Genomic DNA, 57,671 nt, shown 5'->3' on the forward strand with positions numbered 1-57,671 from the left:
CCGCGAGAAGAGCCATCAAAGGAAGAGACAAAAGAAGTCGTTTCATTATTTTTGCAGTTTTCTGCGGGTAACAAATAGTAGTGCTGCTCCACCTAATACTGCCGACGCAAGTACGATTGGAAGAGTGGAAGTCGATTCAGTCGCTGCTCCACCCATACCTGTTTCAGGCATGCTGCCAGGCATTAATGTATAATCCTTCAGAACAAGTACTTCCAATTGATCTGCTGTATTGACTGCGAACACGCTGTATACTGTATTTTCTTCAAGCATCGTTCCAGACAGATCCAACACTTGATCTCCTTCTGGTGTTCTGATTTCCAGATCATAGGTTCCAGCATCTAATTCCTGATAATCAGTGATCGCTTTGAATTCAGCTCCACTGAATAATGCATCTCCACCTACAAGACCAACATCAACGGTCGGTGCATCCGGGGAAAGGTGTCCAACGCGCACCTTAGTCATGCCCTCTGTTACCTCCATTGAATCCTGCGCTACGACTAATTCCAGGTTTTCCACTGTATTAGCAGCCGCGACGGTGTAAGCCATTCCTGCTTCAACCGTTAAATCTTGAGAAATGACTGGGTCTTTGCTTCCCATTGTGCCTGCTGCATAAATTTCTACTTTATGGTCGCCTGCAGGAAGATTCATGTAATCTGTTGCTGCTTTAAACTCTGCGCCTTCAACCACTGCATTTCCATCCACATACACATCGACAGCCGGAGCATCAGGAGAAGCATGGACAATACGCACCATCGCATCATTCTCAGCCGCAAATGCACCTCCAGCCAGTGATAACATTAACATTGCAGTTGTCAAAATCGAGAAAATCTTTTTCATTTCTTCCACTCCTTTTGTATTTTGTACAAGTTTTGTGGTTTACTTGTACATAAAATGTACAACTAATAGAACAATATATCAATTAATAAACTGTCCTGTTAGCACATTCAACTCTCTCAGGACATTTTCACTCACAAAAGGGAAGACTATTTTCAATAAAGCACGAAAACTGATTACCATTGACACATTCCATACGATGCAGATAAAATGTGAAATAATCATTTCAACAAATAATCTTATCCACATACTCGTATAATATTGGAAATATGGTCCAAAAGTTTCTACCAAACTACCGTAAATGGTTTGACTACGAGAGGGAGCAGGGGCAGGAGTCCCTTCTCTTCTCTCTCTATGTCAAACCCTGGGTGCATCCCGGGGTTTTTTATTTAGATAAGGAGAGGATTTCATGGATACAAAAAAAGCTATACTGAAAAAAAGAATTGCAGCTGCGAATAAAGACAACCTTGCAGATCTGGTCATAAAAAATGGGAAAATAATAGATGTGTTTAACCTTGAAATCATGGAAGGAGATGTCGCGGTTACGGATGGAATGTTCGTTGGGATTGGTGAATTTGAAGGAAACCAGGTCATCGACGCGAAGGGAAGATATATTAGCCCGTCCTTTATCGATGCCCATGTTCACATTGAATCCTCCATGGTCACACCATCCGAATTTGCAAAAGTCGTCCTTCCTCATGGGGTCACGACCGTTATTACAGATCCTCATGAAATCGGGAATGTAGCCGGAGAAGAAGGCATTGGATTCATGCTTGACGATTCAGGGAACATTCCATTAGATGTGTTTACCATGCTTCCATCCTGCGTGCCGGCAACTCCATTTGAAAATGCAGGAGCAACGCTGACATCCAAAGAGCTGGAACCTTTCTATACACATGAGCGTGTCCTTGGACTGGCAGAGGTCATGGACTACCCTTCCCTCCAAAAAGGCGGTGATTCCATTGTTGATAAAATCACTGTCACCTCGGAGTATAGTCGTCATATGGACGGACATTTAGCGGGGCTTGATACAAATGCAATCAATGTTTACAAATCCGCCGGTATTCGAACCGATCATGAATGCACCACCGTCCCTGAAGCATTGGAACGAATACGCCGGGGGATGTACCTTCTCATTCGTGAAGGATCCGTGGCTAAAGATTTGAAATCGCTTATTGGAGTTGTCAACGAAAGAAATGCCCGTCGCTGTCTATTCTGTACAGATGATAAGCACTTGGATGATTTAGTCGAGGAAGGCAGTATCGATCACAATATTCGCTTAGCAATCCAGGAAGGACTCGATCCTCTATTGGCGATTAGCATCGCTTCTTTGAATGCTGCTGAATGTTATGGATTATACACTAAAGGCGCAATTGCACCCGGATACGATGCGGATTTCGTATTACTGGATGATCTTAAAACCATCTCTATATCAGAGGTGTATAAAGAAGGGAAACAAGTAGCTGCACATGGTCAGTTTGTCGGTGACTCAATCGTTAAACCGGCGCCAAAACCATCTCTGACTTCAACTGTTCATATTCCTGAACTCACTGAACAACATCTCCAAATTGAAATGGGCGTTACAGAAGAAGCACATATTATAGAAATCATTCCTAACCACCTTAGAACCAATAAACAGATTGAAAAGGTCCAAGTAGAAAATGGATGCTTTATCCCTTCTATTCAACAGGATCAACTTAAAATGGCTGTCATTGAAAGACATAAAAGGACAGGAAACATTGGCTTGGGCATCGTGAAAGGATTCGGATTGAAAAAAGGAGCCATCGCTACCACCATCGCTCATGATTCCCACAATATTGTCACAGCTGGTACAAATGATCGTGATATCCTTCAAGCGGTCGAGGCACTTAACGATATGAATGGCGGCCTGGTGATGGTGAGAGACGGAAATGTCATAGCCTCTCTTCCATTACCGATTGCAGGGTTGATGTCCGATCAGGGATTTGAAGAAGTGGTATCAGGGCTCCACGAGTTGAAAAATGCGTTTGTAGAATTAGGATTCTCCGGGGACTTTAATCCATTTCTGACTCTCTCTTTTCTCACTTTGCCTGTGATCCCGGAGTTGAAGCTGACAGATTTAGGATTGTTTGATGTTAATCGTTCCCGGCATATTGAGGTTGGGATAGAAGGTTGATGGCTTTGTTTGACTGTTGAATTTCAGTGTTTTTTTGACTGTTAAATATTGCAGTTTATTTTACTGCTTAATTTCTTTGGATATTTGACTGTTGAATTTCCCAAGAATTTTAACAGGTAATTTCCCAGTTGATTTTCAACTGTTAAAATTCTTCCTATATTCAGCTGCTGATTTTTTCATAATATTCAGCACCTGAACCCCAAACAACACTAAAACTGGGTGCCAGGTTCAGATAGTCTGGCACTCCTTTATTGGAATCGATTAGGCTACATAAGAAAAGAGATGTCTCCATTGTCGAGACATCTCTTTTCTCATTATTTACTTTCTTCTTGTAACTCTTTTTCTTCAGTCGTCGCAGCAACTTCCTTGTCAGCCGATTCTGAAATTGCTGGCTGGTAAGGTCTTTCATGGCTTCTGTTTGCATACGACTTCAGTAATTCACCTACATCGATGCCTGTCATTTCGCGTAACGGTTCCTGCATATCAAGCATCGTTCTGGTGATGCTTTTCCCAAAGGAAGGAACTCCCTGGCCATTACCGGAATCAATGATTTTAACAGAGTCAATATTGTTAAGAGGCTGGGCAATTTTCTCTGCGAAAACCGGCAGCATTTCGATTAATTTCTCGGTAATGATGACATCGCCATGTTTCTCCATTGCTTCTGCCAGCAGTTTACGGGATTCAGCTTCCGCCTTACCTCGTTCTCTGATAACATCGGCTTCTGCAGAACCTTCTTCCCTGCGGATCTTGGCTTTCGCTTCCCCGTCAATTTCAGCCTTGCGTGCTTCCGCTTCCGCTTTACGAGTGGTTTCGTAGTATTCGGCATCGGCTTTCGTTTTACGAACTTTTGATTCTTCTGCTTCAAGCTTCACGGCACGTTCACGTTCAAGGAATTGAAGGGTTAACTCTTCTTCTTTCACTTCCTTGGTAAGTTTGGCTTTTTCCAACTCATAGGACTGTTCGGATTTCGCTCTTGCCCGCTCTGTTTCTTCTTTGAAGGCTGCGTCTTTGATGTCCTTCTCTTTTTTCGATTGGGCAATGGTAATTTGACGCTTGTATTCTTCCTCTTTCGCTTCCTGATCGGTTTGGGCCCGGTGAATACGGGTTTCACGTTCGGTGTTTGCTTCTGCAATTTCAGCTTGCTTGCGAACCTCGGCGATACGTGGACGACCAAGATTTTTTAAGTATCCATTTTCTTCATCTGCATCTCTTATGTCAGTTAACCCGAGTGACGTAATTTTGAAGCCCATAAGATCCAGCTGCTTCTGGGCAATTTCCGATACGTCAGCGTTAAATTTTTCACGATTACTGTTAATATCTTCAACAGTCATTTTGGAAAGAATCGCTCGAAGATTACTTCCAAGGACCTCGATGATTTCATCTTCAATTTCCTTTTGATCCTTACCAAGGAACTGCTCGGCATAGTTCGCAATCCCGTTTAATGTATCGGCCACCTTCACCATCGCCACTGCATCTGCAACGATTGGTACTCCGCCATTTGTGTACACTCTAGGTGTCGATAGTTTTAATTGGAAGGATGTAAGATTAACAGGTGTGGAAGTTTGGAAACGTCTTAATCTGTACCCTCCACCCCTGATGATTTTCATGGAACGTCCTTCCTGGTCGGTGAAAATATTCGTTTCCTTCTCAGGATCCCCCAGTTTCGGTCCGGTAATGATCAGTGCCTGGTTGGATCTCGCTGTACGATAACGGAATCTCATCCAGAAATAATAGGCAATTCCTGCAATAGCTGCAATAACCAGAACAGGAATCAGGAACATAAAAAATCCGATGATACTTAATGATTCTAGCATTCTGACAACCCCTCTCAACATTTTCTATAAATCAGTCGAGCAACTGACTTATTATTTAATAAAATGGCTAGCTACAATACTATCTACGGAAGAGTGTTAGAAAAGTTTCAATAATTTAGGTGAATCTCCTAATTTTATATAAAAAAAGCTCGAACTCCTTCTCCTCACTCACAAGGGTTATGATAAAATAAAAGCGTTCACAATTTAATCATTGCTCATTGGTGAAGATGATCTTTAGTTCATTTTCTTAAAAGGGAAGTTGGTGAAAGTCCAACGCGGTCCCGCCACTGTAAGGCTGAGAATTCGTATGGATCCACTGTTTCGAACCTGAAATGGGAAGGAATACGAAATCGCTGACGCTGAGCCAGGAGACCTGCCAAATGAGAAGAACACAGAAGTTCCTACGGGAGATAGGAGGGTGTTGCACTAATGAGACGTCACCAGATGAATCACTGTATTCTGAACGGTCGCCTGGAATAGCCGCATCTTCTTTAATAAAAGGAGATGCTTTTTTGTTTCATACTACAAACAGGGAGATGAGAAAATGGAGCAAGCTTATTCAGTCGAACGTTCAAGAACCATACAAACAAAATTGGTATTGCCGCCTGACACCAATCATATGCAGACCATATTTGGAGGGAAGGTCCTGTCCTATATTGATGAGATTGCGGCACTATCCGCCATGAAACATTCAAGTTCAGTCGTCGTCACGGCATCGATCGACTCGGTGGACTTCTTATCGTCCGCCACGGTCGGCGACGCTTTAAGCCTGGAGGCATACGTCACTTCCACAGGGAGGACATCAATGGAAGTGTATGTAAAGGTGTACTCTACGAATCTCGTAACGAGTGTCAAAACCCTGACGACAGAATCATTCCTTACAATGGTCGCTGTTGATGAAAAGGGAAAACCGAAGCCTGTGCCAAAGGTCATTCCAAAGACGGAAGAAGAAACAAGGCTCTTTCAAACCGCACCGCTTCGAAAAGAACATCGCAAGAATCGTGCAATGATACTGTAAAGAAATAAGGAAGGGGGATCGTACCCCTTCCTTTACTGCTTTAATGTAAAAAGATCGTTTGAAACTGGGACCGAAGTTTCCTGACTAGTTTCCTCGACTTTTTTCTTCACCTTGATTCCTTCATCTTCAATCAGACCTTTTCTCAACGTGGAGCTTATCGAATTCACGCATAAAATCAGAACAGCGAATAAAGATAATGGAACAATCACTAGCATTGGTTTCAGAAAAATTTGCTGGATATTGATTGCGATGGTCGCAGCCCATTCATTCGTCTCTGAAAAGTATACCGGAATGCTCTCCATGATCCCAAAGTTGGCGATCTTCAGCCCTCCCAAACACATGAGAAGTATTCCAAGCTGAATGAGCAAGGCGAGTGTTTGAGACACTTGTTCTGAAAATAACACAATCGAATGCCTTCTGAATTGGGGCAAAAGATGCTGTTTAAACAGATGAAAACGTCCTGCCCCCATGGTCCTTGAAACCTGGATGAATTCATTGTTCATATAGAGCTTCATTTCCTCCCCTAAATAGATCCCAAGTGAAGGAATGGTCACCAGGGCGATGGCAATCATTTGAATGAGAAAGTATCGATTGGAAGGGAGTACACCTGATTGAAAGGCACCTTCCAAAGGAATCAACAACGCGAAAACGATGATAACAAGAGGAATATACTGAAAAGACTCCCCCATCCCCTTCATGATCCTCCCTAATAATGCTGGTAGGAATGTATACATTACGGCAAAGAAGAAACCTGACACCATTCGCAAAAGGGCAATGGCGATAGCGGCAAAAATCGTATATTTCGCCCCCACTAACAACAGCAGGAAAAAGTTCCGTCCCAGCTTATCACTTCCCAAAGGAGGCATTTCACCTGGTGTAAATGGCGGGGCTGCAATTACTCTTCCACTGTCATCCGATAAATAATTGACAACCTCATCATAATCAGGGTTAATGATCGGGACAAGAAAGCTTGCCACAATGAACCCCGTAATGATAAATATCGGAAGTGCCAATCGTTTCACCATCCAACTAGACATCCTGCTCCCCTCCTCTTAACCACTTTGATAGAATCATGGAACCTGTGCTAAATACGATAAAGAACGGCACAAATATGAGGAGCATCCCTAAAAAGAACGCGGCAGGAGAACCGGTTGCCGTACGCAATAACGTTTGCATGAACCCATTGATGTTAAAAAGTAATTCAATGATTAATAGATTCGAGAGCATCAACAGAAAGATCGGTTTCAGGTGGAAGAAGAAATGAACCCACACATTACGAAACAAATGATGCCAAACCGTATAGGACTTCCTGAACCCTTTGGAATATGAAAACTCTACATATGGCTTACTCTCTTCCTCTTTTAACTGAAATAGGAATTGTTTAAGCAGGAAGACGATGGGCAGGACCGATAAACATAGTATTGGTAAAAAGTAAATTCTCTCTTCACCTAAAGCGTAAATATCAAATACTAGAATATTGGTTTGTTTAAATAGCCAAATGATAAAAAGTTGAAATAATACCACGATGAATACATCTGGTAAAGCATCCAGCACATCTACTATTCTCTCAGAGAAACGATACGCCTTTCGTGGCAGCAACATGAGAATATAGCTAAACAAAACAGCCAGGCAAATCGCCACAAAAAAGGAACTGAATAAAATGATGAAGGAATAGAAGTAGGTATTTGAGAAAACCTCGGTAATGGGATATTGCTTATCTCCCTCTCCCCAATAAATATAAATGGAAGAAGGATTCATGATTTCGGTTAAAGTCTGTTGCAATCGTTGAACATAGGCAGCCACATTAATCACAAGTTCAGTATCATAAGCCAAAAGTGAGCCTATTCCACTAAGCAAGTACAGCCCTAGCACCACAATGACAAAATGAAAGGGAGTTTCAATCACCCTTTTCATACAATCCCTCCATAATATTTCCAATTTGATACATTTTTTCTAAATTCATGTTACAATAATGTAATGTAATTGTAAACACTATTCTGAAAACGAATACAAGAAGGTGGTTCTATAATGAAGGCGAAATTTTTATTGTTTGGTTTAGGTATGTCGATATTACTGGGTCTATTAACCGGTTGCCGGGTTGTTTTCACGGAGGAAGCAAGCTTGAAAGAAGAAAAGCCGGTGAAACCTCAAAAGGTGATGTTGAACGCATCCGTCACGTTAAAATCCCAGAAGATCATTATCAGGGGTGATTCGAGTCTTCCTTCAGGCTCTGTTTTGTATGTGATGCTTAAACCCTACGACGAAAATGCTACACGTGAAGAAATCGAGCCCTACCTGGTGGAACCTGATGACGTAGCCGTTACTTCGGAGGTTGCGAAGGTAGATAAGGAAGGATCGATTGAATTAACCGTCCTGAAAAGGCCTGATCCCTCTCAAAGGTACCGCCTGGATCTTATGTTCATTCCGGATAAGCAGCCTAAGGACATCAAGCTCGGAGAAAACCTCAAAAACAACGAAAGCTATACAAAGATCCAAGAAAATGGGAAAACACTCTCCGGACTACTACTACATGTGAATATCTTTAAAGAGGACGAATTTTTCGGTGACAATATTACAATGGACTTCATACCGAAACAGAATCGTGAGTGATATTTGATATTGCTAGAATGGAGAGTGGATTTAACACCGGTCTCTTTTTATATCGTGAAACTTCTTCCACCATTGTCCGTATGAATAGTATCAGTAAAAAAAGGAAGAGGGATAAAGTTGAAAAGGAATTTTGTCTTACTGGACTTATTGATTTATGTAGCACTACCACTTTTCGTATGGAATATCATGAGGGATTACATTGGAGATTATTATGCCATGCTCCTCTCCTCTGTTCCAGGAATCATCTATACCGTTTATCGTTTTATCCAAATGAAGAAAGTAAATACGTTTGGTTTGTTCATTTTAATCACACTGATTGTCGGTACTCTGATTGACGTACTGGCTGGTTCCTCCATCCAACTTCTATGGAATAATGTATACTATGCCGCTGCTTTAAGTTTATTTTTCTTCATCACCATGTTGTTACGAAAACCGATTTCCCTTTTCTTCGGACTTGACTTCGCAGAACTTCAAGGATACGACCGTACCTTTAGTAAGCGTCTCTACTATAAAAAGCCTCTTTATCGAATCTTTCAATTAATCACGCTATGTTTTGCCTTAAGAAGTGGGATTCTGGCAATTGTTAAAGCATGGCTTATCCTGGAGTACGGGGTTGAAGCATTCGATAAAGGGATTATACTCCGCCAAGCCTTTAGCTGGATCATGACCGGGATTACCGTGGCTGGTTTTATTTATATCGGGAAAATCATACAGGATTCCCCCCAATTGGTGAAAGAAGTGCAGATTGAACTGGATGAGGAAGAGAGAAGATCTGTTTAGTAACGCAGTTTCTATTGGATTTGGATGTTATTGCCTTCAGACCTCCGTCTTGTCCCCCATCTATAGAACATACAAAGATATTTCCCTATAATGATAAATAAACTGTTCACTCGGGGTGTACTATGATTGAAGGTAAATTAATTAAATTTCATCGAGAAGATTCGGGGTTGACTCAGGAGCAGCTTGCAAATGGGATCTGCTCCACCACCCGTCTAAGTAAGAAAGAGGCATACGATTCGAGGCGATTTGATCGAGGTTCAACCAGATCACATCAGCTTAAAAGCTGGTGACTCTGTCTTTTTCGTAAGGATTCAACAAATCGTCTCCATAATGCCTGTGTAAATAGTCCATTGTTAGTAAGTAAAACCGATAATCTTGGGTTCAACTTCCCTTCCCTCCGACATATACTATCCTGAGAGGAGGCATGACAGAATGGATCGTTTTATCCTTTTATTAGTAGCAGGTATTTTATCAGGATTTGCATTGTTGAAAGCTCCTTTAGCAGGTACTTTTTTAGCGAGCATTGCCCCGGTAACGAACATCATTGGCATATTGGCAATTCTCATATTCTCTCTTTTCCTTATATATAAAGGCGTTATGGAAATACTCGGCAAGTAAAGATATTGACTCAGATTTTTTCTGAGTCTTTTTTTATGCTCATTATTCAAACCAGATGTTCAGTAGTTTTTGATATCTTTCATGATCGATTTCCTCTTTCTCCATCTCTCCATCCTTCCATTGTGTAAAGGACGTATCGGTTAACGTTACATTTCCGTTATCAGTCCGTTTTGTCAGCAATGGATGCTTGTTAAAAGGGGAACCTGAATGTGTGGAAATAATTGTTTGAATGTCATTCAATTGAGTGACATCCTTTATGGGGTCCCCCGAATCGAAAGCATATCCGGTTCTCCATTCCGAATGCTTATGCTTTAATTTCATTTCAAAAATATAATCTCCATGGGGACTGTCGGCCTCTTTAACTCTAAACTCCCCATTTGAAGTAACGACCGCTTCTCCCGATAATGGTACTGGTTTTAACGGGAGATTTCCTCCAAACCCCGTATCAATTACATATGCTGTATCTTTATGTGTGACTAAAATGACCACGTGGGTTCTTCCTAACGTCTGGTACTGCTCTTTATCATGATCGTAAACGACTCCACGTATGACATTGTCACAACTGAATTCGCAACTTCCCAGACTGTGCACGGGATACACATGACAAAATGGAACGATGTCCATTCCGTTCTTCCTCACTCAAAAAGGAATCAGCATGATCCACTTTCCCCTCTAATACTTTTAATTCACACGTTCCGCACCGGCCAGCCCGGCAGGAATAGGGAGCCTTGATCCCTGACTTAAGCAGTGCCTCTAACAAAGTCTCTTTTTCTGAAACAGGAACGATTTGACCATTCGTTAATTCCACTTGAAATCTTCTGCGTATTAATGACCGTGGATGGGTGAATCGCTCGTAATGAATACTCGATGAAGGATATCCGTTCTCAAGGGCACTCCTCGTAAACTCTTCGATAAATGAAGGGGGCCCACAGAAGTATACGTGGGTTCCCACTCTGTGTTCCCAAAGACTTGCATCTGTTAATCTCTTTTCTTTTGAAAAATAAAAGTGAGTCTGCTCAGGATAGGTTTCCGATAGAAAGGAGTAAAAAGGGCAAGCCTCTCTCGATTTCACTGCATAATGGAGTTCGAAGGTCCGTCCCTCCTCCTTAAGCTCTGCCATCATGGACATGTAAGGGGTAATACCGATTCCCGCGGCATAGAATACATGATGTTTTGCTTTAAAGCTCAGTGGGAAATGATTTTGTGGATATCCCACTCGTAAGGTATCCCCCACCTTCATCCGTTCATGCCAATACAGAGATCCTCCCTGGGAAGATTCATTTAGAAGGATGGCGATTTGATAGGCGGCTGTTCGACCAGGTGGATTCGTTAAGGAATACGACCTGGCAATGGTTTGTCCATCCTCCTCAACATATGTAGTGATATGGGATCCCCCGCTAAAATAAGGAAGGGGCTCGTTATGTTTATGAACAAGCGTATACCTTTTAACATGAGGGGTTTCCTGATGAATGGACCTGACTTGGACGGGGATGGTTTTATGTAGATTCACCTATGATCACTCCCCGTTTCCAAGGTAGCGTAACCGAGGTATGACTCTCGTAATGGAGAGTAATGATCGGAAACGGACAGCTTTAAGTGACAATGGAAACAGGTCGTCGGGAGTTTACCCAAATCCTCGCTACTCATCTTTGTTTTCTGATGGCATTTGCAACAGAATACATCGATCATTCTGACACCATGACCAATAAACTGCGCTTCCTCTTCAGAAAAACCACATTCCACAGCCAGGTGTTTGACATCTTCGAGCTTACTCCACTCCATTGCTACATATAGAAAACTGCCCATCCTCTGATGTTTCAACCACAGTGAAATATCGGTTTCTTCCTTTTCACCAAGATACACCACTTCAAAGGAGATATTCTCCTTCATCACTTTTTTGATGATGGGAGTCAGTCGCTCCAACCCCTTATTATCACCACAAAATAAATACTTTCGTTTGCTCGTGACGAACACTGGCTGTTTCTCGGTCTTCATTTCATCACCCGCTTATCATTCAAAAATTCGACAACCTCTTCTTTAAAAAGGGAAAGCCCTTTGTAATCGGAGATATGTGGAGGAAGCTCCTGCAGGATTTGAAAAAACTCTTCGGTCCACACCGGATTTCGAGTGAACTTTTCCAGTGAGAGAAGGTGGGTATGAATCGTGAATAGTAATCCGTTCGAGCCCGGTAAACGGAACAGTTTCTGCACCTCTACCCTCAAATGAACGAATCCGCCTACATTTTCTCCCGTAACTGCCCTTCTATCCTTCCCCCACTGATTGAAGGTTTCAAGTGAAGTATCCAAGCGATCCCCCGCCATTAACGACCAGTTCCGCCTGACCCAAGGGTCCCCTGCTTCCATACGCATTAAAAACGTCAGAATTCGCTGATCTAATCCCTCTTCCTTAAATCCCGGGATCGGCTTATGAATTTCCTTAAAATTCATTCCTGCATTAAAAGCAAGGGACCAATTGGCAGGAAAACAAAGCTGCCCCGCATCCAAATATAAATCCCCGTCCCGCTGCATCATCAAAATCATGTCCTCTTGCACATGCCGACCGATAAAATCGAGTGGCTCCATGGATAAAGTGGATTCATCCCCGAGTATAAAAGTTTGTTGTTCATTTAGAATGTGATTGCGGAATGTCCATTTCCCTTCATTTTTTTCAAGGGAAAACTGTTGAGGATAATACGTAGTGAGATGTTGAATGACCACCTCTGTTATTTCCCATTGAGCTTTCAAGGTATGCCGCCGGGACTGAAAGCACCGCTCGGGATGCTGCGTAAGCAGTTCCCGTTTAAGCCTGACTTCTTCTTGATAAGACGATGTAACCTCCACACTGCTCTGTTCCTCCAAAGGAACCGAATTATTCGAGTACCGATACACATCACCCTTAAAGGGATAAGGAAACGAATCCACTCTCACCATACAACCACACCTTTGTCCGAAAATTCTTACTTTTATTTTATCCCATGGAGGGACGGACCTCAAGAGGTCCGTCCCTCACCCGTATTTCTCCTTGTACCGGCTGAGTGTGATCAGGGGCCAAATCGACCTGTAGCTATGGTAATGTATATAGAAGTTTCCTGGAAGACCGACTCCTGTGGGGTACGTGTTGGAAGAGTCATCCTCTTCTCCGTTCATGAATTCGAGAAGCGCCATGATGCCCAGGTCAATAGCAGGGGTGGGTTTGTCTTCGATACAGATGAGAGATTCCAGTGCCCATGCTGTTTGTGAAGGGGTACTGAAAGAGAGAGGCATGTATTTCTTCTCCTGATCACTGTAACAGGATTCTCCCCAGCCACCGTCTTTGTGTTGAATGCTTTCCAGCCATGCTTTAGCTCTTTGGATATGTTTATCAGAAGAAGGTACTCCCGTTGCTTTCATCCCTGTGATGGCCGCCCACGTTCCATAGATATAGCAGACGCCCCAGCGCCCGTACCAGGATCCATCGTCCCTTTGCATCAGCTTCAGCCATTGAACCCCTCTTTTCACCTGTGGATGATCCTTGGTCATTCCTGCCCGGCTGCCCAGGAATTCCAATGTTCTTCCTGTTAGATCAGGGGTGGAAGGATCGATTGCCGCTGCCTCTGCCCCGTCCATTGGAAATGAAGTAAGGATATCTTTGGTTTTGTTTTTTTCAAAAGCCGGCCATCCCCCATCACGATTTTGCATCCCAAGTGTCCATTCGAGTCCCCGGTCCCACGATTGCCTCACAAGTGGATTCTCTGCAGCTGAGTACGTAATCGCCCTGAGCGCAGCCGTCGTATCATCCACATCAGGGTGAATGCTGTTGCTCTTTGAAAAGCCCCATCCCCCAGGCTTCACAACGCTCTCCATCGCCCAATCTCCATACCTAAAATGTTGTTTCTTTAGAAGGTATTCCACCGCTTTCTCTATGGAGCGGTCTTGTGCATCCACCCTCGCCTCCTGAAGGGCATAGCCGATCAAGGCTGTGTCCCACACGGTTGAGGGAGAATTTTGAATATGAATGCCTTCCTTTGTTTCACACGCCATCTCTTTTAATTCACTCATTGCCTTTACGATTATAGGGTCACTCTTTTTGTATCCCAAAGCAAGCAGTGCATAAATCATATAAAACGTTGTACTGAAATAACTAAGATACGTCCCATCCGGTTCTATTCTTTGCAGCATATACTGCTGGGCGAATTGCCTGGCCTGTTGATGCAGATGAGACGGAATACTTATTAAGGACTGTAAGCCTTCGTTGATTTTCGAAAATAATTTCAACTCCCTTTCACTGTATCTTACTTCATGCGGTGCGCGGGACAGGTGCTGTATTTGTGGTGTGCTGTTTGATTTTAACGAGAACCGCTGATCTTTCAGCAGCAGCAGTGGTGCCAAATGAGCTCGCGCATAGCTGCTGAAATCCCAGAAATTCAAGGGGAATTGCTTCGGAATCATTAAAAACTCGATGGGTATCGGAAGCAAATGCCTCCAATCATATTGTCCATGAATGGCAAGCATACATTTCGTGATCGAATGCGCCTCGTGAAAGCCACCATTTTTCTCAATAAAACGTTTGGCTTTCTCCAGTCTCTCATCCTCCTTCTCCACCAATCCACTAAACAATAGGGCAAAGTAAGCATCAATTGTTGAAGACAGATTTCCTTCCTTCTCATCCTCAAAAAGCTTCCATGTCCCTTCCCTTGTTTGCACTTTCCAAAGGCGTTTCACCAGCCGTCCCACAAGCTCTTCATCATCCATCTCTAGGGAACGTAGAAGAATGATCATATACGCATCGGTCATCACGCTATTTTCAAAGCAGAAGGACCAGCTTCCGTCTGCATTCTGTTTATGCTGAAGATCACTCACCATTTTATGAATCGTGTTCTCAATCTTCTTTCTCATACATTTATCCTCCCGATATCTGCTCTGATGTAATGTATATGTAAAGAATGCGGGTACTAGTAGTGAGATGCAAAGAAGAGCCTCCTCTCCGGTTGCGGAGGCAGGCTCTTCCTATTGTTCTTCTATTTTCTTTGAGTAATAGCTTACAAGTTCGGGATACTTCTCAAGCTCTTTTTTTCCTTGCTCCGTTATCTGGTAAACTCCCCTTTTCACCCGCTCAAACCACCGGTAATAATTCTTCTGAAGAATGGATGGAGTTTTCGCACCAGTGCCCAACTTAGCTAAGTTCCTCGGAGACATGGGCCCGTGTCTTTCCAGGTAACAGGCAATCTGAATGCAGTTTTCCTTGTAAGCCGTCATGATTTTCGTTTTATTGCTTCCGCCTACATTATAATCTGCACTGCGCCCTTCGATTTCTTTGACAAGAGCCGCACGTTTTCGTTTACTGTTCTTCATACTCATACTCCGGTCAAAGGCTTCCGGATGGATGACAAAATCAAGCTTCGGTGTTTTCGTTGTAAACGAAACGGTAATCAGACCGAGCTCTAATCTGCGGACCAAGTGGCAGACATCATTCCATCGCTTTGACCGGGGACGCTTTGGTTTAGGGATCGCAATGTACACAAGATCTGTGAGTCTCTGCCGCTTTGTCGCTTGAATAAGAAGCTCGACATTCAATGACAGCTTCAATTCTACAATCACAAGTTCGTCTTCTTTAAAGGCAGTTACATCACAATCGTTCACTTCACCGTTCACCTGGTAACCCTGTTTATGAAAATGTTTTTGGATCGGTTGATAAAGATCCATTTCTTTAAGTTTCTTCATGGTAAAAACCTTTCTGGGAAAGAATTCTATAGGGTAAAGTATAGACTATTCGAGAGATTTTTGCAGTTTGGGAGAAAAAGAGACCCCAACTCATGGTGCGGGAGTTGGGGTGGAAGGCTCTTGTTTTCGTTTATCTGCCTTTTGAGAAATATATCTGCCACAATCATCTTTTATCTGCCATTCTGCAGAATCCGACGCATTTTGCCAGCCTTTCACATGATACAATCCCTACCCTCGAATCCTCTCAATCTCATCAGCCACAAACTGCACCGACGTACCGACGATCACTTGAATGCTATTTTCCCCAACCACATGAATACCCGGAACACCTGTCGCTTTGATTCGCGCCTGATCCACGGCATCCATGTCCTTCACTTCCACTCTCAATCTTGTTATACAGTTATCAACGGATGTTACATTTTCATCCCCGCCGAGTCCTGCATAGATTTCCGATGCCATCACAGCAAACTTATCGCTTTGAGTATGCACGGATGCACTCTCCACTACTGCATCATCGTTATCCTCTTCACGCCCCGGAGTCATAAGATTGAATTTCGCGATCATGAAACGGAACAAGAAATAGTAAAGAAGGGCAAATACAACACCTTGTATGAGCAGCATGTACGGAAGATTCGCTAGCGGGAGCCTTGAGCTCAGGACAAAATCGACGAACCCTGCGCTGAAGCCGAACCCGGCCGTCCATTGAAAGAAGGAAGCAATGGCCAGGGATAATCCTGTCAACACAGCATGTGCTACATAAAGGGCAGGTGCCACAAACATGAAGGCAAACTCCAGGGGCTCTGTCACTCCAGTGAAAAAGGAAGCAAAACCGGCTGCCAGCATAAGTGACGCCACCTGCTTCTTCTTACTTGGCTTTGCAGCATGATAGATGGCAAGCCCCGCTGCAGGAAGACCAAACATCATAACCGGGAAGAACCCAGCCTGATACATACCCGTCACACCTTTTTCACCCTTACCCGACCAGAAGTTCCCGATATCATTTATACCGGCAACGTCGAACCAGAACACGGAATTCAAGGCATGATGCAATCCAGTAGGAATTAATAATCGATTAAAGAATCCATATAAACCCGCACCCGTGAAGCTTAATCCACTTATTTCTTTCCCGAATGAAACCAGAGCCGTGTAGATGACCGGCCAAATGAACAGCATCACGCCTGATACTACCAACATGGCAACCGCCGACATAATCGGAACCAATCGTTTTCCGCTAAAAAAGGCAAGGGCATCCGGAAGCTTCACGTGACTGAATCGATTGTACATACTCGCGGCCACTATCCCTGACAGTATCCCGACAAACTGATTCCCGATTTTCTCAAATGCCGGATTGACCGCCGCGGCATCGACTCCTTGAAGCAGAGCCACTGAATCCGTTGAAAGGAGTGTCGTAATCACGAGATAAGCGACCAATCCGCTCAGTGCTGCAGAACCATCCTTCGTTTTGGCCATGCCCAGTGCTACACCGACTGCAAATAGAATCGACATATTATCAATGATCGAAGCGCCCGCCTTAATTAAGAAAGCGGCAATCGGACTATCCGCGCCCCAGCCAGTCGGATCGATCCAATACCCAATCCCCATCAGAATCGCAGCAGCCGGCAAAACGGCAACCGGCAGCATCAACGAACGACCAATACGCTGAAGATATTTCATCATTTTGTTTTCCCCCTATCAGTCCATTTTTCACTTCAAGATGCTTTGTCCAGAAAATAGGACAGAACCTCTCCCATAAAAAATATTCCGGCTCCAACCTGTTTAGAAGTGAATGTGGAGGAATATTCAGCTCCAAACAACCATCCCTACCGTAATTCACTACATACAATCAAAAAACAAAGAAAAACCCCCGTCACGCTTTGAGGGACGGACCTTGGCGTTCGATTGAAGAACTAGACTAGTGTAGTTATGAGGATTGGAAGTGGTGGATGGGTCGTGAGCGAGGTCCGTCCCTCTTTAAACACGCAAAAAAACCCGTCAGGCATCAAGCCCGACGGAGGTCCGTCCCTCTATTAAGGTAATTCAGTTCCACCCATGAGGTAGCGGTCGCATTCGCGTGCTGCTTCACGGCCTTCGTTGATGGCCCAGACGATGAGGCTTTGGCCCCTTCGCATGTCTCCTGCGGCGAAGACTCCATCGACGTTGGTCAGGTATTGGCCGTACTCTGCTTTAACGGTGGAATTGCTGTTTGTTTCGACTTCAAGTTCCTTGATCAGGTCTTGTTCCGGCCCACTGAATCCGATTGCCAGAAGAACAAGATCTGCCGGCCATACTTTTTCCGTTCCAGGAATTTCATCGCGGATTTTGTTTCCATCTTCGTCATAACGAAGCTTTACATTAATCGTATGAACCTCTTTGATATGACCATGCTCGTCACCGACAAACTTCTTGGTCATGACAGCGTACGCACGTGGATCTTCTCCAAGCACTTCAGCTGCTTCTTTTTGACCGTACTCCACCCGGTGAATGACCGGGTATTGCGGCCATGGATTGCCGACTTCATCCCGCATGGCACCCTTTTTATCGTAGATATCAAACTGAGTGAGGCTTTTACAGTTATGTCTTACAGAAGTGGCTAAACAGTCTGTACCTGTATCTCCACCACCGATGACGATGACGTTTTTCCCTTCAGCAGAAATATAATTCCCGTCTTCCAGGTTGGAATCCAATAAACTTTTTGTATTGGAGTGAAGGAAATCCATTGCGTAGTGAACGCCTTTCAGATCTCGTCCATCCACTTGGATGTCACGATGAACGGCCGCTCCTCCGCAAAGTATTACTGCATCAAAGTTTTCACGCAGGTTTTCGACTGTGTAGTCTTTTCCGACCTCGGTATTCGTAACGAATTCAATGCCCTCTCCCTCTAAAATATCAACGCGGCGCTTAACGACTGAATAAGGCAACTTCATTTCTGGAATACCATATGTTAATAGCCCGCCTACACGATCATTTTTTTCAAAAACAGTCACAAGGTGGCCAGCTTTATTCAATTGAGCAGCAGAGGCTAATCCTGCAGGACCTGAACCTACGACCGCCACTCGTTTACCGGTACGGTGTTCGGGTGGTTCTGGAATGACCCAGCCTTCTTCAAACCCTTTTTCAATAATCGAGCGTTCCACGGTTCTGATTGCTACAGGCGGCTCATTGATTCCGAGTACACATGCTCCTTCACACGGTGCCGGACAAGCAAAACCTGTAAATTCCGGGAAGTTGTTCATCTGATGCTCGCGCTTAAGGGCTTCTTTCCATTGACCCTGATACACCAGGTCGTTCCATTCCGGTATTAAGTGATACACGGGGCAACCCGTTGTTGCTCCGTTGATTTCCATCCCGGACTGACAAGTGGGAACGCCGCAGTCCATACAGCGTGCCCCTTGTTTTTTGACTTCTTCTTCCGAAAGAGGAGAGGTGTAATCGTTCCAATCCTTCGTTCTTTCAGCCGGATGGCGTTCATCTAAAGTATGTCTTTTATATTCCATGAACCCAGTTGGTTTTCCCATAATATCCCCCTCCCTCTTTATTTCGCTGGTTCTAACACTTTTTTCTCTTCTTTTGTACCTTCTTCAAATGCTGCCATTTCAGCATCGAATTTCTCTAATCCACTATTCTCAAGCTCACTGATCCGTTCTCTCATCTTGAGGTACGATTTCGGAATCACGCGTACAAATTTTGACACGTAGGAATCCCAATTCGCTAATATTTTCTTCCCATTGTTGCTGGATGTATAATGAACGTATTTCTCGATCATGTCGTATACATCTTTCATTTCTTCCGGGTCAAATAATGGTTGAACGAGGACAAGCTCCTGGTTACATCTCGATCTGAAGTTTTCATCCTCATCCAGTACATAGGCGACTCCACCTGACATACCTGCGGCAAAGTTTCGGCCTGTAAGTCCGAGTACAACCACTTTTCCACCTGTCATATATTCACATCCGTGATCCCCGACGCTTTCAACAACTACCTGCGCTCCACTGTTACGGACACAGAAGCGCTCGCCGGCCACTCCATAAATATATGCTTCTCCACCAGACGCCCCGTAGAAGGAAACGTTACCGATGATCGTGTTTCGTTCTGGGATGAACGTAGCGGTTGGATCAGGATGAACGATGATTCTCCCGCCTGATAAACCTTTTCCTACGAAGTCATTGGAATCTCCCACAAGTCTCAGCGTCAGACCCTTTGGAATAAAGGCACCGAAGCTTTGTCCTGCTGATCCTTTAAACGTCAAGCGAATGGTATCTTCCGGTAGGCCTTCTGCCCCGTAACGTTTTGTAATTTCGCTTCCAAGCATCGTGCCGGTTACACGGTGAATGTTTCGAATCGCTGTCGTCCATTCTACAGGTTCTCCCGTTTCAATCGCTTGGCGGCAGCGAGGGATCAGCTCTTGATAATCGAGTGTCTTCTCAAGTTCGTGATCCTGTTTTCTTGTCGCATAGCGGCCCACCTTTTCAGGCACATCCGGCTGATGCAGAAGAGCAGAGAGGTCGATCCCTTTCCCTTTCCAATGATCAATGGCTTCGTTTGCTTCAAGGATATCGGTTCTGCCAATCATTTCATTGATCGTTCTGAAACCAAGTTGAGCCATTAGCTCTCTTGTTTCCTGGGCAACAAATCGCATGAAGTTCGCTACATGTTCAGGGTCACCTGTATATTTTTTACGTAATTCAGGGTCTTGTGTCGCAATACCGACTGGACATGTATTTAAATGACAAACACGCATCATGACGCATCCAAGAACAACGAGCGGCGCAGTCGAGAATCCATACTCTTCTGCTCCTAGAAGCGATGCAACCACAACATCCCGGCCCGTCATCATTTTCCCATCAGTCTCGACGACAATCCGGTCACGAAGACGATTCAGCAACAGGGTCTGATGAGCTTCGGCAAGACCGATTTCCCACGGCAATCCTGTATGTTTCAGACTCGTTCTCGGTGCTGCACCCGTTCCTCCGTCATATCCACTGATTAACACAACATCCGCCCGGCCTTTTGCCACACCTGCAGCGATCGTCCCAACACCGACAGCTGATACCAGCTTCACGCTGATGCGGGCCTGCGGGTTTGCATTCTTCAGGTTATAAATCAGCTCGGCAAGGTCTTCAATCGAATAGATATCATGATGAGGCGGTGGTGAAATCAATTCCACTCCAGGAGTAGATCCCCGCACTTCAGCAACCCAAGGATAAACTTTTTTGCCAGGGAGATGTCCACCTTCACCAGGTTTCGCTCCTTGTGCCACTTTGATTTGAATTTCGTCCGCATTTACCAGGTAATGGCTTGTTACACCGAATCGTCCGGACGCTACTTGTTTGATCGAGCTGCGTCTTGAATCCCCATTTTCATCCGGGGTGAAGCGGCTTGGATGTTCCCCACCTTCCCCTGAGTTGCTCCGTCCGCCAATTTTATTCATGGCAATCGCTAAAGCTTCATGGGCTTCCTGACTGATGGATCCGAATGACATGGCACCAGTCTTGAATCGGCGGCAGATTTCTTCCACTGATTCAACCTCTTCAATCGGGATAGGCTTCGTTTCTTTAAACGAAAGAAGTCCGCGAAGAGATTGCAGATTCTGCTTTTCGTCTGTAAGCATGTTGGAATATTTCTTGAATAACTCATAATTATCCGTACGGCATGCATGTTGAAGAGTGTGAATCGTACTTGGATTGTACGCATGATCTTCTCCATTTTTCCGGTATTGGAATTCATCTCCGGAATCCAATGTTTGTTGATTGTCTTTTCGCTCATTGAACGCTTTTCGGTGCCTTAAGAGCACTTCTTTTTCGATGATATCCATCCCTATCCCGCCGAGTCTCGACGCTGTACGGGTGAAATATTTATCAATCACTTCTTTATGAATGCCTACCGCTTCAAAAATCTGGGCTCCACGGTAGCTTTGAATCGTAGAGATCCCCATTTTAGATAAAACCTTGATGACACCGTCTGTCCCTGATTTCACAAAGCTTTGCACCGCTTGTTCGTAAGTGGTATCCTGCAGCTCGCCCTTATCGATCAGATCGCGCAGTGTTTCATAGGCTAAATACGGATTGATTGCTTCTGCACCATAGCCAAGCAGGGTTGCGAAATGGTGAACCTCTCTTGGTTCCCCTGATTCTAAAAGGATGCTGACAGTCGTACGCGTTCCCTGGCGAATCAAGTGATGATGCAGCCCTGAAACGGCAAGGAGTGCTGGAATGGCTGCCTTATCCTTCACAACTCCACGGTCAGATAAAATCAGGAGTGTCGCACCGTCTTCAACGGCCCGGTCAGCTTTTTCATACAAAACATCCAGCGTGCTTTCAAGCTGATCTTCTTCATCGGTTACATCAAATAAAATGGATAAAGTAACGGCTTTAAAGCCCTTTTCGTTTTGATGACGAAGCTTTTCAAGCTCTTCTCCGGTTATAATCGGTGACTTTAAATGGATATGCCTGCAGCTTTCAGGACCCGGGTCAACCAGGTTTCCTTCTGCTCCAATCGTTGTTCCTACAGATGTAATGATCTGTTCTCGGATCGCATCGATCGGTGGGTTTGTTACTTGGGCAAAAAGCTGTTTGAAGTAGTTATAAAGAAGCTGTGGCTTTTTCGATAACACGGCCAGAGGTGAATCATATCCCATGGAACCAACGGGATCTTTGCCGTCCGTCACCATTGGCTTGATGATTTTGTTCAACTCCTCATTTGTGTAGCCAAAAGCCTGTTGCTGCAAACGTACTTCTTCTGAATTCAGTTGAACCGGTCCATGCGTCGTTTCAGGTAGATCTTCAAGTTCAAATTTATTATTATCCAGCCAATGTCTGTACGGTTGCTCGGAAGCAACGCGCAGCTTGATTTCTTCATCAGGAATGATTCTTCCTTTTTCGAGATCTACAAGCAGCATTTTCCCTGGCTGTAATCGATCTTTATACACAATATCATCAGCAAAAATATCCAGGGCCCCTACTTCAGAACCAAGAACGATCATGCCGCCCTTTGTCACATAGTAACGTGCCGGGCGTAGTCCATTTCGGTCCAGACAGGCTCCAATCTGTTTTCCATCCGTAAACACAAGGGCTGCCGGTCCATCCCAAGGCTCCATCAAACAGCTATGATATTCGTAGAAGTCCTTTTTCTTCGGGTGGATCGTGTCATCGTTTTCCCAAGGCTCCGGTACCATCATCATGGCGGTGTGGGCAAGAGATCTTCCAGATAAATGAAGGAATTCAAAGCAGTTATCAAACATAGAGGAATCACTGCCTGTCTCATCAATAACAGGAAGGATTTTTTCCAGATCTTCTTCTTTGAATGCACTTGATTGGCACAGCTTCTCACGTGCGCGCATCCAGTTCACATTACCTCTTAATGTATTGAATTCTCCATTATGAATCGTATATCGGTTTGGATGAGATCTCTGCCAGCTTGGGAAAGTGTTTGTACTAAATCGGGAATGTACAAGGGCTAAAGCTGATCGGAACTCAGGGTGGTTGAGGTCAATATAAAAAGAATCGAGCTGTTCCGGGATGAGCATCCCTTTGTAAACGATGGTCGTGGACGACAAACTACAAAGATAGACATCTTCTTGTCCCTCAACAGTTGCCACTTCTTTTTCGATTCGTTTCCGGATCACGTATAACTTGCGTTCGAAATCCATCCGGGACTGTATATCATCCGATACGCCGATGAATACCTGACGGATGAACGGCTTCGACTTGGAAGCCACTTTTCCGACAAAGGAATCATTGAGGGGAACAGGTCTCCAGCCAAGAGTCTTCTGACCTTCTTCTTCAATGATGCGTTCGAAGATTTCTTTGCTCTTCATGCGCTTCTCATAATTTTCAGGAAGGAACACCATTCCGATTCCATATTCACCTTTTCTCGGAAGGATGATGTCTTCTTTCTCACATTGCTTTTTGAAGAAATGATGAGGGATTTGAGTGAGGATACCTGCACCGTCACCAGTACTTGTATCTGCTGATTGTCCTCCGCGGTGCTCTAAGTTACATAGAATATTAATGGCATTTTGAACGATGCTGTGACTCTTCGTCCCATCAATATTTGCAATCATTCCAATTCCACATGCTTCATGTTCTTGCGCAGGATCATACATGCCTTGCGCTACAGGAAGATTCGTTTTCATCCAATGTCCTCCTCTACTAAACTTGTATATTGTTTGAATAATTAACCGGTTAATTAAATTTTCTTAATTTTCGTTAGTATATCATGAAATTTAGAAAAAACGAAAAATTAAGTTAACGGAAAAAATGTGGTTTTTCCAAATATATATGTAATGGACTGATCGAACGTTGATATATAAATGTTTATTTTCACTCAATATTCAGAATCTTTTAAAGCTTGATGCAATCATAAAGAAATCGCTTACAAAAAACCGCTCACTGGAACATTTTTCACCAAATTCCAACATGAATTTTCATGCAGAATTTTAATTAAAAAAATTTTTTCATACCCTGAAATTCAGCTGCTGAAACCTTTCTTCTTTTCCCTCCGATATGAAAATTCAAACCAAAAGAAGAGGGACGGACCTCCGCGTTTCGTGGAGGTCCGTCCCTCTTCTTCTCTACTTATTCGCTTCTTTCAATGCTTCCATTTCCACAAGGTCCATGAAATCGGTGACGACTTTGTTGTTGTTTTTTTCTCCGCCCAGTTTTATTAAGACTTTCCCCAGGAAGTTCACTCCTCTGTTTTCCCCTTTATAGATGAATCTGGTTTCGCCGTCGTCTATTTTGTGAAGGGTGAATTCCGCTTCGATTTCAAAGGCTTTGGCAAGTGTGAAGCCAATTTTATTGTGCTTTCTCTCAGGGGTGTTCTCATACTCGAGGTCTTCTACAATATACGTCTCGATTCTTTTCCCCTCTTTGTATTTCTGTTGGTAGGTGGACCCTACCACGCCTTCCTTTTGCTCGAGTACCTTGTTTTCAACCACGTTCGGCATAATTCGTTGAATGTTCTCAATCTCAAACAAATGCCAAATTGTTTCAATATTGACTGGAATGATCCGTTCTTCATGCCATTTAATCATTCATATCCTCTCCTGTTCCCATCTCGAAGAAATCATCCATTTCTTCGATTACTGTTTGTATGCGCCCTATTTCCGCTTCTAAATCCCGTTTCTTGGCCCGGATCAATTGTTCCAGATTCTCAAAGGATTCGTCATTTACGACGGTTAACATTTCTTGAATGGAAAAGTTAAACCTTCTTAAGTAGACCAATAATCGCCCCACTAGATAGGATCCATTATCATAATAGCGATAGTTGTTTGCAGGATCGATATACACAGGTTCCAGCAATTTGATCTCTGCGTAGTAACGCAGTGTTTCCTTACTCAGTCCTGTCATCTTGGAAAACTCGCTCACCTTGTACATTCTTTCCACCTCACACTTAAATCATATACTATGTGGTGCACCACACGGTCAATCCCTTTCTATAATAATGATAGAAAAAGCGTTTCTCCGCCATGGAGAAACGCTTTTTCTATTTTAATTGCAATTCCTTTATTTTTTGCCTGATATGATCCGGCCACCATGCCCCGCATTTTTCCGATACCACACAGGCCGCACATTTTTCCAAGTCGTACACCATCATACCCTGAATCGGCGGAGAATAGAGATGGAGGGTCACCAAATCTTCCCCACTCTCCTTCTTCATTTTGTGAACACCCTTTTTCGGTGCAAAAAAGAAAGAACCCTCCCTATATTCGCGATGGAATATCTCCTGTGGAAGCTTGTTTTCTTTTACTTCAAAGATTGTATTGACTGTAGTCCCGTTCATGACTTGGATCCATCCCTTAGAGTTCCCATGATCATGTGGGGCACATTCGATATCGGACCAATTCATCACGAGGAGCTCTGCTTCTTCATTTTGATAAAGGAGCTTTCGATAATAGGGCTTTCCTTCCGGAGACTGTAAGTATGGCTGTAAATCATCGAGACTTAAGTTTAGAGACTGCAAGACTTCTTTAAGTTCTTTCGTTGAAGGGTGGGTCAATTCATCCAATCTATCCTTTATCCGTTCCCTTAAGTTCACCGCGATTCCTCCCTATGTTATCGTTTCCTCCACAGAAACCGATGGAAAACAGAAATCATCTGGCCATTTACAATCACAACTCCTATTATAATTATGATTCCACCCATGATGCTTATGAAGAAAATTTTCTCGTGCAGGAGAAGGATCGCGGCAATGAGTGTAGTAACAGGCTCTAAATACAGAAACATCGACACCTTTGACGCATCCAATACCTCAAGTGCCTTCCCCCAATACCAGTACGCAATACCTGAGACAAACACACCGAGGAACATCAAGTGGGCCCATTCCACATTGGATAGAAGAGGAATGCCTTCCCAGCCGCGGTTTCGGATGAGAAAAGGGATGGTTAAGCTGAACCCCAGCAGGCTCATATAAAAAGTGATGACGAGAGATGGCAGCTCGATACGGAGTTTCTTCAGCAGCACTGAGTAGATGGCCCAATTCAATGTACTGAGAATCATCAGGATATAACCAATGTTGACAGCAAACCCGATGGACTGACCGCTCCTCGCTGTCGTTACCATCAGCACACCAGTAATAGCAATGATCATGCCCAGCGCTTTTGGAACCGTCATTTTTTCATGTAAAAAAATCATGGAGAGGATTACGGTGAAAACGGGAGAAAATGAAATCATCCAGCCTGCTGATGATGCATCGATTGTAAGGAGGGCCGTCGCCTGGATCACCTGGTGAATGAAGACCCCAAGTACCCCCAGCACGATCAGATGCGGGATAAACTTTAGCGGAATGATGAGGCGATATCTTTTTAAAAGTAAGAGCATGAGCAGGAACAGAGCTCCAATCGCAAACCGGAGAACGAGCAGTGTATAAGGATCAAGGGTGTCCAACACTGCTTTAGTTGATACAAATGAGATGCCCCAGAAGCTGATTGACATCGTAGCATATAATGAGGCGGCAACCTTTGTTTTAACTGGAATCATGGGCCTGGTATCCTTTCGAAAAAGGGTCTTTGTATCATGGTATGCTCGTCCGGGTGAAAGATGTGGGGATTGTGGTGAAATTTGGTGTGGGATGGGTTTAGGCCGTTTTGAAAAGAAGTTGGAAACCGGACCCGCTGTGGCATATCGTATGTCGATAATAAACTGGTCAAACTCGATAATATATCCAAGAAGTGGGGAATCTTCAATTTTGGTTTCGGGTGGAGCGAATGAAGGTCCGTCCCTCACTCCAACTCCACTCCACAAAAAACACCCGACACCTTATAACAGGTATCAGATGTCCTCCATCTTCATATACTCGCCGTCTCATAAATCTTCAAATTCCCATAAATCAAACGCAACTCTCTTGCTTCAATCCCCTGTGCTTCAGCAGCCTTCAATAAATATCCATATAAATGATCCGCTTCCACGGATAGATTTTTTTCCATATCCCGCTGTAAGGATGACTTCATGCTATAACCCATTTGATTGATCTTATCGTATTGAGCTTCTTCTATTTTCTCAGCAAGTGGTGCTTTCAAGCTTCTCATAATCGCTGCGGCTTCATAAAGGACTCCTTTGATCATATCCGCACCCTCTGCTATTTCCCGAATCGGTCCAATCGGTGCACGGTACAGGGATGTGACACCTGAAAGAGTGGTGATAAATAAATATTTATGCCACATTTCCTGCTCGATGGTGTCGGATAATCGGAAGTTTGCCTTCGTTCCTGAAAAAGCCCCTTCAAGCTTCACAATTCTATCCGTCCGCTCACCACTTCTTTCTCCAAAAACGAGATCATGAATGGGACTTGATTGAATGATCTTCCCTGTTTCGTCAAGCGTCGACTCCACAAAGCATAAACCGCCAATCACTCTTTCTTCCCCGAATGCTTCTATAAGATCGTCTACGTGGGACATTCCGTTTAATAGTGGAAGTATCATCGTGTTTTCACCTACAAAGGAGTGAATGCTCTCGATTGCTCCCTTGAGATGATAGGCCTTAGTTGAAAGGATAATCGCGTCAAAAGGCTCTGCCTTCTCAACTGATTTCAGCGTCTTCGGCTCGCAGTGAAAATCACCATGTACACTTTCAATATGCAATCCATGCTCTTTCAACTGCTGCTCTCTTCGCTCACGGACGAGAAACGTAACATCCTCGCCTTTCTCTATCAATCTACCTCCGAAGTAACCACCAACGGCACCCGCACCAACAACTAGTATTCTCATTCCATCCGCCTCCTTTTCCTTTTCACATGCCTTGTCACTATTCTCCGATATGAAAGCGGATAAATCAAAAATATTGGCTTTGCAGAAAAAAAAAGCGCACCCAAAACAGTCAGGGGACACCACCTTCAATACATCAACCCGTACACCAAGAATCGCTCATACTCATTCTTTTCATAATCCCCTGACAAATTCACTTCTTTCCGCAAGACGAAAAGGGGATGATTTTCTAAATAATGCACATAATCATCCGAGCTATAATACAACACGATCTCGATATCACGTGGTGATTGTTCCACTGAAAAGAGGATGTTATTGATGATCCTCATGAAAATTTGAACAGAGAACGGATTGAAAAAGTAAAAACGGTTATCCTTTGGATGGATCGTATACTCTTCTGCCAGGCAGTGATAAAAGTAGAGATTATCACTGGCTTTCACCTTTTTTAAATAGCTTTCCCGGTTCGCCACGGCTTCTTCATAAAACTCTTCATTCATTTCAATGCCAACTACGGTGGATTGAAATAGATGGTGTATAAAGAAATTCAATCGCCCTTTTCCACATCCGAAATCAACTACGCGATCGCTGCCATTCAATCTATAATGTCGGAATAATTCATCCAGTGCTTGATACGGAGTCGGCTCATACCGATGATAATGAAAAGACCGATGAAAACCCATCTGCAGCTCACACGTTCGTACACCTAATAATTCATCATAATTCTCTTCCTTCATACATACTCCTTCATGAAGGTCCGTCCCTCTCGGACCTCAAAGTTTAGTAGAGGTAACCAAGCATGTCCAGCTGGCCACTTGACCATTTTTTGGTACCTACTCGTTTGATCATGAGTTCGTTTATGGTTTCGGTGCCGATGCCTCTGGTGGTCTGGTTTTGGTCATTGATTTTCATCCAGGTGCACTGGTTGGACACCGATTGGAAGCCATTTTTCTCGTATAAGGATGGATCATCAGCAAATAGGAGAAGGAAATCAATGTTACGGCCATCACAGAACCTTTCCAATTCGAAGAGCAGCTGTGATCCGATTCCCAGGGAGCGACTACTTTTTGAAACGCACAAATCGATAATCCCCAATACATTTATAGGCTCACCTTTCAAATTCATGACTCGGTAATCCACCCCAACATGCCCCACTAAACGTTGATCTTCGTTATAAACGAGATACCTGAAATGAGGGGTCTGCTTAAAGTAGATTCTATCATCAGGATAGTCATCTCCAAAACATTCACATAATAACTTTTGTATTTCAACTCTCATTTTTCCGTTGATATCATAATCAACGATTTGTTTCACTTGATATTCCCTTTCCTCTTTCACACGTTGGCCCCCTCATAAATAATTATAAGCACTTTCATTGACAAATCTTCAAAATCCTAATACATTAATAATAACAAGGGGAGTAGCGACCGGTAAACGGCTGATGAATCGTCATCCCGGTATGAAAATACCTGGTTCATCAGGCTTTAGCTCATTCTTCAGCACGCAAGACCTTGGTACAAAAATTTGTGCCGGGGTCTTTTTGGTGTGCGCTGGCTTGGAGGAGATTATATGGTTTACATTGTTTTTTTACTCGCGGCCGCCGTCGTGGTTGCGGCCGCTATTTACCTGAATCAGTTCGGAGATGTCATCAGTAAGAAGTCTTCATTAAGTGGGGCTGTCGTAGGGACATTCCTCATTGCAGGAGCGACTTCACTCCCGGAATTAACGACGAGCTTAACGGCAGTTTATATCGATAACCCTGATATTGCCGTAGGAAACATGCTCGGTAGTAATGTGTTCAATCTTTTTATCCTGGCAGTGGTCGATTTGATTTATCGTAAAAGAAGATTGTTCCAAAAGGTGAACAGGAAGGCAAATATTCCTTCTGCCCTATTTGGATTCCTGTTTCTCACGATCATCATTTTCGCCCTTTTCATGCCGGGTTCCTTTGAATTTTTTGGCGTTGGGATTGAGATGTTCATCATTATCATTCTATACTTCGTTGCGATGAAATTCGTTTCCAGCGATGATGCTGAAGGAGAATCCGTACCTACAAAGGACTATTCCCTCAAAACGGCCGTTATCGGTTTTATCATTGCTGCACTGGTCGTGTTTGCGTCAGGAAGTGTGTTATCGATTGCAGGTGACCAATTGGCAAAGGCAACGGGCATGAACGCAAGCTTTGTCGGAAGCTTTCTCATTGCTGCTTCAACTTCCCTTCCCGAGCTCGTGACAGTCCTTGCCGCTTTTAAACTGGCGAACTACAATATGGCGATCGGCTCCATTCTCGGAAGCAACCTGTTTAACATTCAACTGCTCGTCCTGACCGATGTCCTTTACCGAAAAGGCGCCATCCTTGAAGCAGTCGACACTTCCCATATCTTTATCGCGGGATTGGGATTAATGATGACACTCGTCATCGTCTACTTGCTTCTTCGCCCGACAAACGTGATGAACAAGTGGAGATATATGGCTCCATCCTTTATTATAACCGCTTTATATATTGTCGTATCGTATGTATTATTCTAGACATTCAAAAGGCGTGCCTCGGCACGCCTTTACTCTTTTACAGGCTTAAAAATGAGACTCGTCTTAATTTTCTTTTCCCAAAAATCCCAATCGAAAAAGTGTGGTTCAGGCACATCACATGATTCCCCTCTTCACTTATGGTAAATTAAACATGATTGAATCAATGGATAAGGAGTGAATGTTCAATGGCTAATAAAGAACAACTAAAGCAAGACATTTTAGATGCTTACCATTTCAGACATGCAACAAAGGAATTCGATCCAAACAAGAAAGTGTCCGATGATGATTTCCGATTCATCATGGAAACAGGGCGCATGTCACCAAGTTCATTTGGATTCGAACCTTGGAGATTCGTCGTGATTCAAAACACTGAACTGAAAGAAAAGATCAAGAACACGGCTTGGGGAGCCTACGGAAAACTGCCTGAAGCCAGTCATTTCGTCGTGATCCTGGCCAGAACGAAAAAAGATACGAAATATGATTCACAATACTTACAGGACCATTTTAAAAACGTGAAATACCTGCCTGAAGATCATATGGCAAAATACTTAGAAAAGATCGAGCAGTTCCAAAAGGTTGATTTCGATTTATTGGAAGGCGAACGCCCCCTATACGACTGGGCCGGGAAACAAACCTATTTAGCACTTGGAAATATGATGACAGCAGCCGCTCAAATCGGAGTCGACTCGTGTCCGATCGAAGGCTTTGACATCGAAAAGATGAATACGCTTTTAGATGAAGAAGGTTTATTGGAGGAAGGCCGTTTCAGCATTTCCGTCATGGTGGCATTCGGTTACCGGGTAAAGGATCCAGCACCGAAAACGCGTCGACCTTATGAGGATATCGTGAAGTTTGTTTAAATAAAAGAAGAGGAATCCGGCTTACCTGCCCGGATTCCTCTTTTTCACATTTACCCTGCCTCTATCTTTAAAGATTTTTGCAACTCTATATAAACCGTCGTGCCTCTATTCAATTCACTTTTCACTTGAATATTCCCCTTCATCGATTGAACAATAATGTTTGCCGCCATGACCCCTAATCCAGTTCCTTCGTTCTTCGTCGTGAAAAACGGTTCTCCAAATCGTTGGATTTGCTCCTTTGTCATCCCCAACCCTGTATCAGTTATGGCAATAACCAGGTTTTCGTCCTCCATCATTTCTACGGAAAGTTCACCGCCTTGTGGCATGGATTCTATATGGCATTTTTCATAATATTTCCGATACATTTCCGAAAACTATGGGATTGACCGTCTACATAAATATCATCAATGAGATGATAACTAAATGACACGTGTTGAGCCAATGGCTTTACCATCTCTATCAGGTCTACAATGGAATGTTTTACATTGATACGTTCTATTTTATCCGGTGTTGAGTTGGTAAAGGTCAGATAGTCTTCAATGACGTGAGTAGCTTGATCAATCCCTTTCAAAGATAAATCAATGAACTGTTTTTGCATTTTTTCATCTTTTTCTTCTCGCATCAGCTGCAGGAATCCTTTGGAGGAAGTTAAAGGGTTTCGTACCTCATGGGAAATACTAGCCGCTAATTGACTTACAACTTGAAGTTTTTCATGTTGTGACAATGTTCTTCTCATCATCATTAGCTTCCGAATCATCTCAGCAATCATGACGGAGATAATGGTTGCAGCCAAAGGAATGAGAACAAGGTATATGTATTCATTCCTCGAAATTTCAGCTTCATAAACATATCCAAATACGAGATTGAATACAGTCATGCTAAAACAGATCACTATGGTAAAAAGCATTTTCACTTTTTTCTTAGCACGTAGAAACCCCTTGGAAAACGCTGCCAAAATTAAAAACGTAATAAAATAATTCAGAATGACAAGATGGATCAGTCCACTACCGATGAACATATATCGCAATAAAATGATGACGATCATTAAAACAAAAGAAACAAAGGGCCCAAAGTATAAACTCGCTAAGAAAAAAGGGATCCTTCTTAAATCTACGTAAACGCCAGCCGTAAGCTCATGACTAAACAACACACATAATAAAATCGTAATGGTTGAGAGAAAGATGACGATACCTTTAGAAGGGGTCTTCTTTGTGAAATCATAATACAGCGCAAAGGCTAATAGCCCTACTATAATAAATAAAAAGTTTAATAATAAGTTCGTTAAAACAGAATCGACCATATGACACCCCCTAACTCATCTCTATCATAACTATCTTTCAGGAGTGAATTTTTTGACTACAGTCCGATCCATTTTCCTTTAGCAACTGAGTGGAGGCAGAGCTTCCGCCGATCAATTCACCTTTCTCATTAAATAATGGATGGCAGGTAACATCATACTCTTGAATACTGCCTGATTGAGGAAAGGCAATCTTTTTTCTAATCGATTTACATTGTTTGATAACCTCTTGTTTCATTCTCGTTAGCTCTCTGGTCCCATCATTATCAACCAACTCTACATCCTTTCTGCCAATTACGTAAATAGGATCAAAATCTGGATGGGGATTGAAAATCCATGTGTATCTAAGCTCTAAGTCAAAATGGGCAACAACCATGGGGGAATCTTGCAGGGCAAAATAAAACGGACTAACCTCTAATTCGAAAATGGAAACATGAAAATTCAGTAAATCGGCCAAATCTTCTGCAAGCTTCCTACTTGGTACTCTCACACCATTTTCAATCTTTGAATAATAGGATCTGTCGATGTGAACTAGATGTGCAATCTCTTCTTGGCTATATCCTTTGATTTTTCTTAATCTTTCCAGCCAATTTCGTTTCTGCTGACTCACTCGCATCCCTCCTGCAAAGCAACCTTTCTAGTTCTATTATACTGATTCTAATTTCAAAAACTATGTGACTATTTTGTCACTATTGCAAAAATACGTAAAACCGACTAAAAGACCCATAATTAAGGAAAAATCAGAAAATATTTTCTAGTAAAATGGAAGTATACCCTCTTCACTCTTTCTATTAAAAAAGAACCTTGGGAATACTCCCGAGGTTCTACTAATATTTACTAAACCAATCCGCTCCTTCATCCATGTGAACAAAGGGAATATCCGTATTCACTTCTCCGGTTATTCTTTCAAGGGCTGCATCTTCCCCCTCAAGCCACTGGGCAAAATCAAAGACAACCGGTTCCCGATCTCCCCCCAGGGCAAACCAGGCTTTCATTTCTTTCGGAAAATAAGCCGATGTATGGATGGTGCCGGCCCAGCTTCCGTATAAATCGGAGAAAACGCCTTTATCCGTGTCGTTCATTAAGCGGAAAGCTTCATGGGCATCTGTAATCTGCTTATCTTGAATGATACTCAATCGGCGTTTCGAATCGACCAGATGATTTCGATTTTCATGGGTCATCACTTCAAAATGATTCGTACATGCATTGGACTGACGAACTTCTACCCCACGTGGTGATGTTTCTACAATAAATGTTTCTCCACTTGTATCGTACACTACATAACTAAACGAATGACGATGTGGAATTTCTTTTAACATCTCAACGGCTTCCGATACATCTCCGCAAGATTCCAGAATCAATCGTCCAATCATACAGCAAATAAAGCCATCACCTGGACTTTTGCGATGCATGAAGTTATATCCGATCGCCAATCCTTTTTCATTCATGCCGTCCATTCGTCCCGTCACCCGCTGACTCGGTCCGATGATACTATATCCCCCGTCCGTCGGTTGGTAAAACGTATACCTTCCCTCATACGTCTTCGGATGATAATCATAATTCCGGATCAAATAATTTTCACCCGTCATAATCGAGCAGCCCGACTTCGTATGTTCAACACGGTATCCGCCAAACTCCTGCAGCACCTTCTCCATGGGCCACCCGAGCGCTTCCTGTAATCCGATAAGCTCATCCCATACACCCGGAGCAAATCTCATGATCGCCTGCTTCGCTTCCTCCATGTTAATCGAGAAACGGGGCTTTCTTACCTTCCACTGATTCTCCCGATTTCTCACTGTGATCGAATTCTTTATCTTTTCCCCCTGCATAAAGCCAAAATCGTAATGAGATCCCCGGAATTGAATCACATCGCTATGTATTGTTTTCATGATTGTCCCTCTTTTTTGTCAGACTGTTTTCTCTAAGGATAATAGATAAGAAGGTAAAAATAAAGAATCGGAATTCTGGTAAGTCTGCCTTTCAACTTGTGAAAATAACATACTCCTATATAAGCGGGAAATGCCTTACACGTTACCTGGATAATGATAAATCGGATAAGGTTTGGTTTGTACCTGGTACAATCACCCTCGAATGTACCAGGTACGACTATAGACCCATGTGTCTGGCATCGCCCACCTCCCATAAACACAAAAAGGAACGGCCACAATAACCGCTCCAACTTCCATCACTTCTTCTCAATAATCTCATCAATAATCCCATATTCCTTCGCCTCATAGGCACTCATGAAATAATCACGATCGGTATCAAGGGCAACTTTATCAACAGGCTGGCCCGTTTTTTCAGCAATGATTTCGTTGATGTGCTGTCTTAGCTTCAGGATCCGTTTCGCTGAAATCTCCAGGTCTGTTGCCTGCCCACGGGCGCTGCCTAAAGGCTGGTGGATCATGATTTCACTGTTTGGTAAGGCAAACCGTTTTCCCTTTGTGCCTGCAAGCAGCAGCATTGCTCCGAATGATGCCGCCATTCCGGTACAGATCGTTCGAACATCGGGACTTATATAGTTCATCGTATCAAAGATGGCGAACCCTGCTGAAGTGGAGCCACCGGGGCTATTGATATATAAGGAAATGTCTTTCTCCGGATCGTCTGCAGCCAGGAATAATAGCTGCGCGACGATACTGTTTGCCATCTGGTCATTCACTTCATCACTCACCATGATGATCCGGTCTTTTAACAATCGCGAATAAATATCGTAGGATCGTTCCCCTTTGCTTGACTGTTCAATGACATAAGGTATGGTATTCATCCTTACTTCCTCCTTCATTCGTTATGCAGCTAGTGAGAGGACGCTTGAAGGAGAGCCAGACGTTCGTACAATTCGGCCTTGGACTGGAGCATGTGCAAGCAGGATTGGAATGTATGCCAAAAGGAGGCTTGGATCCTGAGCCATTAGGCTGCGGTATAAAATTGCGTTCAACTCTTCCTGAAGAGCTTCATTCCAGTAGGTTTGAATGCCGCTCCCACTTTCATCATCGGAGAATTTTTTCAGCTTTTCCCTCGATCGATTCAGCAAGGCTTTCACAGCGCTTTCCGTCATCCCCAGAATATCTGCCACTTCAGAAATCTTGTATTGAAACGCCTCTTTCAAAACAAAAGTGACTAACTGTTTGGGGGTCATCTTTCTTGAAAGCTTTTCAATGGTTTCAAGACTGATTCCCTCTTTCGGAATGTCTTCAGCCTTCACTTCCGGGACACTCCCAACCGATTCCTTACTCTGCTTCCGAACTTTATCCACCCATAGATGATAAGCGATTTTATTGAGTAAAGATGATTTCCATTGTTGAGCAGGGTAATGACTCAGTGCCTTAAATAAGGACTCTTGAGCCAAGTCCTCACCGTCCCATTTGCTCTTCGTCAGAAAATAACAGTATCGATAGAGCTTGGGAACAAGCTCTTCCATGACTTCATCATTTGGCTGTCCTTCATTCTTTTTTAAACCAGACCTCGTTGGCATCGTCCTCACTCCTTTGAATCCTCTCATACTAATAACGGATGAATAGGTGAAAAAGATATGGGAGAAAGATATTTTTATTTATATTATATCCAACAGTACTGGAATGGGTCATTAATTGGTGTAGGCAGCGTGAGTTGTGCTAAAGTTGATTCATAAAAACAGGTGACGGAAAAGAGGATTAGTGATGATTTCAATACTTGTCGTGGATGACGATCCCCATTTACGTAAGCTTATACGGGTTCATTTAGAGCAGAATGGCTACTTGGTTACCGAAGCAGAAGACGGGGACGCAGCTTCTGTCATTCTTGAAGCACAGTCGATGGATCTGGCGATTGTCGATTTGATGATGCCGAATAAGGATGGTTTTCAATTGGCGAAGGAAATCAGGGAGGACTACGATATCCCGATTATTATTTTGACCGCCAAGGACAGTCTTACCGATAAAGCAAAAGGCTATGAAGCCGGGACCGATGATTATATGGTCAAGCCCTTTGAAAAAGAAGAGCTTCTCTACCGTGTACAAGCGATCCTAAGGAGATTTCATCGTGCCTCGTCACAGAAAATCCGTCTCAATGATATGATCCTTGATAAACGGTCGTACGAAGTGAAGGACGGGTCAAAGACAATCATTCTTCCTCTTAAGGAATTTGAACTATTATATTATTTAGCAAGCTTCCCTAACAGAACCTTTTCACGGGAAGAGATCATTCAACATGTATGGGGAATGGATTTTGAAGGGGATGACCGGACGATTGATGTCCATATTAAAAGGCTTCGTGAACGGTTCAGACATTCCGGTGATTTCTTGATCACTACTGTTCGTGGAGTCGGCTATAAATTGGAGGTGACTTAAAATGCGCTCGCTGTATGTCCGGATTGTTGTCGTCACCCTTCTTATCATGTTGACGAGCAGTGTCATTGCTTTCATCGGTTCGAATCTTTACTATCAACATATTTTAAAGCCAGCCAATGATGATAAAAATACTGAAATCGCGAAAGACATCGTTGGTTTATATAATGCTTCTTCCATGGATGCACCTGCTTTTTTTCATCAAACGGCGAAGCTCAGCTATCAATTTTATGTAACCGATGGTGAAGCTTCCGGAACATTCTACGGAGAAGACTTCCGTGACCGGAGCCTTTCTCCAGAAATTGTAGAAAGTGTTGTGAACGGATCCACTTACCATGGAATTGCGAATTATCCCTCTACCACATTTGTGACCGGATTTTTCTCAAACGAATTAACCAACAGCATTGGTGTTCCCATTGAAATCAATGGAGAACCCCATGCCCTGTTCATGAGACCCAATGTGAAACAACAGTTTAATGAAATTCATATTCTCCTATCTGTCCTGCTTCTTTTTACGATACTACTCAGCATGCTGATTGTGTTCTTCAGTACCCGCTATCTTGTGAAACCGATTCGGGAATTGACCGATGCCACGAAGAAAATTGCCGGCGGTGAGTATTCGGTTCAATTGAATGAAAGCCGCAAGGACGAAATCGGTACCCTTGCCCGGTCCTTTACATCCATGAGCCGGCAGCTGATGCAGGTGGAGAATATGCGACAGGAGTTCGTTTCCAATGTATCACATGAAATCCAAACGCCTCTATCCTCGATGAAAGGCTATGCCAATCTGCTTCTCTCCCCTTCCCTGTCAGAAGAGGATCGGGAACATTACTTAAAGGTGATTGAATCACAAAGCACCCGGCTGTCGAAGCTGAGCAAGCAACTGCTGACCCTCGCTTCTCTCGATAAGGATCATGGATTGATTCAACATGAACCCATTAACATGACTCAATTGCTCCATGGGCTCATGAAACAAACACGATGGCTATGGGAAAGAAAAGACCTCGCTGTGTCCATCGAAGCCGATGACGTGACATATAACGGTCACGAAGAGCTGCTCTATCAGGCATTTGAGAACCTGTTGACCAATAGTATCAAATACACTCCCCCAGGGGGCGAAATCAACCTGTTCCTTCAAACACATCAGAGGGGTTTCAAATTCATTATTCAAGACAGCGGAATCGGAATTCCTCCTGAACACCAGGTAAAGATATTTGAACGATTTTACAAAGCGGATTCCTCACGGAGTAAAGAAAAAGATAGCAGCGGCCTTGGCCTTTCCATTGTCAAAAAAATCATCACCCTGCACCATGGCGAAATCCATGTTGAGAGCGGGATCAATAAAGGAACCACCTTTACGGTGACTCTTCCTTAATCCCTTGTTCATCTTCCATTCATACTTCCCTTTTATCATGGAGGAGAAGTAATGAAAGGGAAGGTGATTTTTTTGTTTCTGGCATGGAAAGAAATGCGTTATGCGAAGATGAAGTTTTTATTAATTATTAGCATTATCACCTTAATCACAAGTCTGGTCCTATCGATCTCAGGACTTGCCAATGGATTATCGGTGGATAACGCTTCGGCTATAAAGAATATGCCGGCTGACACCTATGTGGTGGAAGCGGGCGACACACATCAGCTTGAACGATCACAGTTAACAGAACAAGATATTTCTTCTATCAAAGGTGGATCTCCTCTTGGTCTGAAAATGGTAGAGATCAATCGGGGAGACAAGACCGTGAATGTAAGCCTATTTGCCGCTGACCCCAATAGTGCTTTTATGCCGATGACAGCAGGTAACCCGAAGCTTGCACCCTACGAAGTCCTTGCTGATCCGGGCTTGAAGGATGAAGGGTTGGAGATTGGGGATTCATTCACCTACGACGACAAAAAGTGGATGATCAAAGGATTTACCGAAAAACGATTCAGCTACGGGCACACACCGGCTATTTTTACCTCTTTAGACACATGGGAGGATCTTTTTGGAGACTCGCTCACGTACCAAGCCATTCTATTTAAGAATGAAAGAACGATAGACACCCCTTCAGAAATGGATATCGCGTCTAAAGAAGACATTCTATCCAATGTGCCCGGATATTCTGCAGAGCAAGGCTCACTAAATATGATGGTGATCTTTCTGCTCATCATATCAGCGATTGTCCTAGCCACTTTCTTCTATGTCATGACCCTGCAAAAGCTTCACCAATACGGTGTTCTAAAAGCGATCGGGACGAAAGTGAGCATTCTTCTCCGTGCACTATTCGCGCAAATTTCCACCCTTACCATCGCGGGCATCGTTGCAGGGAATGTCGTCACCTATGTACTGACATTAGTGATTCCGGCAGGCGTACCTTTTGAATTGTCGATCACCATGATTCTATTCAACAGTGCATTAATTCTGCTGATGGCGTGGATCGGTTCACTCCTATCCTTTAGAAGCATTGTGACTGTGGATCCATTACAAGCAATCGGGAGTGTGAAATAAGATGACAGCCATTTTAGAGTTAAATGATGTGAGCAAATCATATGAACAGGGAAATGAGAAGCTGACGGTATTGGACCGTGTATCCATGAGGGTAAATCCAGGTGAGTTCGGTGCCATATTAGGACCTTCCGGATCGGGAAAAAGCACGCTCCTTTCCATCATAGGAGCCTTAACCCGTCCATCTGGTGGAGAAGTGAAAATGAATGGGCGAAACGTCCACGATCTCAACGAAAAAGAACAAACATCCCTTCGCCTCAAGGAAATCGGCTTTATCTTTCAACAATCAAACCTGGTTCCTTTTTTAACAGTGGAAGAGCAATTAATGTTTGTAGGAAAGCTGAATAATCAGGGGGACAGTCTTCGGAAACGAGCAGGGGAATTATTGTCTCATCTTGGATTGGAAGAACGCTGCTCCCATTATCCTGAACAACTGTCAGGTGGTGAGCAGCAGCGGGTTGCCATCGCCCGTGCCCTTATGAACGAACCGAGATTGATTCTTGCGGATGAACCCACTGCAAGCCTTGATCAAGCCCGCGGTAAGGCCGTAGTGGAACTTCTAGCCAAGGAAACGAAGGAAAGAAATATCGCCACCATCATGGTGACGCATGATGAAACGATGATCGGGCATTGTGACTGGGTGTACCGGATGACGTAAGAAGTAAGTGCCTGACATATCAAGAGTCAGGCACTTTTTTATCATGAACTCTTTATCTCCAACAATTCCTTTAATTTCTCCGGCTCATCCACTCTTAAGGCAACTTCTGATACCAGCTGTTTTCTCCCCATAAACATTGTCGCTTCCACAGGTTCCTTCAGAAACAGCACCACCTGTGGATGGATCTCTTCAAAGTCTTTATGCATGAAAACGAGTGCTTCTTTGCCCGGCTCTTTTCCCCATTCGATTTTTTCAATTTGATTAAGGGGGAAGTCTGTTCGTTGCATCAATCCCTGCGTCACATAAAGATGACCATTTTTCACTTCCAGTGGATGCAGTCTGGTAATCTGAATTTCAGCTATAAACAATAGAACGGTATAAACGTTCAGAATCAAGAGAATGAAAGACAGAATCGGCAGCTTGGAATGAAGCCACCAGTGGATACCGATCGTCTCGATCACGACGGCATGGATGAGCATGATATTCATGGCAACGGCACTGGTCTTATGATGCATCGTTACAGCCCCGGCATGGAGAGGCGGTTTGCGGCGCCAGCTGAATAGAGCATAGTAAACCATTAATACCTCTGAGGAAAGGATCCGGATCAGAATGTGACCGGTTACTTTCTTCTCTACTGCCGGCAGGAAAGAAAAGATCGGTCCCACGCCAAGTAATCTCATGGCAGATCGAATTTCGGGAAATTTTCGAATGGTGAGGAAGATAAGTCCCAACTCTGCTGCCAGGAATAATACTTCTACTCCTATCCCGGAATATAACAGGATGGTAAACGGTGCAAATAATTCTTCAGGAATGATAAACCTTGCTAACACAAGGCCGAATACCATCAACCCAATGACTTGCTTCTTCGACAGTTTAAACGCGGCATAGGCAAGGGCAGGGGAAATAATCATCAAATCCAGTAGAGATCCTATGACTACCCCACTTTCCAACTCAATAGAAAGAAACTGTTGAACCAATGGTTGATACAATAAAAGATTACTAAGGAGAACAACACCTAGCAGGGCGATCGCCCATCTCGCTAATTTTGTTTCAGGCAGGACCATGAAAACTCCCCTCTCCCAACATTAATTCCATATACTTACATTATAACTCTTCCAGCTTTTTTCGGAAATCTTCATCTCTCAAAATTTTCAAATTGAATCCGTTTAAATTGTTTAAGATCTTTTGACGTTCCACTTCCTCGAGATCATTGGCAAAAAAGACGATCTCCGTCGAGTTTCCATCTCTATCTGTTGCATAGGCAGCATTTGTGGCAACGAATAATGTAGACCCGCCTTTTTTCCCAGCATGCATTAACCATTCCTGGTTCTTAGGATTCTCCATCATTCCTTCCATCACTGCATCCAATCTTTCCTGGGTTCCTATTGAAAAATACGTCTTTGAATTCAGTTTCCTCATGATTTCTGCATATTCAGCCGTCGTACTTTTCGTCAGTCTGTCTGACCATATTTTCTGAAGGGACTTGTCCGAATGACTATTTTCAATGTATATATGCTTTTCTCCTTTTGTCAAAGAAGTGAAAATCCTATGGGAATGATCGATGTACTCTTCATTAGACATCTCTCTCAGTTTGTTTTCTATCTGTTTCTCTGAATAAGCAGGATACTCATTTTTTAAATAGGCGGGTATCAGCATGGCTGAACTGATGGGGTATAGATGCTCGTGCTGATCCATTTTCAGCTCTATCAGTACTTTATTGATGTTCTCGATTCCCAGAAGGTTCATCATATATTCGGTGTTAGCATTGGAGCTGAATAAAATCATGCCTTTCACGACATTTTCCAGGGTTGTAGATCCTTCTCGAAGCAACCCTTCTCCTTTGGAGTAATCAATCCAGGTCTCATGGGCTTCCCCGTCTGTATTAGGAATATAATATTGATCTAATTGTTCTAATGATACCTTTTTTGACGGATCTATTTTTCCTTCATCACACTGTTTCGCGTACTCAATTGCTATTATGATTTTCACCGTACTTGCTAACGGGAACATATTATTTTCCCGGATAGCAGTTACGGTTTGTCCGTTCCGTGATACGGTTAAGCTGCTATTATGGTGCTTCTTTAAGTAGTTTAATAGATATTCTGGATCTTCTTTAGTTAAATAGTGTCTTGCTGCAACGATTACACCGATTCCAATGACAAAACAGACACCGACTATAATGAAAGCAATCTTCATTCCGTTCACCCCTGTCATAACCTTGTTAGTATATCTACGAATGAAAAATGGGAAATGTTTCATTTTATCTCTCTATATAAAAAAATACCCATCCATTTATTCAGGATGGGTATTTTCCAATTATGCTTCCTGCCTTTTGGCTGCTTGATTATTTTTCAAGAACATATAAAACGAAGCCGCAAAGATGATGATGTATCCGATGACACTCAACACATCCGGTATCTGCCCGAATAAGAAGATGCTGATCATGGCGGAATACACGACGGTTGAATAGAAAAAGATTGATATTTCCCTTGCCGGTGCGAACCTGTAGGCAATCGTGATTCCGAACTGACCCACTGTCGCAAATACACCTGCGGATAACAGATAGATCCACTGTTTCACGCTCATCGGTTCATAAAAGCCAATTACGAACGGGAGAAGCACAACGGTCGTAAAGAAAGAAAAGTAAAAGACGACCGTATAAAATTTCTCCCTGCTCCCTAACACACGAAGGACCGTGTATGCCCCTGCTGCGAAAATAGCCGAGAAAACCCCTGCGAGATAAGGGATGGTATCGAAGGAAAAGGCAGGCTTGATGATGAACAGTGTTCCGATAAACGCAATGATGATGGCCACCACCTGGAACACCCGGGTCCTCTCCCTCAAGAAAATAGCCGAGAAGATGATGGTCAGAAAGGGACTGAGCTTGTTCAACATATCGGCATCTGATAACACCAGATGGTCAATCGCATAGAAGAACAAGACGATCCCGACAGCTCCTAAACTGGAGCGCAGTAACAGCAGCTTCTGATTTTCTTTCTTCCCGAATAAACGTTCCTTATGATACCGGACAAAACCAAATGCGATAAATGCAGAAACAATGTTCCTGAAAAATGTTTTTTGTATCGTCGGCACATCTCCTGACAGCTTCACAAATGCCGCCATCAAGGAGAAGCCAAACGCTGATAGAAGTAATAGGAGTATTCCTTTATTTCGATCTGACATAACTTCCTCCAATGATTGAACGATTTAGCAACTTAGATAGTGTAACAAATTCGTTGTGATTGTTGGAGGGATTTGGCTTGTTTTTTTAAAAACTCCCTATACAAAAGAAAAACACTCATCCCAAAATAGAAATTGTGATTTACATGTGACTTAATGGCAGCATGATTAACAGGAGTGAGTCAAGAGCGCCCAGAGAAAGTATTGGAACATGATGATATTTACATGATTGCCATAATGGAAAGAGTGAAAAACGATGTTGCTTTTCAATAATAACAAAAAAACCTGACCGCCAGCATTAAACCAGCAATCAGGCCCAAATCAACTTTATTGATCATCCACAATAATATACGTAGCCTTAACGGGACCATGCACACCCACAATCAAATTCATTTCAATATCGGCACTGTTGCTTGGACCCGATATGAAGTTCACGCAGGATGCGACTCGTTCACCGCTTTCGATTTTATTGTGAATGTCCCTGGCCACTTGGGTCATTCTTGGGACGATTGTACTCTTGGGGATGATGGCAATGTAGATTGCAGGCAGCAGGCTGACTGCACGTCCCTTGCCATCATCACTATATAAGACAACCGTCCCTGACTCGGCAAGTGTGGCATCACTAAAGGTTATACCGATATCAGCAGTTGCTGAATAAGCCAGATTCTCTTCTCCGCCATTGCGATCCCATATGCGGACATCTATCCCGTCATCTCCCAAATCAGATAGACCAAACTCGGCAAATCGAGGGTCATCCCAGGTCACAACAGTTTTCCCACCGTAACTCCTTATGAGATGGGGGATCAGAGTGGACAACTCTGAAGCAACGGTTTCATGTACGTCGGTATGAATGAACTGACACTGCTTCTTTAATACGTCAACGAGCTGATCCTGAGAGTAATCTTTGTACACTTCCCATTGCGGGTTATGATTCCATTGAGGCTTGTCTACGTGAGATTTCCGCTCTCTTCCCAGGTGACCGGCCAGGTTATTCAAAAACGAATCACGATTTTTAATATTACCTATGCTCATCTGCTTTTCCCCCTTTCTGTCTCTTTTTATACCAATCTCTGAATCGATCTTTCTTCGGAGCAGGAAATTCACGGGATTCAGTCCAGTTTTTCAATGGCCCCGGGCCGTTTGAGATCTTCCCGTCTTTTGTAAAAGCAGCAAGTGTTGTTGGTGCGAGTCTGGACCCGATATTGTACATGGCTGGTGAAGCCGTTCCGAGACTGAAGGCCTTCATGGATAAATTTTCAAAAATAGGAGCCTTCCCTTCCTTCTCCACGATTTCCTGACGATGGCGCAGTAAATGTTCGTGAAGTGGAATTTTCACCGGGCATGCTTCCGTACAAGCCCCGCATAATGTGGATGCATAGGGCAGCTCTTTGTAGTCTTCATATCCACCAAGAAGCGGAGACAACACAGCTCCGACAGGTCCAGGGTAAATCGATCCATACGAGTGGCCCCCGACATGTCGATATACAGGACACACATTGATGCAGGCTGCACAACGAATACAATGTAGAATCGATTGGAAGGCGGTACCCAGGATTTTCGAACGGCCATTGTCGACGATGACAAGGTGGAACTCCTCAGGTCCATCCACTTCCCCTTCTTGTTTAGGACCCGTCAGAGCGGTGATATAGCTTGTCAGCTTTTGCCCGACTGCGGCACGGGTCAGCAGGCTTACGAGGACATCCATCTCTTCCCATGTCGGGACAATCCGCTCCATTCCCATCACGGTAATCTGCGTTTTCGGCACGGTCGTCACCATACGGGCATTCCCTTCATTTGTCACAAGAGAGATTGTTCCTGATTCGGCAATGGCGAAATTACATCCTGTTATGCCGATATCAGCCTGAAGGAATTCTTCCCTTAACTTTTCTCTTGCGAAAAAAGCCAGTTCTTCCGGTTTTTCTGTCTTGTCATACCCGAGTTTATTTCGAAACACTTCACGGATTTGTTCCTTATTTTTATGAAGGGCAGGAGTCACGATATGCGAAGGTGGATCGTGATCATCGACTTGAAGAATCCACTCCCCAAGGTCACTCTCAACAACTTCGCATCCCGCTTTTTCCAAGGCTTCATTCATATTGATTTCTTCTGTCACCATGGACTTCGATTTAACGACTTTCTTACCGTCCTTCTTTTTCACAACATTTGTAATGTATTCATTGGCCTCTTCTGCTGTTTCGGCAAAAAATACATGGCCGCCGCGTTTGGCTACATTCTCGCTCAATTGCTCAAGATAGTAATCAAGATTTTCAATGGTGTGGGAACGAATCTCTTCCCCGAGCTTACGCCACTCTTCCCAATTACCCAATTCTTCCGCCGCGTTTAACCGGCCATTCCGGAAACGCCCTTGGGCAGAGGAAACGGCTCCCCTCATAAACGTATCGGCAAGTCCGCTTGATACTCGGTCGTTAAAGGATTGATTTCCTATTTTCATCGCCATTTGCCTTCCTCCTTTCTTATCGACTATTCAATACAGAAGCTATATGCATGACTTTTACCGGCTTGCCCTGTCTCTCAATGCGTCCACCAATATTCATCAGGCATCCACAATCAGCACCTATTAAAATATCAGCTTCCGTTTCTTCTACATGCTGCACCTTTTCATCTACCATTTGCTCTGAAATCGGGGTCATTTTCACCGAGAATGTCCCACCAAATCCGCAGCAATCATGACGATGCGGCAGCGGTTTCATTTCTAAGCCTTCCACATGACTTAGGAGTTTCATAGGTGCTTCCTTCACACCCAGCAGGCGCGTCATATGGCACGATGTATGATAGGTGGCCTTCCCATCGAGCTTCGCACCTACATCCTCCACTCCCAGCACATCAACGATAAATTGAGTAAGCTCATACGTTTTATCCGCTAATTCCTGAGCACGCTTCTCCCATTCAAGGTCCCCTTTAAAAAGATGGGGATACTCCTTGAACATGGTTCCGCATGACCCGGACGGAGTAATCACATAGTCCGAGTTCTCAAAAACGGAAATCATATGCTTCATTGATTCCTTCGCCTTCGCTACATATCCACTGTTATAAGCAGGCTGACCGCAGCACGTCTGCTTCTCTGGAAAATCAACCTCACAGCCAAGCCTTTCAAGTAGTTCAACCGTATCCATTCCCACATCGGTCTGAAATATGTCTATTAAACAAGTCACAAATAATGATACTTTCATAGACCTCACCTTTACTTTCCGAAGAAATTCATTCATTGGAATTCTCTGCTAGTTCACTCATAGTACTAGTGTAAAACGTAGATGATGTTAAGTCAACAGGTCATCAGATGACTTAATGTGAATCATCTTCTAGTATGGAAATTCGATGCTTTAGTTAGTAATTCCTTTTTAAATGATGTTGGTATTTAAATTCAACTGTTAAATTTCGATCGAATGTTGACTGCTGATTATTGTACTGAATGCAGCTGCTGATTTTTCCCGTTTTTTCAGCAGCTGAAACAAAGCAAGCTCACCACGAATGGGAGCCTGCTACACGGCAATACCTTATGCTGTTTTCCCGATTTCTTTCAAGTCTCTCTTGCTTTGTTTTTGTCCTTTTATGATAAGGCTCACAATCAACACGATGATTCCAGCGAGGAACAAGGTGCCAATGTTAAAGCCGATTCCGTTAATCAGGACATATCCAATCCCTCCGGCAAATAGGACGTAAAAGCCCATTGGAATGAGTGTCTTTCTAATCAGATTTCCTTCTTTTCCGATTAATCCTGCAGCAGACGAAGCAGCCACGACATTATGAACGCAAATCATGTTCCCTGCGGCCCCTCCCACTGCCTGCAGAGCAACAATCACGGCAGGAGTCGCCAGGATATTATCCGCTACTCCAAATTGGAAAAGAGAAAACATCATATTGCTCACGGTGTTACTTCCGGCAGCAAAGGCACCTATTGCCCCGATCGTAGGAGCTGCCAGTGGCCAATAGCTTCCGAACACATTGGAAATCCCTTCGGCTAACACCAATGGCATACTTGCATACTCTGCAGCATTGACACCTGAATTGATGAATACCTGAACCATTGGTACGGCGAAGATTAAAGCCGCCATGGCGCTGACGATGGTCTTAAATGAATCTTTAACGGCGTGTCCGTAATCTTTCATATTCATTTTATAGATGAATATGCTGATCAGCGAAACGAAGATGAAAATCGTTCCGGGTATGTTCAAGGGTTTTGATGCAACGGAGATCGTCGTACCAAATACATTGTCTGCAGATAAAACCCAGGCCTGGATCCAGTCTGTGAATGGCAGCGATTTTAATCTCGTAAGAACCAATAGGACTGCTACTAAAATATAGGGCATCCAAGCTGCAAGAAAAGAAATGTTTTTCTTTGGCTTTTCTGTTTCGTCAATCGTAAGAGAACCATTCCACGCCGGGTCCCAATTAGATGCTTTGTCAAAGTCCCATGTTCGCTTAGGAATGAATAATCCTTTTTTAGCAGCCGGCACCACGATGGCCAGGCCGACTAAACCTCCGATCAAGGAAGGAAATTCCGGTCCAAGAAGATTTGCGACAAGAGCATAGGGAATCGTAAACGCCAATCCTGCAAAAATAGCAAACTTCCAAACGGCCAATCCTTCTTTGATGGATTTATTTTTTCCAAAGAAGTACGTAAGCATGGTGACCATAAAGAGGGGGATGAAGATGCCGATGATCCCATGAATGATGGCGACCTGGCCTCCGATCCCATTTATGTAAGCATCCATGGTCGTTCCTTGTTCTGCCACGTATCGCTGAACTAAAGATGAATCCTTTAACCCTGTATTCACTCCGATGAGAATGGGAGTTCCAACCGCCCCAAAGGAAACGGGAGTCGATTGCAGAATAAGGGCCACCATGACGGCGCCCATGGCCGGAAAACCGATTGCAACGAGGAGTGGACCAACGATGGTCGCTGGTGCACCCCATCCTGCGGCTCCTTCCAGGAAAGCTCCGAATAACCAGCAAACGATGATTGTCTGCACGCGCCGGTCAGGTGAAATACTCGTGAATCCTTTGCGGATCGTGAAAACAGCCCCACTTTCCTTTAACGTATTCAATAACAGAATCGCTCCGAATACGATGACGGCTACCTCCAGTGCGGTTACTACCCCTTTCACACTTGCGGCTGCAACCTGATTCCCCGGTACTTCCCACACAAGCATGGCCATCAACACGGTCACAATCAACGAAACAGGCATCGCTCTCTTTGCCGGCCATCTCAATACAACTAAAAACAAGAAAACCGAAAAAATAGGCATGGCCGCCAACAAAGCTAACATACCAACACTCATCCTAACTTCCCCCTCTAATAGTAAAATTGATTTCCTCCCACAAACTCCCCAACTAATTAATCATGTTAACAGGTCATCAGATGACTAATGTATATTTAACAGTATAATTAAAACGCTTACACACCACAACCTTATTTTTGTAATTTTATAAAAAATCAAGAGGGACGGACCTCCATCAAAGCGCAATCCCTGTTAAATCAAGGTTTGGTCTTTTTGGGAGGTCCGTCCCTCTTATTCTTGGATGTCCTCGAAGTATTTCATGAGGACTTCTTCGACGCTATGGAGGTGGTTAAGCATGAGTTGCTGTGCTTTTTGGCCGTCTTTTGCTTCGATGGCTTCGTAGATGTTTTGGTGTTCTTGGTATAAGCGATCTAAGGTCGACTTTTTGGAATACAGCCATAGGCGGCGCGTTTCTCTCATGGTAGTGACCATCATTTCCGACACATTGTTCATGAGACCCGTCAGCAACTCATTTTGTGAAGCTTTGGCAATTGCCATGTGGAAACGGAAATCTGCTTCTTCTCCGAGCTCTTCATCACTGGCTGATTGCATCTGATCTAAAGCTGTTTTTATTTCTTTTAATTGTTCTTCAGTTCTTCTCGAAGCGGCCGCTTCAACGGCGCCTACCTCCAGTATTCTCCGCACTTCCAGCAATTGTTTCACGTCATCTTTTTTCATTAAGGCTGCAATATATATGGGTAGGGAAAGCATACTTGAATCGAACTCCCTTACATAGGTACCTTCTCCCTGATGCATTTCAACTAATCCCATCGCCCGTAACGCACTCAAAGCTTCACGGACAGCCGAGCGGCCCACTTGAAAATTCTCAGCCAGCTGCTGAACGGAATCCAGCTTGTCCCCTGACTTTAACTGACCCGATTTAATCATATCGATTAAAACCTCAGCTACTTCTTCGTATATTTTTCGCGGTTTAATTCGTTTATAATTCAATCGTATTCACCCCAATATGTATGTATATATGATTCTATAGTATTATGCGTGGGGGGACAATAATGAAGGTAGCCGTTATTGATTGAAGAACGAGGGAAGGATGGTGGATTTTTTTCAGGAATGGTAAAAGGTGAATGTTTATTGAAAAGGATTCGAACTCGATGATATATGGACGATAATAGAAAAAAAGCCCCCATTCATGACATGAACTGGAGGCCAACCATCCTTATTTCTTCATTATCGGAATCCAAATCTCACAGCGATAATTCTCGTCATTCGGGTTGCCTGGCGGGTACAATTCAAACTCGGGACCTCCGCCATGTTCATACCCCGTCGAAGGAAACCATTCAGAGTAGATTCGCTTCCATACGCCTTGGATCGCATGTGGCATCGGACCGACAGATTCAAAGACAGCCCAGGTCGCAGCCGGAATCTCTTTTACCTCCAATGAAGGATCTTCTTCCTTCTTTTTCTCCGCCCCGATAAAATAGGTGAACTGTTCATTAGGATGATCAAACTCCATACAAATGCCGAGCATCTCGTTATTTCCTGCTGCATCGCAAATCAACTTGTCTAAATCAGTCGTATTCACTTCATCCCAAAATGCAGGGATGTCTTTCAAATTCTCACCGTTACAGGTAGAAACTCTTTTTCCTTTTCCAATCACTTGAAATGCTTCTTTATCCACAATTTTATAATCCATTTCGACTTCTCCTTTAAGCTGTATTTGGAAGGATATTCGCGGAAATGCCTTCAATGATGTCCCGGCTTCCCTTACTTGGGATGGCGAAACTCCATGGGCCTTCCGAAAGGCTTTCGAGAAGGATTCCGGTGTTTCATATCCGTACTTGAAAGCCACGTCAATGACCTTTGCATTCTGGTTGATCAGCTCCTGGGCGGCTAAAGTGAGCCTTCTCTTTCGGATATAATCTGCCACTGTATACCCGGTTACAAGAGAAAACAGCCTTTGAAAGTGAAACTTTGAACTGAGAGACAACCGTGAAAGTTCTTCCATCACGACTTCCCCAGCCAAATTGTCCTCTATATATTGAATGCAATCATTCATCCTGTGCAGCATTTCCACTCTCGTTTCTCCTTCCCGCTATCTAAATGTATCATTCTGAATTTGAGCCATCCTGTCATTCCGTGCTTTTGTGTGACCGGTGGCTATATTATAATATGACCACCGTGTTTATCGATTAAATTTCACCTGCTATACACATACTACAAACTACTCTAATTTTATATGCCGAGACTCTACTTCTACAAACGTCCATTTATATCCTTCTTTTTTGATTTAAACACATTGACATGAAACCATTTGGTGTTATATCATAAAAACGAAACCAATTGGTGTTACTTATTCCTAAAGAAAGCAGGAGACATTCATGAAATCAAATCAATTAGAAGATATTAAACAAACAGTTCTATTCAACGCTCCCATCCAAAAGGTATGGGACGCAGTTTCTACTTCAGATGGGATTTCCTCTTGGTTCATGCCCAATGATTTTGAACCTGAGGTTGGACATGAATTCCATATTCAATCCCCTTTTGGACCTTCTCCTTGCAAGGTATTGGAGCTAGATCCCCCACATAAGTTGTCTTTTTCATGGGATACAGATGGATGGGTGGTTTCTTTTCTTTTAAAAGAGGTAGGAGATCAAACAGAATTTACGCTTATCCATGGCGGCTGGAAGCATGATGATGCCGTTGTTTCAAAAGCTCATGAAAAAAGCTCTGTCATCCGCGACAGAATGTCCATCGGTTGGGTTGGCATTGTAGGTGAAAAATTAAGAAAGGTTTTAGAAGGTTAAATGTCTGCTGTTAAACATGATGTGTTTCAAGCGATTGCTGACCCGACCCGCCGGGAAGTCCTTCGACTACTTTCTGAAAATGAAATGCCCATTTCGGCTCTAACCTCTCACTTTCCTATGAGCCGTACCGCCATAGCGAAACATCTCACCATTCTTTCTGAAGCCGAATTGGTATATGGAAAAAAAGTGGGCAGGGAGAAGATCTATCGCCTGCAGCCTGAGCCGTTGGCAGAACTAAAGGACTGGTTAGCGTATTATGAGCAGTTTTGGACCAACAAGTTGTCCAAGCTTAAATATCTTGTCGAAGACGAAGATTGATCACAAACAGGGACGGACCTTTCTCAAGGTCCGTCCCTCTTCAGTTTTTACAAGTTAGAGAATAGGAACTACATCCAAACCGTCTATTCTCCTTATCTACTATCATATATATAGGTAGTGCAGCTTTGCTTTGGCTTAAGGAGGAGAAAGCAATGAGGAATAGAGCTGATAATCACAATTATGGTGATCTTTCTTATCCAGATGATATGGTATCTATCGTAAAAAATGGTTTGGTTCCCAAACAAGAACTAAAGAATGTGATCATTATCGGGGCAGGTATGGCCGGCCTTGTCGCAGGCTCCCTTTTGAAAAAAGCAGGTCATAACGTTACGATTCTCGAAGGAAATGATCGCATCGGCGGAAGGGTATATACGTTGCGGCAGCCTTTCTCAGAAGGCCAATACCTCGATGTCGGTGCTATGCGATTCCCGGAAACGCATGATTTAGTATTCGAATATATTCGTAAATTCAACTTACCAACAAATGAGTTCATAAATAAGAGCGATCTCTATCTCGTGAATGGAATTCAGACGACAGATTCCAACTACAACACTAACCCTGATATTTTCAATTACCCTTTACCTCCTGAAGAACAGGGAAAAACGGCCATTGAATTATTATCGTCAGCTGTAAAGCCGTTTTTAGACTTGTACGAAAAAGCAAGCCCTGAAGAACAAGAACGGCTGCGAATCAAGTTTGATCATTATTCATTTGACGTCTTCTTACGATTCAATCCGATCGGAACGTCCCTTTCCCCGGAAGCCATCCGGATCGTAAAGGTCCTCTTGGGCATTGAAGGGTTTCCGGAACTAGCATTCGTTGATATTCTCCTGGACATTGTCCGTACGGTTTTCAATGATAAATTAAAGTTTTATGAAATTGATGGTGGGAATGATAAACTTCCATATTCCTTTTTGCCAGAACTCCAGCAGAATATCCTCTATTCCCAAAAAGTCCATGGGATCATTCAGAAGGATGATGGTGTGGAAGTCATAGTGAGAGACCGCACTACAAACCGTTATCATCGTTTTCAAGGGGACTACACCATCGTTACGGTCCCTTACTCTGTTTTTCAATTTATTGATGTCTACCCTCATGAATCCATCTCCTTTCAAAAATGGAAGGCGATACGGGAACTTAATTATGTGTCGTCTGTAAAGATCGGATTGGAGTTTAAATCAAAGTTTTGGGAAACCATTAAAATTGGAAATATCATAACCGACCTTCCCATCCGGTATACGTACCGTCCCAGTCACAATATAGGAGTCGCTGGCCCGGGTGTCATGCTCGGCAGTTACAGCTGGGGACAAAATGCAAATCTGTGGAATAGCTTGCCCGAGGATGAACGGATTCGCGAAGCACTCCAGGGACTTTATAAGATATATGGCGATCAGGTTTACAAAGAATTTTCCACAGGTGCCTCCTACAGCTGGGGAGAAAACCAGTTTTCGGCCGGATGCTTTACCCTATTCGCTCCCAACCAGGCTTCGGATTTCTCTGACCATCTGTACTTACCAGAACACCGCATCCACTTTGCCGGTGAGCATACCTCCCCTTTCCACGGCTGGGTAGAAGGCGCAATCGAATCAGCCATCCGTGCGGCCTATGAGGTCAATAACAGAACGGACTGAAGAAGGAGGGACGGACCTTTGAATCGAAGGTCCGTCCCTCTCCTTATTTATCTTTGGTATCGCTGCGCCCATCCCATCCCCTATTCAATTCCTTTTCAAGTTTCTTGAGTTCTCCCTGATACTGCCTTTCCTGACGTGTGAGATCAGAAAGAGATGTTTAGTAATGAACAACTAGGGAAACCAAGTGAAATAACAATAATAAGAAAGAGGTTAGTATAATGAGGACAGATGGAATAGACTCAGGATTAAAGAAGCTTGAAGAAGATTACATACGAGCACTAAACCTGAATGAAAGCAGCACAATAGAAGAGTTCATTCAAACATTTCTCTACGATTCGTGGGATTATAATGAACAGAATATGGAAATGATTGCATCTGTAATGGGCCGATATAGCCGAGGGGAAATTAATCAAACGACATTCGGTCCCTCTTTTGATCGGATGGTGAATCATTTACGAGGAAAATTATCGAAAGTGGACAGCCAACATGACTATCCCATGATCCATTCAAAAATGGGGGCATCCATCCTAGTTTCTTTAGTGGATGGACTAGTCATTCAATACTTTGCCGGAGTATACAGTATGGATGAATTAAGAAAGCTTACACCTCAACTCAAAAGATCGGTATTGAACGCTCTCAGTATCTCAGACGAGGAAGGTTATTAGACATTAAAGAGGGACGGACCTCCAAAGGTCCGTCCCTCTTCCCTCTATCTAACACGTATCACTATCTTCCCTTGAGCATGATGAGTTTCACTCAATGCATGGGCATCCTTCAGTCCTTGCTCACTCAGATCGAATGTCTCACCAATTACAGGTTTCAATTGATCCGATTCATATAATTCAGCCAGCTTCTCGAGCTGCGCCCCCTTGGGATCTAGCCATAGGAATTCAGCTTTCACGCCATACTTCTCTGCTTCTTCTTTAGATGGAGGCTGTGCAATGGATACGAGTTTTCCGTTTTTCTTTAGCACCTTATAGCTGTTTGATTGGACTTCCCCACCCATGGAATCCAGAACTAAGTCAAAATCCTGCAGCACTTCACTGAAATCTTCTTCTTTATAATTGATGAATTGATCTGCACCCAATGATTTGACGAACTCTTCATTTTTGCCACTTGCCGTCGTGGCGACATATGCTCCAAAGCTTTTCGCAATCTGAATCGCGAAATTCCCGACTCCACCGGATCCCGCATGGATGAGCACCTTATCTCCTTCTTTGATTTGTCCAAAATCGACTAAGCATTGCCAAGCCGTCAAACCGGCAAGAGGAATGGCTGCTGCTTCTTCAAAGCTCATGCTATCCGGCATTTTGGCTAGTAGCTCTTCGTCCACTGCCACATACTCTGCATATGTACCTTCCCTTGTTGTCGCAGGTCTGGCAAATACTCTGTCTCCCACTTCAAACCCCTGAACATTTTTACCCGTTTCGGCAATCACACCTGCTGCATCCCATCCAAGTATGATCGGGAATTCAAAGTCGAGCATATCTTTTAAATACCCTGCGCGCACCTTCCAATCAATCGGGTTGATCGATGTCGCATGATTTTCCAATAAGATTTGATTATCCCCAATCACTGGCTGATCGAGTTCTTTTTCCTGTAATACCTCTTTGTCTCCGTATTGGTTGATGATAATGGCTTTCATATATGATGGCCTCCTTATTTTTTTCATACGGTTTATCTTCCCTCTTACTTAGGGTATTTAAACAAATGGTGGCCCATCGCCATTAAACAGTGTGTATTACTGGATTCTTCCCTCTCATTATTGTAAATTTAAGACAAACTACATAGTAATAAGCATATGGGAATCTATCTTTCAAAAGGAGGAACACTATGCAACACTACAATATGATCATCAACGGAGAACAAATAGGATCGGATCTTTCGAAAAGGGATGTGACCAATCCCGCCACTTCAGAGGTCATTGCCACTATCCCGAACGGAGGCAAAAAAGAAGCTGCCAGCGCTGTGGACGCGGCTTATGGTGCATTCAAGGACTGGTCCCAATACTCTGCATATGAACGAAGTGAACTCATTCGAAAATGGTATGATTTAATTGATGAGAATAAAGAGGACCTTGCCCGGACCATGACCATGGAGCAAGGGAAACCACTAAGGGAAGCACTTGGTGAAATCCAATATGCCAACGGCTTCATCTCCTGGTACGCCGAAGAAGGAAAGCGTGTATACGGTGAACAAATTCCGGCAACTCAGCGAAACAAGCGATTATTCGTCCATAAGCAGCCTGTCGGGGTCGTAGCCGTCATCACCCCATGGAACTTCCCTGCCGCGATGATCACTCGTAAGGTTGCACCGGCACTCGCCACCGGCTGTACGGTCGTGATTAAACCGGCAAACCAAACCCCTTTGACCGCTTTGAAAATGGCGGAACTTGCAGAAGAAGCCGGCATCCCTAAAGGCGTCGTCAACGTCGTGACAGGTGATTCGAAATCCATCGGGGAAGCGTGGATGGAAGACACACGTGTACGGAAACTGACATTCACGGGATCAACGGAAGTCGGGAAGGTCCTGATGAAAGGTTCAGCTGACACCGTCAAGAAAATATCGTTAGAGCTCGGAGGTCACGCACCTGTGATTGTGATGGACGACTCTGATCTAGAGAAAGCCGTCGATGGCGTCATTGCCTCGAAGTTCAGAAACGCCGGTCAAACCTGCGTCTGCTCCAACCGTGTCTATGTTCATGAATCCATCGTGGATTCGTTCACGGAAAAACTTGTGGAAAAAGTGAAGGATTTAAAAGTAGGAAACGGTCTTGAAGAAGGTGTCGATATCGGCCCATTAATTGATGAAAATGCAATCGAGAAAGTCCAGAAGCACGTAGAAGATGCTGTAAACAAAGGAGCTTCCATTGCCTACGGCGGCAAAGGAAAAGGCGGATTATATTTTGAACCAACTGTTCTAACTAACGTAAGTGATGACATGCTTTGCATGAAAGATGAGACATTCGGTCCAGTCGCTCCCATTACGACTTTTAAAACGGAAGATGAAGCGATCGGGCGGGCGAATGATTCCATCTATGGTCTCGCTGCCTATGTATTCACAGAGAATATGACGAAGGGAATCCGGATCAGTGAGCAACTGGAGTATGGAATCGTCGGATTGAATGATGGCATGCCATCCACTCCACAAGCCCCATTCGGCGGATTCAAACAAAGCGGACTTGGTCGCGAAGGTGGACATCATGGGATCGAAGAGTATTTGGAGGTCAAGTATATTTCCGTCGGGTTGTAAGAGCAAAAGGCACGCTCCATCTGCGTGCCTTTTTTGAGTGCTCAAGGTGAACATACAATTCACAAAGTGGGAAATTCTCAACTTCCAAAGTTGCACCCTGCCCCTCTCCATATTACTTTTTGTTTATCTCACCAAAAAAGCTAATATCCATTTTACAACTCCTCCATTTCTAATGAATCAGTACTTCCTTACAGTTTAACTTGATAAAAGTTCCATTTAATACATTTTTTACTGATTGAAATAATCAAACAAATCTAGAAAAATAGAAATTGATATTATATTAGGAAAATTTATTGACTGCGCTTTCTTCCTGTGCTAGATTGTGTTTATTAATTAAATTCCACGACGAGAAAATATAACTCGTCCCTGGTCAGGGGCGGGTTTTTTTATGTGAAATAATCAGAATAATCAATAGAAGCTATCATGGTTCGGCAAGTATTTGGAGGGGTTTTGTTGAGAAAAAAAGATGTGCTGGTTTCAGGTTTTATGCTATTTTCTTTATTTTTCGGGGCTGGAAATTTAATATTTCCGCCTTATCTTGGAATGGAATCTGGAGGCTACTTTGCCGCCGCCATTGCAGGTTTTATTTTAACAGCAGTGTTCCTGCCTTTTTTAACGATCATTTCCGTTTCGTTATCTACTAACGGATTATTGTCAATTGGCCAACGGGTTCATCCTGTCTTCGGACTTGTGTTCGCCATCGTGATTTATATGTCGATTGGAGCACTATACGGCATTCCAAGGGCGTCGAATGTTGCCTATGAATTGGGATTTATGCAAGTGATTAGTGTGGAAGGACGGCTACCTTTATTCTTATTCTCCCTCGTCTTTTTCGGATTGACTTACTTGCTCAGTATCAATCCCAAAAAAGTGATTGATCTTGTCGGGCAGTTTTTAACGCCTGCCTTGCTCATTGTATTAGCGATATTATGTGTGCGGGCCTTTATGATCTTTGAGTATACGGACGCTCAAGCAACTGAAAATTTTCAGTCAGATCCGTTTCTCAAAGGGTTTCTGGAAGGGTACTTCACCATGGATGCTGTGGCAGCCCTTGCCTTTGGGATTGTCATCATCAATGGATTGAAAGACAAAGGGGCTACGGATAAAAGGGAGCTGATACGAGGGACTATCAGTTCAGGTATGATTGCAGCCGCCGGCTTAATCATGGTGTATCTTTCACTCGGATGGATCGGACGGGTTGTTCCCCATGAAGAGCCCCTTCAAAATGGGGCAGAAATATTGGTTCTCGCTTCTCGCCAATTATTTGGATACAGCGGGAATGTGTTATTCGGAGCCATAGTGATGATTGCTTGTTTAACGACCTGTATCGGCCTCATCAATGCATGTGGA

55 protein-coding genes and 2 riboswitches (2 of these 57 only partly in view) are annotated in these 57,671 nt (G+C 43.6%); of the genes, 18 read left to right on the top strand and 37 right to left on the bottom strand.

Annotated features, from left to right (window positions below):
* Both DET59_RS13040 and DET59_RS13045 read right to left on the bottom strand, forming a co-directional pair.
* Positions 1-46 carry the beginning of a class F sortase gene (locus DET59_RS13040; RefSeq protein ID WP_113970090.1) on the bottom strand. The gene continues 566 nt to the left of window position 1, outside the view, so 46 of the gene's 612 nt are visible here — the first part of the coding sequence; it begins with the start codon at positions 44-46; its stop codon lies off the left edge, out of view.
* Positions 46-837 (bottom strand): DUF4397 domain-containing protein, encoded by a 792-nt coding sequence (locus tag DET59_RS13045; protein WP_113970091.1) that lies wholly within the window; start codon positions 835-837, stop codon positions 46-48. Before DET59_RS13045 ends, DET59_RS13040 begins: the two co-directional genes overlap by 1 nt.
* A gap of 228 nt (positions 838-1,065) precedes the next feature.
* Positions 1,066-1,167, top strand: a riboswitch (purine riboswitch).
* Between the two features lie 76 nt (positions 1,168-1,243).
* On the opposite strand from DET59_RS13045, the gene ade reads away from it, so the two are divergent.
* The gene (gene ade, locus DET59_RS13050) at positions 1,244-2,989 is read left to right on the top strand and encodes an adenine deaminase (RefSeq protein ID WP_113970092.1); all 1,746 of its coding nucleotides are present in this window, start codon (positions 1,244-1,246) and stop codon (positions 2,987-2,989) included.
* A gap of 314 nt (positions 2,990-3,303) precedes the next feature.
* Here ade and DET59_RS13055 read toward each other — a convergent pair whose 3' ends face one another.
* Positions 3,304-4,803, bottom strand: coding sequence for a flotillin family protein (locus tag DET59_RS13055; protein ID WP_113970093.1), 1,500 nt, complete (start codon positions 4,801-4,803; stop codon positions 3,304-3,306).
* A 203-nt stretch (positions 4,804-5,006) separates the two neighbouring features.
* Positions 5,007-5,198, top strand: a riboswitch (cobalamin riboswitch).
* A 149-nt stretch (positions 5,199-5,347) separates the two neighbouring features.
* Between DET59_RS13055 and DET59_RS13060 the strand changes: the two genes are divergently transcribed.
* Positions 5,348-5,821: an acyl-CoA thioesterase gene (locus DET59_RS13060; RefSeq protein ID WP_113970094.1), complete on the top strand. Its 474-nt coding sequence runs from the start codon at positions 5,348-5,350 to the stop codon at positions 5,819-5,821.
* A gap of 32 nt (positions 5,822-5,853) precedes the next feature.
* Here DET59_RS13060 and DET59_RS13065 read toward each other — a convergent pair whose 3' ends face one another.
* A complete protein-coding gene (locus DET59_RS13065; protein WP_113970095.1) occupies positions 5,854-6,858 on the bottom strand; it encodes a hypothetical protein in 1,005 nt (334 codons plus the stop codon).
* Positions 6,851-7,735 carry an ABC transporter permease subunit gene (locus DET59_RS13070; protein WP_113970096.1) on the bottom strand — a complete coding sequence of 295 codons (885 nt, stop codon included), beginning with the start codon at positions 7,733-7,735 and terminating at the stop codon, positions 6,851-6,853. The genes DET59_RS13065 and DET59_RS13070 overlap by 8 nt, the downstream gene beginning before the upstream one ends.
* 114 nt (positions 7,736-7,849) lie before the next feature.
* On the opposite strand from DET59_RS13070, the gene DET59_RS13075 reads away from it, so the two are divergent.
* The 4 genes from DET59_RS13075 to DET59_RS13090 all read left to right on the top strand — a co-directional run bounded on the left by DET59_RS13075 (position 7,850) and on the right by DET59_RS13090 (position 9,829).
* Positions 7,850-8,431, top strand: coding sequence for a hypothetical protein (locus DET59_RS13075; RefSeq protein ID WP_113970097.1), 582 nt, complete (start codon positions 7,850-7,852; stop codon positions 8,429-8,431).
* A 117-nt stretch (positions 8,432-8,548) separates the two neighbouring features.
* Entirely contained in the window at positions 8,549-9,211 is a 663-nt protein-coding gene (locus DET59_RS13080) for a VC0807 family protein (protein WP_113970098.1), read from the top strand.
* A 234-nt stretch (positions 9,212-9,445) separates the two neighbouring features.
* The gene (locus DET59_RS13085) at positions 9,446-9,553 is read left to right on the top strand and encodes a DUF2642 domain-containing protein (RefSeq protein WP_113970099.1); all 108 of its coding nucleotides are present in this window, start codon (positions 9,446-9,448) and stop codon (positions 9,551-9,553) included.
* 90 nt (positions 9,554-9,643) lie between these two features.
* Positions 9,644-9,829 carry a hypothetical protein gene (locus DET59_RS13090; RefSeq protein ID WP_113970100.1) on the top strand — a complete coding sequence of 62 codons (186 nt, stop codon included), beginning with the start codon at positions 9,644-9,646 and terminating at the stop codon, positions 9,827-9,829.
* Between the two features lie 42 nt (positions 9,830-9,871).
* On the opposite strand, the gene DET59_RS13095 is transcribed toward DET59_RS13090, so the two are convergent.
* From DET59_RS13095 to DET59_RS13170, 16 genes are all read right to left on the bottom strand, one after another.
* Entirely contained in the window at positions 9,872-10,453 is a 582-nt protein-coding gene (locus tag DET59_RS13095; RefSeq protein WP_113970101.1) for an arylamine N-acetyltransferase, read from the bottom strand.
* Positions 10,386-11,339, bottom strand: a complete 954-nt coding sequence (locus tag DET59_RS13100) for a PDR/VanB family oxidoreductase (RefSeq protein ID WP_113970102.1) — start codon at positions 11,337-11,339, stop codon at positions 10,386-10,388. The genes DET59_RS13095 and DET59_RS13100 overlap by 68 nt, the downstream gene beginning before the upstream one ends.
* Positions 11,336-11,824 (bottom strand): hypothetical protein, encoded by a 489-nt coding sequence (locus DET59_RS13105; RefSeq protein ID WP_113970103.1) that lies wholly within the window; start codon positions 11,822-11,824, stop codon positions 11,336-11,338. Before DET59_RS13105 ends, DET59_RS13100 begins: the two co-directional genes overlap by 4 nt.
* Complete coding sequence (locus DET59_RS13110) at positions 11,821-12,759, bottom strand: heme-dependent oxidative N-demethylase family protein (protein WP_113970104.1); 939 nt, start codon at positions 12,757-12,759, stop codon at positions 11,821-11,823. Before DET59_RS13110 ends, DET59_RS13105 begins: the two co-directional genes overlap by 4 nt.
* Before the next feature lie 75 nt (positions 12,760-12,834).
* Complete coding sequence (gene shc / locus DET59_RS13115) at positions 12,835-14,703, bottom strand: squalene--hopene cyclase (protein WP_113970105.1); 1,869 nt, start codon at positions 14,701-14,703, stop codon at positions 12,835-12,837.
* Between the two features lie 111 nt (positions 14,704-14,814).
* Positions 14,815-15,528, bottom strand: coding sequence for a DUF2161 domain-containing phosphodiesterase (locus DET59_RS13120; protein WP_113970106.1), 714 nt, complete (start codon positions 15,526-15,528; stop codon positions 14,815-14,817).
* A gap of 228 nt (positions 15,529-15,756) precedes the next feature.
* Positions 15,757-17,205, bottom strand: coding sequence for an N-acetylglucosamine-specific PTS transporter subunit IIBC (gene nagE, locus DET59_RS13125; RefSeq protein WP_113970107.1), 1,449 nt, complete (start codon positions 17,203-17,205; stop codon positions 15,757-15,759).
* A 350-nt stretch (positions 17,206-17,555) separates the two neighbouring features.
* The gene (locus DET59_RS13130) at positions 17,556-19,043 is read right to left on the bottom strand and encodes a glutamate synthase subunit beta (protein WP_113970108.1); all 1,488 of its coding nucleotides are present in this window, start codon (positions 19,041-19,043) and stop codon (positions 17,556-17,558) included.
* A 17-nt stretch (positions 19,044-19,060) separates the two neighbouring features.
* Positions 19,061-23,659, bottom strand: coding sequence for a glutamate synthase large subunit (gltB, locus tag DET59_RS13135; RefSeq protein WP_113970109.1), 4,599 nt, complete (start codon positions 23,657-23,659; stop codon positions 19,061-19,063).
* Between the two features lie 438 nt (positions 23,660-24,097).
* The gene (locus tag DET59_RS13140) at positions 24,098-24,559 is read right to left on the bottom strand and encodes an SRPBCC family protein (RefSeq protein ID WP_113970110.1); all 462 of its coding nucleotides are present in this window, start codon (positions 24,557-24,559) and stop codon (positions 24,098-24,100) included.
* Positions 24,552-24,902, bottom strand: coding sequence for a MerR family DNA-binding transcriptional regulator (locus tag DET59_RS13145; protein ID WP_113970111.1), 351 nt, complete (start codon positions 24,900-24,902; stop codon positions 24,552-24,554). The genes DET59_RS13140 and DET59_RS13145 overlap by 8 nt, the downstream gene beginning before the upstream one ends.
* Before the next feature lie 109 nt (positions 24,903-25,011).
* Positions 25,012-25,563 carry a cysteine dioxygenase gene (locus DET59_RS13150; protein ID WP_113970112.1) on the bottom strand — a complete coding sequence of 184 codons (552 nt, stop codon included), beginning with the start codon at positions 25,561-25,563 and terminating at the stop codon, positions 25,012-25,014.
* 17 nt (positions 25,564-25,580) lie between these two features.
* Positions 25,581-26,504 carry a DMT family transporter gene (locus DET59_RS13155; RefSeq protein ID WP_113970153.1) on the bottom strand — a complete coding sequence of 308 codons (924 nt, stop codon included), beginning with the start codon at positions 26,502-26,504 and terminating at the stop codon, positions 25,581-25,583.
* A gap of 308 nt (positions 26,505-26,812) precedes the next feature.
* Positions 26,813-27,730: a ketopantoate reductase family protein gene (locus DET59_RS13160; RefSeq protein ID WP_113970113.1), complete on the bottom strand. Its 918-nt coding sequence runs from the start codon at positions 27,728-27,730 to the stop codon at positions 26,813-26,815.
* A gap of 125 nt (positions 27,731-27,855) precedes the next feature.
* Complete coding sequence (locus DET59_RS13165; protein WP_113970114.1) at positions 27,856-28,461, bottom strand: methyltransferase; 606 nt, start codon at positions 28,459-28,461, stop codon at positions 27,856-27,858.
* A 43-nt stretch (positions 28,462-28,504) separates the two neighbouring features.
* Positions 28,505-29,062, bottom strand: a complete 558-nt coding sequence (locus DET59_RS13170) for a GNAT family N-acetyltransferase (RefSeq protein WP_258549665.1) — start codon at positions 29,060-29,062, stop codon at positions 28,505-28,507.
* Between the two features lie 231 nt (positions 29,063-29,293).
* Here DET59_RS13170 and DET59_RS13175 point away from each other — a divergent pair, with 231 nt between their 5' ends.
* Together DET59_RS13175 and DET59_RS13180 are read left to right on the top strand one after the other, a co-directional pair.
* A complete protein-coding gene (locus DET59_RS13175) occupies positions 29,294-30,253 on the top strand; it encodes a sodium:calcium antiporter (RefSeq protein ID WP_113970115.1) in 960 nt (319 codons plus the stop codon).
* Positions 30,254-30,438: 185 nt separating this feature from the next.
* On the top strand, positions 30,439-31,113 hold the full coding sequence (locus tag DET59_RS13180) for an NAD(P)H-dependent oxidoreductase (RefSeq protein WP_113970116.1): 675 nt from the start codon (positions 30,439-30,441) through the stop codon (positions 31,111-31,113).
* A 50-nt stretch (positions 31,114-31,163) separates the two neighbouring features.
* Here DET59_RS13180 and DET59_RS13185 read toward each other — a convergent pair whose 3' ends face one another.
* The 6 genes from DET59_RS13185 to DET59_RS13210 all read right to left on the bottom strand — a co-directional run bounded on the left by DET59_RS13185 (position 31,164) and on the right by DET59_RS13210 (position 35,885).
* Entirely contained in the window at positions 31,164-31,478 is a 315-nt protein-coding gene (locus DET59_RS13185) for an ATP-binding protein (protein ID WP_113970117.1), read from the bottom strand.
* Positions 31,445-32,413, bottom strand: a complete 969-nt coding sequence (locus DET59_RS13190; protein WP_113970118.1) for a sensor histidine kinase — start codon at positions 32,411-32,413, stop codon at positions 31,445-31,447. Before DET59_RS13190 ends, DET59_RS13185 begins: the two co-directional genes overlap by 34 nt.
* 37 nt (positions 32,414-32,450) lie before the next feature.
* Positions 32,451-33,020: a helix-turn-helix domain-containing protein gene (locus tag DET59_RS13195; RefSeq protein ID WP_397540943.1), complete on the bottom strand. Its 570-nt coding sequence runs from the start codon at positions 33,018-33,020 to the stop codon at positions 32,451-32,453.
* 217 nt (positions 33,021-33,237) lie between these two features.
* Positions 33,238-34,299, bottom strand: a complete 1,062-nt coding sequence (locus DET59_RS13200) for a C45 family autoproteolytic acyltransferase/hydrolase (RefSeq protein WP_113970120.1) — start codon at positions 34,297-34,299, stop codon at positions 33,238-33,240.
* Between the two features lie 296 nt (positions 34,300-34,595).
* Positions 34,596-35,195 carry an ATP-dependent Clp endopeptidase proteolytic subunit ClpP gene (clpP, locus tag DET59_RS13205; RefSeq protein ID WP_309472477.1) on the bottom strand — a complete coding sequence of 200 codons (600 nt, stop codon included), beginning with the start codon at positions 35,193-35,195 and terminating at the stop codon, positions 34,596-34,598.
* A 3-nt stretch (positions 35,196-35,198) separates the two neighbouring features.
* Positions 35,199-35,885 (bottom strand): sigma factor-like helix-turn-helix DNA-binding protein, encoded by a 687-nt coding sequence (locus DET59_RS13210; protein WP_181778152.1) that lies wholly within the window; start codon positions 35,883-35,885, stop codon positions 35,199-35,201.
* Between the two features lie 184 nt (positions 35,886-36,069).
* Here DET59_RS13210 and DET59_RS13215 point away from each other — a divergent pair, with 184 nt between their 5' ends.
* From DET59_RS13215 to DET59_RS13230, 4 genes are read left to right on the top strand one after another with little or no spacing between them, the layout of a single operon-like run.
* The gene (locus DET59_RS13215; RefSeq protein ID WP_113970123.1) at positions 36,070-36,738 is read left to right on the top strand and encodes a response regulator transcription factor; all 669 of its coding nucleotides are present in this window, start codon (positions 36,070-36,072) and stop codon (positions 36,736-36,738) included.
* 1 nt (position 36,739) lies between these two features.
* Positions 36,740-38,110 carry a sensor histidine kinase gene (locus DET59_RS13220; protein ID WP_113970124.1) on the top strand — a complete coding sequence of 457 codons (1,371 nt, stop codon included), beginning with the start codon at positions 36,740-36,742 and terminating at the stop codon, positions 38,108-38,110.
* A gap of 51 nt (positions 38,111-38,161) precedes the next feature.
* Positions 38,162-39,220 carry an ABC transporter permease gene (locus DET59_RS13225; RefSeq protein WP_113970125.1) on the top strand — a complete coding sequence of 353 codons (1,059 nt, stop codon included), beginning with the start codon at positions 38,162-38,164 and terminating at the stop codon, positions 39,218-39,220.
* 1 nt (position 39,221) lies between these two features.
* Positions 39,222-39,875, top strand: coding sequence for an ABC transporter ATP-binding protein (locus tag DET59_RS13230; RefSeq protein WP_113970126.1), 654 nt, complete (start codon positions 39,222-39,224; stop codon positions 39,873-39,875).
* A 41-nt stretch (positions 39,876-39,916) separates the two neighbouring features.
* Here DET59_RS13230 and DET59_RS13235 read toward each other — a convergent pair whose 3' ends face one another.
* From DET59_RS13235 to DET59_RS13275, 9 genes are all read right to left on the bottom strand, one after another.
* Complete coding sequence (locus tag DET59_RS13235; RefSeq protein ID WP_113970127.1) at positions 39,917-40,939, bottom strand: beta-carotene 15,15'-monooxygenase; 1,023 nt, start codon at positions 40,937-40,939, stop codon at positions 39,917-39,919.
* Between the two features lie 40 nt (positions 40,940-40,979).
* Positions 40,980-42,071 (bottom strand): serine hydrolase, encoded by a 1,092-nt coding sequence (locus tag DET59_RS13240; RefSeq protein ID WP_113970128.1) that lies wholly within the window; start codon positions 42,069-42,071, stop codon positions 40,980-40,982.
* 120 nt (positions 42,072-42,191) lie between these two features.
* Positions 42,192-43,058, bottom strand: coding sequence for a DMT family transporter (locus tag DET59_RS13245; RefSeq protein ID WP_113970129.1), 867 nt, complete (start codon positions 43,056-43,058; stop codon positions 42,192-42,194).
* Positions 43,059-43,382: 324 nt separating this feature from the next.
* The gene (locus DET59_RS13250; protein ID WP_113970130.1) at positions 43,383-44,087 is read right to left on the bottom strand and encodes a LutC/YkgG family protein; all 705 of its coding nucleotides are present in this window, start codon (positions 44,085-44,087) and stop codon (positions 43,383-43,385) included.
* Positions 44,074-45,513, bottom strand: a complete 1,440-nt coding sequence (locus tag DET59_RS13255; protein ID WP_113970131.1) for a LutB/LldF family L-lactate oxidation iron-sulfur protein — start codon at positions 45,511-45,513, stop codon at positions 44,074-44,076. Before DET59_RS13255 ends, DET59_RS13250 begins: the two co-directional genes overlap by 14 nt.
* A gap of 16 nt (positions 45,514-45,529) precedes the next feature.
* Complete coding sequence (locus tag DET59_RS13260; protein ID WP_113970132.1) at positions 45,530-46,246, bottom strand: (Fe-S)-binding protein; 717 nt, start codon at positions 46,244-46,246, stop codon at positions 45,530-45,532.
* Between the two features lie 324 nt (positions 46,247-46,570).
* Entirely contained in the window at positions 46,571-48,355 is a 1,785-nt protein-coding gene (locus DET59_RS13265) for an L-lactate permease (protein ID WP_113970133.1), read from the bottom strand.
* 231 nt (positions 48,356-48,586) lie between these two features.
* Positions 48,587-49,306: a FadR/GntR family transcriptional regulator gene (locus DET59_RS13270; protein WP_113970134.1), complete on the bottom strand. Its 720-nt coding sequence runs from the start codon at positions 49,304-49,306 to the stop codon at positions 48,587-48,589.
* Between the two features lie 226 nt (positions 49,307-49,532).
* Positions 49,533-50,384, bottom strand: coding sequence for an AraC family transcriptional regulator (locus DET59_RS13275; RefSeq protein WP_309472478.1), 852 nt, complete (start codon positions 50,382-50,384; stop codon positions 49,533-49,535).
* Between the two features lie 310 nt (positions 50,385-50,694).
* Here DET59_RS13275 and DET59_RS13280 point away from each other — a divergent pair, with 310 nt between their 5' ends.
* From DET59_RS13280 to DET59_RS13295, 4 genes are all read left to right on the top strand, one after another.
* Entirely contained in the window at positions 50,695-51,120 is a 426-nt protein-coding gene (locus DET59_RS13280; RefSeq protein WP_113970135.1) for an SRPBCC family protein, read from the top strand.
* Positions 51,121-51,438 carry an ArsR/SmtB family transcription factor gene (locus DET59_RS13285; RefSeq protein WP_113970136.1) on the top strand — a complete coding sequence of 106 codons (318 nt, stop codon included), beginning with the start codon at positions 51,121-51,123 and terminating at the stop codon, positions 51,436-51,438.
* A 152-nt stretch (positions 51,439-51,590) separates the two neighbouring features.
* Entirely contained in the window at positions 51,591-53,069 is a 1,479-nt protein-coding gene (locus DET59_RS13290) for a flavin monoamine oxidase family protein (RefSeq protein WP_113970137.1), read from the top strand.
* Between the two features lie 218 nt (positions 53,070-53,287).
* Positions 53,288-53,734 (top strand): hypothetical protein, encoded by a 447-nt coding sequence (locus tag DET59_RS13295; protein ID WP_113970138.1) that lies wholly within the window; start codon positions 53,288-53,290, stop codon positions 53,732-53,734.
* A gap of 44 nt (positions 53,735-53,778) precedes the next feature.
* Here DET59_RS13295 and DET59_RS13300 read toward each other — a convergent pair whose 3' ends face one another.
* Positions 53,779-54,714 carry an NADP-dependent oxidoreductase gene (locus DET59_RS13300; RefSeq protein WP_113970139.1) on the bottom strand — a complete coding sequence of 312 codons (936 nt, stop codon included), beginning with the start codon at positions 54,712-54,714 and terminating at the stop codon, positions 53,779-53,781.
* A gap of 188 nt (positions 54,715-54,902) precedes the next feature.
* On the opposite strand from DET59_RS13300, the gene DET59_RS13305 reads away from it, so the two are divergent.
* Together DET59_RS13305 and brnQ are read left to right on the top strand one after the other, a co-directional pair.
* Positions 54,903-56,321 carry an NAD-dependent succinate-semialdehyde dehydrogenase gene (locus tag DET59_RS13305; protein WP_113970140.1) on the top strand — a complete coding sequence of 473 codons (1,419 nt, stop codon included), beginning with the start codon at positions 54,903-54,905 and terminating at the stop codon, positions 56,319-56,321.
* A gap of 453 nt (positions 56,322-56,774) precedes the next feature.
* Positions 56,775-57,671, top strand: partial view of a branched-chain amino acid transport system II carrier protein gene (gene brnQ / locus DET59_RS13310; protein ID WP_113970141.1) — the 5' portion only. It continues 429 nt past the right edge of the window; 897 of the gene's 1,326 nt are visible here — the first part of the coding sequence; the start codon lies at positions 56,775-56,777; its stop codon lies beyond the right edge, outside the window.

It is taken from the genome of Rossellomorea aquimaris (assembly GCF_003315075.1).
Taxonomy (GTDB): domain Bacteria; phylum Bacillota; class Bacilli; order Bacillales; family Bacillaceae_B; genus Rossellomorea; species Rossellomorea aquimaris_C.

Bases quoted from the DNA above. Each gene is read 5' to 3' on its own strand.
- DET59_RS13045 (WP_113970091.1), bottom strand. From the start codon at position 837: ATGAAAAAGATTTTCTCGATTTTGACAACTGCAATGTTAATGTTATCA.
- ade (WP_113970092.1), top strand. From the start codon at position 1,244: ATGGATACAAAAAAAGCTATACTGAAAAAAAGAATTGCAGCTGCGAAT.
- DET59_RS13055 (WP_113970093.1), bottom strand. From the start codon at position 4,803: ATGCTAGAATCATTAAGTATCATCGGATTTTTTATGTTCCTGATTCCT.
- DET59_RS13060 (WP_113970094.1), top strand. From the start codon at position 5,348: ATGGAGCAAGCTTATTCAGTCGAACGTTCAAGAACCATACAAACAAAA.
- DET59_RS13065 (WP_113970095.1), bottom strand. From the start codon at position 6,858: ATGTCTAGTTGGATGGTGAAACGATTGGCACTTCCGATATTTATCATT.
- DET59_RS13070 (WP_113970096.1), bottom strand. From the start codon at position 7,735: ATGAAAAGGGTGATTGAAACTCCCTTTCATTTTGTCATTGTGGTGCTA.
- DET59_RS13075 (WP_113970097.1), top strand. From the start codon at position 7,850: ATGAAGGCGAAATTTTTATTGTTTGGTTTAGGTATGTCGATATTACTG.
- DET59_RS13090 (WP_113970100.1), top strand. From the start codon at position 9,644: ATGGATCGTTTTATCCTTTTATTAGTAGCAGGTATTTTATCAGGATTT.
- DET59_RS13095 (WP_113970101.1), bottom strand. From the start codon at position 10,453: ATGGACATCGTTCCATTTTGTCATGTGTATCCCGTGCACAGTCTGGGA.
- DET59_RS13105 (WP_113970103.1), bottom strand. From the start codon at position 11,824: ATGAAGACCGAGAAACAGCCAGTGTTCGTCACGAGCAAACGAAAGTAT.
- DET59_RS13110 (WP_113970104.1), bottom strand. From the start codon at position 12,759: ATGGTGAGAGTGGATTCGTTTCCTTATCCCTTTAAGGGTGATGTGTAT.
- shc (WP_113970105.1), bottom strand. From the start codon at position 14,703: ATGAGAAAGAAGATTGAGAACACGATTCATAAAATGGTGAGTGATCTT.
- DET59_RS13120 (WP_113970106.1), bottom strand. From the start codon at position 15,528: ATGAAGAAACTTAAAGAAATGGATCTTTATCAACCGATCCAAAAACAT.
- nagE (WP_113970107.1), bottom strand. From the start codon at position 17,205: ATGATGAAATATCTTCAGCGTATTGGTCGTTCGTTGATGCTGCCGGTT.
- DET59_RS13130 (WP_113970108.1), bottom strand. From the start codon at position 19,043: ATGGGAAAACCAACTGGGTTCATGGAATATAAAAGACATACTTTAGAT.
- gltB (WP_113970109.1), bottom strand. From the start codon at position 23,659: ATGAAAACGAATCTTCCTGTAGCGCAAGGCATGTATGATCCTGCGCAA.
- DET59_RS13140 (WP_113970110.1), bottom strand. From the start codon at position 24,559: ATGATTAAATGGCATGAAGAACGGATCATTCCAGTCAATATTGAAACA.
- DET59_RS13145 (WP_113970111.1), bottom strand. From the start codon at position 24,902: ATGTACAAGGTGAGCGAGTTTTCCAAGATGACAGGACTGAGTAAGGAA.
- DET59_RS13155 (WP_113970153.1), bottom strand. From the start codon at position 26,504: ATGATTCCAGTTAAAACAAAGGTTGCCGCCTCATTATATGCTACGATG.
- DET59_RS13160 (WP_113970113.1), bottom strand. From the start codon at position 27,730: ATGAGAATACTAGTTGTTGGTGCGGGTGCCGTTGGTGGTTACTTCGGA.
- DET59_RS13165 (WP_113970114.1), bottom strand. From the start codon at position 28,461: ATGAAGGAAGAGAATTATGATGAATTATTAGGTGTACGAACGTGTGAG.
- DET59_RS13175 (WP_113970115.1), top strand. From the start codon at position 29,294: ATGGTTTACATTGTTTTTTTACTCGCGGCCGCCGTCGTGGTTGCGGCC.
- DET59_RS13180 (WP_113970116.1), top strand. From the start codon at position 30,439: ATGGCTAATAAAGAACAACTAAAGCAAGACATTTTAGATGCTTACCAT.
- DET59_RS13185 (WP_113970117.1), bottom strand. From the start codon at position 31,478: ATGTATCGGAAATATTATGAAAAATGCCATATAGAATCCATGCCACAA.
- DET59_RS13190 (WP_113970118.1), bottom strand. From the start codon at position 32,413: ATGGTCGATTCTGTTTTAACGAACTTATTATTAAACTTTTTATTTATT.
- DET59_RS13200 (WP_113970120.1), bottom strand. From the start codon at position 34,299: ATGAAAACAATACATAGCGATGTGATTCAATTCCGGGGATCTCATTAC.
- clpP (WP_309472477.1), bottom strand. From the start codon at position 35,195: ATGAAGGAGGAAGTAAGGATGAATACCATACCTTATGTCATTGAACAG.
- DET59_RS13210 (WP_181778152.1), bottom strand. From the start codon at position 35,885: ATGCCAACGAGGTCTGGTTTAAAAAAGAATGAAGGACAGCCAAATGAT.
- DET59_RS13215 (WP_113970123.1), top strand. From the start codon at position 36,070: ATGATTTCAATACTTGTCGTGGATGACGATCCCCATTTACGTAAGCTT.
- DET59_RS13220 (WP_113970124.1), top strand. From the start codon at position 36,740: ATGCGCTCGCTGTATGTCCGGATTGTTGTCGTCACCCTTCTTATCATG.
- DET59_RS13225 (WP_113970125.1), top strand. From the start codon at position 38,162: ATGAAAGGGAAGGTGATTTTTTTGTTTCTGGCATGGAAAGAAATGCGT.
- DET59_RS13230 (WP_113970126.1), top strand. From the start codon at position 39,222: ATGACAGCCATTTTAGAGTTAAATGATGTGAGCAAATCATATGAACAG.
- DET59_RS13235 (WP_113970127.1), bottom strand. From the start codon at position 40,939: ATGGTCCTGCCTGAAACAAAATTAGCGAGATGGGCGATCGCCCTGCTA.
- DET59_RS13240 (WP_113970128.1), bottom strand. From the start codon at position 42,071: ATGAAGATTGCTTTCATTATAGTCGGTGTCTGTTTTGTCATTGGAATC.
- DET59_RS13245 (WP_113970129.1), bottom strand. From the start codon at position 43,058: ATGTCAGATCGAAATAAAGGAATACTCCTATTACTTCTATCAGCGTTT.
- DET59_RS13250 (WP_113970130.1), bottom strand. From the start codon at position 44,087: ATGAGCATAGGTAATATTAAAAATCGTGATTCGTTTTTGAATAACCTG.
- DET59_RS13255 (WP_113970131.1), bottom strand. From the start codon at position 45,513: ATGGCGATGAAAATAGGAAATCAATCCTTTAACGACCGAGTATCAAGC.
- DET59_RS13260 (WP_113970132.1), bottom strand. From the start codon at position 46,246: ATGAAAGTATCATTATTTGTGACTTGTTTAATAGACATATTTCAGACC.
- DET59_RS13265 (WP_113970133.1), bottom strand. From the start codon at position 48,355: ATGAGTGTTGGTATGTTAGCTTTGTTGGCGGCCATGCCTATTTTTTCG.
- DET59_RS13275 (WP_309472478.1), bottom strand. From the start codon at position 50,384: ATGCTGCACAGGATGAATGATTGCATTCAATATATAGAGGACAATTTG.
- DET59_RS13280 (WP_113970135.1), top strand. From the start codon at position 50,695: ATGAAATCAAATCAATTAGAAGATATTAAACAAACAGTTCTATTCAAC.
- DET59_RS13285 (WP_113970136.1), top strand. From the start codon at position 51,121: ATGTCTGCTGTTAAACATGATGTGTTTCAAGCGATTGCTGACCCGACC.
- DET59_RS13290 (WP_113970137.1), top strand. From the start codon at position 51,591: ATGAGGAATAGAGCTGATAATCACAATTATGGTGATCTTTCTTATCCA.
- DET59_RS13295 (WP_113970138.1), top strand. From the start codon at position 53,288: ATGAGGACAGATGGAATAGACTCAGGATTAAAGAAGCTTGAAGAAGAT.
- DET59_RS13300 (WP_113970139.1), bottom strand. From the start codon at position 54,714: ATGAAAGCCATTATCATCAACCAATACGGAGACAAAGAGGTATTACAG.
- DET59_RS13305 (WP_113970140.1), top strand. From the start codon at position 54,903: ATGCAACACTACAATATGATCATCAACGGAGAACAAATAGGATCGGAT.